Origin of the sequence: Panacagrimonas perspica, from assembly GCF_004364935.1 — a bacterium.
Classification (GTDB): Bacteria; Pseudomonadota; Gammaproteobacteria; order Nevskiales; family Nevskiaceae; genus Panacagrimonas; species Panacagrimonas perspica.
The window spans coordinates 1-57,671 of sequence record NZ_SOBT01000013.1; the positions used below are offsets into that span (position 1 = coordinate 1).

General features: G+C 66.9%; 52 protein-coding genes (1 of these 52 running past the window's edge). 36 read left to right on the forward strand and 16 right to left on the reverse strand.

The annotated features are described in order from the left end of the window. A partial coding sequence (locus tag DFR24_RS23275) for a YadA family autotransporter adhesin (protein ID WP_211346648.1) occupies window positions 1-726 on the forward strand: 726 nt, incomplete at its 5' end. A 151-nt stretch (window positions 727-877) separates the two neighbouring features. On the opposite strand, the gene DFR24_RS23280 is transcribed toward DFR24_RS23275, so the two are convergent. From DFR24_RS23280 to DFR24_RS23310, 7 genes are all read right to left on the reverse strand, one after another. Beyond that, complete coding sequence (locus DFR24_RS23280) at window positions 878-1,537, reverse strand: LuxR C-terminal-related transcriptional regulator (RefSeq protein ID WP_162851395.1); 660 nt, start codon at window positions 1,535-1,537, stop codon at window positions 878-880. A gap of 48 nt (window positions 1,538-1,585) precedes the next feature. Further along, on the reverse strand, window positions 1,586-4,573 hold the full coding sequence (locus tag DFR24_RS23285) for a response regulator (protein WP_162851396.1): 2,988 nt from the start codon (window positions 4,571-4,573) through the stop codon (window positions 1,586-1,588). Window positions 4,574-4,577: 4 nt separating this feature from the next. After that, window positions 4,578-5,276 carry an Hpt domain-containing protein gene (locus DFR24_RS23290; RefSeq protein WP_133883876.1) on the reverse strand — a complete coding sequence of 233 codons (699 nt, stop codon included), beginning with the start codon at window positions 5,274-5,276 and terminating at the stop codon, window positions 4,578-4,580. 146 nt (window positions 5,277-5,422) lie between these two features. Then, window positions 5,423-5,782: a Rap1a/Tai family immunity protein gene (locus DFR24_RS23295; RefSeq protein ID WP_133883877.1), complete on the reverse strand. Its 360-nt coding sequence runs from the start codon at window positions 5,780-5,782 to the stop codon at window positions 5,423-5,425. Window positions 5,783-5,831: 49 nt separating this feature from the next. Beyond that, on the reverse strand, window positions 5,832-7,181 hold the full coding sequence (locus DFR24_RS23300) for a sigma 54-interacting transcriptional regulator (RefSeq protein ID WP_133883878.1): 1,350 nt from the start codon (window positions 7,179-7,181) through the stop codon (window positions 5,832-5,834). After that, a complete protein-coding gene (locus DFR24_RS23305; protein ID WP_133883879.1) occupies window positions 7,171-7,398 on the reverse strand; it encodes a hypothetical protein in 228 nt (75 codons plus the stop codon). The genes DFR24_RS23300 and DFR24_RS23305 overlap by 11 nt, the downstream gene beginning before the upstream one ends. Window positions 7,399-7,582: 184 nt before the next feature. Continuing rightward, window positions 7,583-9,109: a sensor histidine kinase gene (locus tag DFR24_RS23310; protein ID WP_133883880.1), complete on the reverse strand. Its 1,527-nt coding sequence runs from the start codon at window positions 9,107-9,109 to the stop codon at window positions 7,583-7,585. Between the two features lie 543 nt (window positions 9,110-9,652). Between DFR24_RS23310 and DFR24_RS23315 the strand changes: the two genes are divergently transcribed. The 14 genes from DFR24_RS23315 (at window position 9,653) to DFR24_RS23380 (ending at window position 27,919) form a co-directional block, all read left to right on the forward strand. Beyond that, a complete protein-coding gene (locus DFR24_RS23315) occupies window positions 9,653-10,963 on the forward strand; it encodes a nucleotide sugar dehydrogenase (RefSeq protein WP_133883881.1) in 1,311 nt (436 codons plus the stop codon). 24 nt (window positions 10,964-10,987) lie between these two features. Further along, window positions 10,988-12,472, forward strand: a complete 1,485-nt coding sequence (locus tag DFR24_RS23320) for a glycosyltransferase family 2 protein (protein WP_133883882.1) — start codon at window positions 10,988-10,990, stop codon at window positions 12,470-12,472. A 25-nt stretch (window positions 12,473-12,497) separates the two neighbouring features. Then, window positions 12,498-13,688 carry a PilZ domain-containing protein gene (locus DFR24_RS23325; protein ID WP_133883883.1) on the forward strand — a complete coding sequence of 397 codons (1,191 nt, stop codon included), beginning with the start codon at window positions 12,498-12,500 and terminating at the stop codon, window positions 13,686-13,688. Next, the gene (locus tag DFR24_RS23330; RefSeq protein WP_133883884.1) at window positions 13,685-15,079 is read left to right on the forward strand and encodes a tetratricopeptide repeat protein; all 1,395 of its coding nucleotides are present in this window, start codon (window positions 13,685-13,687) and stop codon (window positions 15,077-15,079) included. The genes DFR24_RS23325 and DFR24_RS23330 overlap by 4 nt, the downstream gene beginning before the upstream one ends. Beyond that, window positions 15,076-16,641 carry an alginate export family protein gene (locus DFR24_RS23335; protein ID WP_133883885.1) on the forward strand — a complete coding sequence of 522 codons (1,566 nt, stop codon included), beginning with the start codon at window positions 15,076-15,078 and terminating at the stop codon, window positions 16,639-16,641. The genes DFR24_RS23330 and DFR24_RS23335 overlap by 4 nt, the downstream gene beginning before the upstream one ends. Beyond that, on the forward strand, window positions 16,632-18,230 hold the full coding sequence (gene algG / locus DFR24_RS23340) for a mannuronan 5-epimerase AlgG (RefSeq protein WP_210772598.1): 1,599 nt from the start codon (window positions 16,632-16,634) through the stop codon (window positions 18,228-18,230). Before DFR24_RS23335 ends, algG begins: the two co-directional genes overlap by 10 nt. Before the next feature lie 12 nt (window positions 18,231-18,242). After that, window positions 18,243-19,700 (forward strand): MBOAT family O-acyltransferase, encoded by a 1,458-nt coding sequence (locus tag DFR24_RS23345; protein WP_133883886.1) that lies wholly within the window; start codon window positions 18,243-18,245, stop codon window positions 19,698-19,700. Window positions 19,701-19,710: 10 nt separating this feature from the next. After that, on the forward strand, window positions 19,711-20,847 hold the full coding sequence (locus DFR24_RS23350; protein ID WP_133883887.1) for an alginate O-acetyltransferase: 1,137 nt from the start codon (window positions 19,711-19,713) through the stop codon (window positions 20,845-20,847). Between the two features lie 15 nt (window positions 20,848-20,862). After that, window positions 20,863-21,561 (forward strand): alginate O-acetyltransferase AlgF, encoded by a 699-nt coding sequence (locus DFR24_RS23355; protein ID WP_133883888.1) that lies wholly within the window; start codon window positions 20,863-20,865, stop codon window positions 21,559-21,561. Between the two features lie 17 nt (window positions 21,562-21,578). Next, a complete protein-coding gene (locus DFR24_RS23360; protein ID WP_133883889.1) occupies window positions 21,579-23,117 on the forward strand; it encodes an alginate O-acetyltransferase in 1,539 nt (512 codons plus the stop codon). After that, window positions 23,114-24,244 (forward strand): mannuronate-specific alginate lyase, encoded by a 1,131-nt coding sequence (locus DFR24_RS23365; protein WP_133883890.1) that lies wholly within the window; start codon window positions 23,114-23,116, stop codon window positions 24,242-24,244. Before DFR24_RS23360 ends, DFR24_RS23365 begins: the two co-directional genes overlap by 4 nt. Before the next feature lie 25 nt (window positions 24,245-24,269). Continuing rightward, window positions 24,270-24,815, forward strand: coding sequence for a hypothetical protein (locus DFR24_RS23370; RefSeq protein WP_133883891.1), 546 nt, complete (start codon window positions 24,270-24,272; stop codon window positions 24,813-24,815). A gap of 93 nt (window positions 24,816-24,908) precedes the next feature. Continuing rightward, window positions 24,909-26,411 carry a mannose-1-phosphate guanylyltransferase/mannose-6-phosphate isomerase gene (locus DFR24_RS23375; protein ID WP_246051781.1) on the forward strand — a complete coding sequence of 501 codons (1,503 nt, stop codon included), beginning with the start codon at window positions 24,909-24,911 and terminating at the stop codon, window positions 26,409-26,411. Between the two features lie 122 nt (window positions 26,412-26,533). Next, the gene (locus DFR24_RS23380; protein WP_133883892.1) at window positions 26,534-27,919 is read left to right on the forward strand and encodes a phosphohexomutase domain-containing protein; all 1,386 of its coding nucleotides are present in this window, start codon (window positions 26,534-26,536) and stop codon (window positions 27,917-27,919) included. Window positions 27,920-27,958: 39 nt separating this feature from the next. On the opposite strand, the gene DFR24_RS23385 is transcribed toward DFR24_RS23380, so the two are convergent. Both DFR24_RS23385 and DFR24_RS23390 read right to left on the reverse strand, forming a co-directional pair. Continuing rightward, window positions 27,959-29,155: an MFS transporter gene (locus DFR24_RS23385; protein WP_133883893.1), complete on the reverse strand. Its 1,197-nt coding sequence runs from the start codon at window positions 29,153-29,155 to the stop codon at window positions 27,959-27,961. Window positions 29,156-29,241: 86 nt separating this feature from the next. Next, the gene (locus DFR24_RS23390; RefSeq protein WP_133883894.1) at window positions 29,242-30,480 is read right to left on the reverse strand and encodes an NADH:flavin oxidoreductase; all 1,239 of its coding nucleotides are present in this window, start codon (window positions 30,478-30,480) and stop codon (window positions 29,242-29,244) included. Window positions 30,481-30,588: 108 nt separating this feature from the next. Here DFR24_RS23390 and DFR24_RS23395 point away from each other — a divergent pair, with 108 nt between their 5' ends. The 8 genes from DFR24_RS23395 to DFR24_RS23430 all read left to right on the forward strand — a co-directional run bounded on the left by DFR24_RS23395 (window position 30,589) and on the right by DFR24_RS23430 (window position 39,443). After that, a complete protein-coding gene (locus DFR24_RS23395; RefSeq protein ID WP_162851397.1) occupies window positions 30,589-31,209 on the forward strand; it encodes a TetR/AcrR family transcriptional regulator in 621 nt (206 codons plus the stop codon). Between the two features lie 114 nt (window positions 31,210-31,323). Next, the gene (locus DFR24_RS23400) at window positions 31,324-32,688 is read left to right on the forward strand and encodes a DUF1329 domain-containing protein (RefSeq protein WP_133883896.1); all 1,365 of its coding nucleotides are present in this window, start codon (window positions 31,324-31,326) and stop codon (window positions 32,686-32,688) included. Window positions 32,689-32,720: 32 nt separating this feature from the next. Then, window positions 32,721-34,577 (forward strand): DUF1302 domain-containing protein, encoded by a 1,857-nt coding sequence (locus DFR24_RS23405; protein WP_133883897.1) that lies wholly within the window; start codon window positions 32,721-32,723, stop codon window positions 34,575-34,577. After that, window positions 34,546-35,535: an SDR family NAD(P)-dependent oxidoreductase gene (locus DFR24_RS23410; protein WP_168710467.1), complete on the forward strand. Its 990-nt coding sequence runs from the start codon at window positions 34,546-34,548 to the stop codon at window positions 35,533-35,535. Before DFR24_RS23405 ends, DFR24_RS23410 begins: the two co-directional genes overlap by 32 nt. Window positions 35,536-35,761: 226 nt before the next feature. Next, on the forward strand, window positions 35,762-36,241 hold the full coding sequence (locus tag DFR24_RS23415; RefSeq protein ID WP_246051782.1) for a hypothetical protein: 480 nt from the start codon (window positions 35,762-35,764) through the stop codon (window positions 36,239-36,241). A 266-nt stretch (window positions 36,242-36,507) separates the two neighbouring features. Then, complete coding sequence (locus DFR24_RS23420) at window positions 36,508-36,792, forward strand: hypothetical protein (protein WP_133883898.1); 285 nt, start codon at window positions 36,508-36,510, stop codon at window positions 36,790-36,792. A gap of 108 nt (window positions 36,793-36,900) precedes the next feature. After that, complete coding sequence (locus DFR24_RS23425; RefSeq protein ID WP_133883899.1) at window positions 36,901-38,991, forward strand: TonB-dependent receptor; 2,091 nt, start codon at window positions 36,901-36,903, stop codon at window positions 38,989-38,991. 194 nt (window positions 38,992-39,185) lie between these two features. Further along, window positions 39,186-39,443: a GlsB/YeaQ/YmgE family stress response membrane protein gene (locus DFR24_RS23430; RefSeq protein ID WP_133883900.1), complete on the forward strand. Its 258-nt coding sequence runs from the start codon at window positions 39,186-39,188 to the stop codon at window positions 39,441-39,443. 70 nt (window positions 39,444-39,513) lie between these two features. On the opposite strand, the gene gpmA is transcribed toward DFR24_RS23430, so the two are convergent. The 3 genes from gpmA to DFR24_RS23445 are packed head-to-tail and all read right to left on the reverse strand — an operon-like array spanning window position 39,514 to window position 41,766. Further along, window positions 39,514-40,266, reverse strand: coding sequence for a 2,3-diphosphoglycerate-dependent phosphoglycerate mutase (gene gpmA / locus DFR24_RS23435; RefSeq protein ID WP_133883901.1), 753 nt, complete (start codon window positions 40,264-40,266; stop codon window positions 39,514-39,516). Window positions 40,267-40,303: 37 nt separating this feature from the next. Continuing rightward, the gene (locus DFR24_RS23440; protein ID WP_133883902.1) at window positions 40,304-40,834 is read right to left on the reverse strand and encodes a gamma carbonic anhydrase family protein; all 531 of its coding nucleotides are present in this window, start codon (window positions 40,832-40,834) and stop codon (window positions 40,304-40,306) included. Between the two features lie 20 nt (window positions 40,835-40,854). After that, on the reverse strand, window positions 40,855-41,766 hold the full coding sequence (locus tag DFR24_RS23445) for an alpha/beta hydrolase (protein WP_246051783.1): 912 nt from the start codon (window positions 41,764-41,766) through the stop codon (window positions 40,855-40,857). Window positions 41,767-41,988: 222 nt separating this feature from the next. Between DFR24_RS23445 and DFR24_RS23450 the strand changes: the two genes are divergently transcribed. From DFR24_RS23450 to rlmH, 11 genes are all read left to right on the forward strand, one after another. Continuing rightward, complete coding sequence (locus DFR24_RS23450; RefSeq protein ID WP_133883903.1) at window positions 41,989-42,588, forward strand: LemA family protein; 600 nt, start codon at window positions 41,989-41,991, stop codon at window positions 42,586-42,588. Beyond that, window positions 42,585-42,941: a nuclear transport factor 2 family protein gene (locus tag DFR24_RS23455; RefSeq protein WP_133883904.1), complete on the forward strand. Its 357-nt coding sequence runs from the start codon at window positions 42,585-42,587 to the stop codon at window positions 42,939-42,941. The genes DFR24_RS23450 and DFR24_RS23455 overlap by 4 nt, the downstream gene beginning before the upstream one ends. Before the next feature lie 31 nt (window positions 42,942-42,972). Continuing rightward, window positions 42,973-43,317 carry a hypothetical protein gene (locus DFR24_RS23460; protein ID WP_133883905.1) on the forward strand — a complete coding sequence of 115 codons (345 nt, stop codon included), beginning with the start codon at window positions 42,973-42,975 and terminating at the stop codon, window positions 43,315-43,317. A 10-nt stretch (window positions 43,318-43,327) separates the two neighbouring features. Then, complete coding sequence (locus tag DFR24_RS23465) at window positions 43,328-44,266, forward strand: GIDE domain-containing protein (RefSeq protein ID WP_162851398.1); 939 nt, start codon at window positions 43,328-43,330, stop codon at window positions 44,264-44,266. 57 nt (window positions 44,267-44,323) lie between these two features. Further along, entirely contained in the window at window positions 44,324-46,390 is a 2,067-nt protein-coding gene (locus DFR24_RS23470; RefSeq protein WP_133883907.1) for a M3 family metallopeptidase, read from the forward strand. A 22-nt stretch (window positions 46,391-46,412) separates the two neighbouring features. Next, window positions 46,413-47,936 carry a glycerol-3-phosphate dehydrogenase/oxidase gene (locus tag DFR24_RS23475; RefSeq protein ID WP_133883908.1) on the forward strand — a complete coding sequence of 508 codons (1,524 nt, stop codon included), beginning with the start codon at window positions 46,413-46,415 and terminating at the stop codon, window positions 47,934-47,936. Next, window positions 47,933-49,036: a DNA polymerase III subunit delta gene (gene holA, locus DFR24_RS23480; RefSeq protein ID WP_133883909.1), complete on the forward strand. Its 1,104-nt coding sequence runs from the start codon at window positions 47,933-47,935 to the stop codon at window positions 49,034-49,036. Before DFR24_RS23475 ends, holA begins: the two co-directional genes overlap by 4 nt. A gap of 7 nt (window positions 49,037-49,043) precedes the next feature. Continuing rightward, window positions 49,044-50,336 carry a glutamate-5-semialdehyde dehydrogenase gene (locus DFR24_RS23485; protein ID WP_133883910.1) on the forward strand — a complete coding sequence of 431 codons (1,293 nt, stop codon included), beginning with the start codon at window positions 49,044-49,046 and terminating at the stop codon, window positions 50,334-50,336. 9 nt (window positions 50,337-50,345) lie between these two features. Beyond that, a complete protein-coding gene (gene nadD / locus DFR24_RS23490) occupies window positions 50,346-51,008 on the forward strand; it encodes a nicotinate-nucleotide adenylyltransferase (protein WP_133883911.1) in 663 nt (220 codons plus the stop codon). Window positions 51,009-51,192: 184 nt separating this feature from the next. After that, a complete protein-coding gene (gene rsfS, locus DFR24_RS25065; protein WP_133884020.1) occupies window positions 51,193-51,531 on the forward strand; it encodes a ribosome silencing factor in 339 nt (112 codons plus the stop codon). Next, window positions 51,528-51,995, forward strand: coding sequence for a 23S rRNA (pseudouridine(1915)-N(3))-methyltransferase RlmH (gene rlmH / locus DFR24_RS23500; protein ID WP_133883912.1), 468 nt, complete (start codon window positions 51,528-51,530; stop codon window positions 51,993-51,995). The genes rsfS and rlmH overlap by 4 nt, the downstream gene beginning before the upstream one ends. A 191-nt stretch (window positions 51,996-52,186) precedes the next feature. On the opposite strand, the gene DFR24_RS23505 is transcribed toward rlmH, so the two are convergent. Both DFR24_RS23505 and DFR24_RS23510 read right to left on the reverse strand, forming a co-directional pair. Next, a complete protein-coding gene (locus tag DFR24_RS23505; RefSeq protein WP_133883913.1) occupies window positions 52,187-53,155 on the reverse strand; it encodes a helix-turn-helix transcriptional regulator in 969 nt (322 codons plus the stop codon). 36 nt (window positions 53,156-53,191) lie between these two features. Beyond that, window positions 53,192-53,617 carry a hypothetical protein gene (locus DFR24_RS23510; RefSeq protein WP_133883914.1) on the reverse strand — a complete coding sequence of 142 codons (426 nt, stop codon included), beginning with the start codon at window positions 53,615-53,617 and terminating at the stop codon, window positions 53,192-53,194. Between the two features lie 79 nt (window positions 53,618-53,696). Between DFR24_RS23510 and tgt the strand changes: the two genes are divergently transcribed. Both tgt and ypfJ read left to right on the forward strand, forming a co-directional pair. After that, window positions 53,697-54,857 (forward strand): tRNA guanosine(34) transglycosylase Tgt, encoded by a 1,161-nt coding sequence (gene tgt / locus DFR24_RS23515; RefSeq protein WP_133883915.1) that lies wholly within the window; start codon window positions 53,697-53,699, stop codon window positions 54,855-54,857. Window positions 54,858-54,949: 92 nt separating this feature from the next. Further along, window positions 54,950-55,837, forward strand: a complete 888-nt coding sequence (gene ypfJ / locus DFR24_RS23520) for a KPN_02809 family neutral zinc metallopeptidase (RefSeq protein ID WP_133883916.1) — start codon at window positions 54,950-54,952, stop codon at window positions 55,835-55,837. A gap of 71 nt (window positions 55,838-55,908) precedes the next feature. Here the strand turns inward: ypfJ and pdeM are convergent, their stop codons facing one another. Both pdeM and DFR24_RS23530 read right to left on the reverse strand, forming a co-directional pair. Next, window positions 55,909-56,577, reverse strand: coding sequence for a ligase-associated DNA damage response endonuclease PdeM (gene pdeM / locus DFR24_RS23525; RefSeq protein WP_133883917.1), 669 nt, complete (start codon window positions 56,575-56,577; stop codon window positions 55,909-55,911). A 12-nt stretch (window positions 56,578-56,589) separates the two neighbouring features. Then, window positions 56,590-57,671, reverse strand: the final stretch of a protein-coding gene (locus DFR24_RS23530; protein ID WP_133883918.1) for a ligase-associated DNA damage response DEXH box helicase. Its footprint extends 1,531 nt past the window's final position; only the last 1,082 of its 2,613 coding nucleotides appear in the window; its start codon lies off the right edge, out of view — the gene reads right to left on this strand; the stop codon is at window positions 56,590-56,592.

The window sequence follows — 57,671 nt, forward strand, 5'->3', positions numbered from 1 at the left end:
GCGTTCTGCGGACGCGGCGCCGCCGCCGGCACCATCGAGTGCGGCGACAACGCCACGGCAGGTCCGCAGGCCGTCAACAGCCTGGCGATCGGCACGAATGCCCAGGCGCAGGCCGCGGGCGGCATCGCGGTGGGTCACAACGCAACGGCGGTGCAGTCCAACTCCGTGGCCATCGGCAGCGGTGCGGTCGCGCAGTCTTCGGTGGCGGTGGGCACCGGTGCGCAGGCGCTGGGCACCAACACCACGGCGCTGGGAGACAACGCCAGCGCGACCGGCGAGTTCGGCGTGGCGGTGGGCAACAACGCGCAGGCGACGGCGGCCAACAGCGTGGCCCTGGGCAATGGATCAGTGGCGGACCAGGCCAACACCGTGTCGGTCGGCTCGGCCACCAACCAGCGTCGCATCACCAACGTCGCGGCCGGCGTGGACGCAACCGACGCCGTCAACATGAGCCAGCTGAGAGACCTGGGCCATTCGGTCGACAAGTTCCGCAAGGATCTGAGCGCGGGAATCGCGTCGGTCTCGGCGATGGCCGCCATCCCCGAGCCCGCACCGGGCACGCGCTTCTCGATCGGCGTGGGCACGGGCTCCTACGACGGAGAGAACGGCTTCGCCATCGGCATGAAGGCGCACTTCAACAACAACTTCAGCCTGACCGGCGCCGTCGGTGGAGGCACCGGTCCAGGGGACACCAGCGCTTCGCTCGGCGCGGGATTCAGCTGGTAGGCCATCCGCGATCACGACCCCGCGGAGGATCACGCGGGATCTGGTCGCAGCGCCGCCCCGGTTTTCGATGACGAACCGGGGCGGCGATTCACGAAGCAACTGTTGGGAGTGTCAGGCGATTCGACCCCGAGCTTCTCGGGGTCGCCTTTTTTCAGCTGCCTTGTACAGGCGCGCCGGACAACAGCCTTTGCGCGAGTACCGCGGCCTGCGTGCGGCTCTGCAGATCCAGCTTGCGCAGCAAGGTGCTGATATGGGTCTTCACGGTGGACTCGCTGATGCCCAGATCGCCGGCGATCTGCTTGTTGAGCCGTCCATCCTTGATGTGCAGCAGGATGCGCAGCTCCTGGGGCGAAAGCTTTTCCAGTCGTTCCTCCACGCTGCTGGCCTGGCCACGTTCGCGATCGGGCGAGGGCTGATGCGGCGGCCACCAGGTGCCGCCCGCGAGCAGGCTGCTGATGATGTCGTGGGTCTGCTCGAGCGGCGTCGACTTGGGCAGGAAGCCCACTGCACCGAGCGCCTGCGCCGAGCGTACCCAGCTTCGTTCCTGGTTCGCGGTGACGAGCGCCACCGGAATCCGCGGATGCTCCTGACGGAGGAACTGCAATGCAGACAGGCCCTCAACGTCCGGCATCATCAGGTCCAGCAGGATCAGCGTCGCATCCGGGTGCACCTTGGCGGCTTCGCGCAGGGCCTTGAGTGAAGCCACTTCGATCACCTGCACGTCCGGCGCCACGCGCTGCACGCCCAGGCGCAGCGCCACGCTCAGCAGCGGGTGATCGTCGGCGACGATGACGGTGCGGGAAGAGGGCAAGGGCGAAGATTCCAGGGGCACGGACGAAAAAGGTTGAACGCGGCGATTCTACTGTCGCACGCGGGTGGCGCCTTGGGTCGCTTCGAGTTGCTCGACCTGTTCGCGATAGGCGGCTGTCGCGATTTGCACGGCTCGTGTCAGCTCGTCGGGCTGCCCCGCGATGCATGCGTCCGCCACCGCTTCACAGGCCGATGCAGTCGATGCGGCGCCAATCAATTCGCAGTGGGCCTTGAGCGCAAGCGCTTCGCCGCGCAAGCGGGGCATGTCATGCGCATCGCAGGCCTGTTGCAGCGACGCCAGTGCCGGCTCGGCGCCGGAGACGATTTCGTCGACCACGTCGGCCGCTCCTTCGCTGCCGATCTGATCGATCAGCCATGTCAGCGCAGACGCTTTTGCAGAACCTTGCTCGGCTCCGGCTTCGAGCAGAGGCTGCGACGCGGTCTCGACCTGCGCCAGCACTTCTTCCAGCTCGCGGCGACGGAAGGGCTTGGCGAGGTGGCGATCCATGCCGGCGTCCAGGCAGGCCTGCCGCTCGTTGTCGAGCACGCTGGCGCTCATCGCGTAGATGCGCGGTTGGCGCAGGCCGGGGAGCTGGCGGATGCGGCGCGTGGCTTCGAGTCCATCCATGACCGGCATCTGCACGTCCATCAGCAGCAGGTCGTAGGGCCGCTGTTGCACGGCCTGCAGCGCGGCCGCACCGTTCTCGGCCAGATCGGCGGAATAGCCGAGCGATTCGAGCATGCGCAGGCCCACCTGCTGGTTGAGCACGTTGTCCTCGACCAGCAGGATGCGCAGCGGCAGTACAGGCGAGGACGCCCGGACGGTCGGCGACAGATGGCCGGCGGCGCCTGCGGCGCCGGCCAGCATGTCCAGCAGCGCATCGAGCAGGCCGGCACGTCGCAACGGCTTGAGGCAGACGCGATCGAAGTCCGGCAGGTCCTGCGCGCGCTGACGCACGCTGCTCAACAGCATCAGCCGCGGCTGGCGCGAACTGTCGAGCTGGCGGATGCGCGCCGCCAGCTCGATGCCGTCGATGTCCGGCATCAGGTAATCCAGGATCGCGAGATCGAAGTGTTCGCCGCGCTGGAGCATCGCCAGGGCCTCCCGCGGCGACGCCGTATCCACCACCTGCATGCCCCACTCGGCGGCGCTGGAGCGCAGGATGCGGCGATTGGTGTCGTTGTCGTCCACCACCAGCAGGCGCTTGCCCTGCAGCGCGCCGCTATCGGCCTGCGGCGGCGCCGTCCAGGCGGGATCGGTGCCGGCGACGAACGTGAACGAGAACACCGAGCCGCGCCCCGGATGGCTTTCCACCGCGACGTCGCCGCCCAGCAGTTGAGCCAGGCGCTTGCAGATCGCAAGGCCCAGGCCGGTGCCGCCGTAACGCCGCGTGGTGGACGCGTCGATCTGGCTGAACGTCTTGAACAGGCGGTCCATGCGGTCGGGCGCGATGCCGATGCCGGAGTCGCGCACGGCGATCCGCAGGCGATGCTGATGGGGACCGAGCGCGGTGGAGGAAACCTCGACCGACACATCGCCGCTGTCGGTGAACTTCACGGCGTTGGAGAGGTAGTTGACCAGGATTTGGCGTACCCGGGCGGGGTCGCTGTGCAACATCTCGGGCGTGCCGGGTGCGAAGTCGCAGGCCAGGTCCAGGCGCTTGCGCGCGGCATTGACCGCCACCCATTCGAGCGCTTCCTCGACGGTGCGACGCAGATCGAAAACCTGTTCGTCCAGTTCCAGCAGCCCGGCTTCGACCTTGCTGAAGTCGAGAATGTCGTTGATCACGCTGAGCAGGTGATCGCCGCTCTGCGTGATGGTGTCCAGGCCGCGCCGCTGGTCCGCATCCAGGCTCGTGTCGCCCAGCAATTCCGCGGTGCCGAGAATCGCGTTGAGCGGCGTGCGGATCTCGTGACTCATGTTGGCCAGGAAATCGCTCTTCGCCTGATTGGCGGATTCGATCGCGTTCTGTGCCTTTGCCAGCACGGCCGCCTGCTGACGCCAGCGCGCGCCCGCCTGGGCGATCACCAGCAGCAGCAAGCTGGCAAGCACGCCGCCCAGCGCTACGAGCCAGGGCGCCACCCGGTCGGCGATGCTCGCGAACTGCGGCGGCGCGACGGCGTGCAGCGTCCACTGACGGCCGGGCAGGCTGATCGTCGAGTAGCTTTCGAATGGGCCTCGTGCTGATTCGGGCAAAGGCTTCGGCTCGCCATCGGCGGCCTGGCCCGCGGTGGAATAGAGCAGGCGCTCCGGCGTCAGGTCGTGGCTGTCGTAGAGCGCAAATTTCAGCTCGCTCGGCGCCTGGTTCATCAGTCCGCGCATGAAGTATTCCGCGACGAACGTCGCGGTCAGCCAGCCCAGCAGCTTCTCCTCGCGACGCACCGCCAGAAAGCCGATGAAACCCACCTGGGTGCCAACAGCCTGCAACAAGCGCAGGCGCGGTGTCAGCACCGCGTCGTTGCTGGCGGCGGCCGCCTCCAGCATCGCCTTGCGTCCCGCGTCCTGCATCATGTCGATGCCGATGGCACGCGCATTCGATACCGTCAGCGGCTCGGTATAGAACACCGGCGCATGCAGTTGGGATTTGACCGGAACGATCGGCGGCGGCGGCGCACGCAAATGGAATTCGCGCAGCAGTGCCGGATCGGACAGGCCTGGCGGCAGGGGCTCGCTCCGCGCGCGTGCGATGAAATCCGCAAGCGCTTCGTCGCTCACCGCCGGAGCAAAGGTCAGCCCGCGAAAGCCCGGGTACAAGCGCTCCAGTTGCAGCGACTCGACGTAGCGGCGCCAGTCCCCGCGGGTGACTTCGTCGGAGGCGGCGAACAGGCCCAGCCCGCCGCGCAGCACCTGCACGTAGGCGGCCAGGCGCCGTTCGATGGCCGACTCGATGCGTCGCACTTCGGCGTCGAACCGCGCTTGCTGATGCTGCGCAATCAATGCGTGCGACTGCCACGCGCCGACGAGGCTGGCCGCCAGTACCGCGAACGCCAGCACCCAGGTCGACGCCGACACGCGCGTGGAAATCGATGCCCTCATCGGATCAGATGCGCCGGAGTTCATCGTCCAGTCGTTCGATCAATGCGGAATACCGGGCCAGTGCCTGCGCGCCGAGTTCGGCGGCTTCCGTAGATCCTTCGAGGGCAGCGTGTTCGGCGCTCGCGAGGAGCCGCGCGAGATCTTCGGCGCCCAATTGAAGGCTGGCGCCGCGCAGGCTGTGCGCAATGCGCTTGAGGCCGGGGAAGTCATGCGACTGTATGGCCTGTGCCTGTCGCGCCCGCGTCGTCGGCAGGTCGTTTCGCAGCGCACCCAGCAGTTCCGCGACGCCTGTGGGTCCGAACAGCCTCAGCAGTTCGGACCAGGTCGCGCCCGAGAAATCGTCCGGCGGAGCATCACCGGGAAGGCGCCGGCGCTGAAGGGCAGCGGATAGCGGCTCGAGACTCAGCGGCGTGCCCAGCACGTCGTCGTATCGGTTCTTCGGAATGCCCTGCAGGTCAGAGGGCGCCGCACGGATCGTGATGATCCACGGCAGCGTCGTCGCCGACGCGTCGTCGCGCGGCAGCAGCCTGGAATCGACGAGCCACACATCGGCAGGGAATTCCGGCATCGCGGCGATCGCTGCGTCCCAGCCCTGCACCCGATGCGGTGCTGGATGGCCCAGTCTCTGGATCAGTCTTGCGGCGAGCACCGCCTGAACCGGGTCGGTGGTGGCCAGCAGTATTCGGAGCGGCGCTGCGTTCACGCGTTTGACGGATCCGCGAAAGGACCCTGATTCTGCACGTCTCACCCGCGCAGCGGCACCCCCGGCGGATCCGTCCGCAGGGAAGTCCGGTTATTTTCCACCGCCGCGCGCCGATTGATCGCGACGCACGCGCGACGAAGCGCTCGCTACTTCTTGCAGGGATAAGCGGCCATCAGGGACTGCAGCGCGATGCTCGACGCGGTCTTGGGCATCGTCTCGGGATGCGCCCGAAGGTAGGCGAGGATCACGTCGTTGAGCTTGCCGAGCGACGAATCGGGGGGCGAGCAGTAGGTCACGCCATCGAGCGCCGAGTCGGCCACGCCGGCGACGAAGCCGCGACCGAACTGCGCTTCCCGCTCGTCCTGCGGATTGGCGGCACCGGACTTGAGCCGGTCGGCCGCTTCGAGCGAGTCCTTGAGCATCTGGCCGGTGATGAAATAAGCCTGGACGGGCGCCATCAGAGCCAGACCTGCAACCACCAGCGCCGCCTTGATTCCCTTTTTCATGTGTCGCACTCCTGAGCCGAACGATCCCGCCGCGATGCATCGGTGCGGGTCACGAATTCTGATCGCCTTGCGCCCCGATGCGGTAGCGCCGCATCAGCTTGTAGAAGTCGGTGCGGTTGCGGCCCGCGATGCGAGCCGCGCGACTGACATTCCCCTCAGCGAGCCGCAGCGTCTGCCGCAGGTAGTTCTGTACGAACTCGTCGCGCGCGTTGTCCAGCGAGGGCATAGAGGATTCGTGTTCACCCAGCGCCCGGCGCACCAGCAGGCTGCTGATCACCCGGCCCGGCGACAGCGCCACGGTCTGCTCGACGACGTTGAACAACTGCCGCACGTTGCCGGGCCACGCGAACGTCAGAAGCTGCTCCATCGCCTCGGGCGAAAAAACGCGCCGCGGCACGCCGCATTCGGCCAGCTGCGTCAGGCGATGCGCGACCAGCAGCGGGATGTCCTCGCGTCGCTCCACCAGCGCCGGCAGGCGCAGCTGCACGACGTTGAGCCGGTAGAACAGATCCTCGCGGAAGCTGCCTTCGGCGATCATTGCCGGCAGGTCGCGATGCGTGGCGGACACCACGCGAACGTCGATCGGAACGGAGCGCAATTCGCCGACCGGGCGCACCTCGCGCTCCTGGAGCACGCGCAGCAGCTTGGACTGCAGGCGCTCGGGCATGTCGCCGATCTCGTCGAGGAACACCGTGCCGCCCTCGGCCGACCGGAACAGACCCGGGTGATCGTAATTGGCGCCGGTGAACGCACCACGACGATGGCCGAAGAGTTCCGACTCCAGGAGTTCGGGCGGCACCGCTGCGCAGTTGATCGCCACCAGCGGCCGGCCGCAGCGGCCGCTGGCCTTGTGCACGGCGCCGGCGAGCAGCTCCTTGCCGCTGCCGCTGGGGCCGCAGATCAGCACGGCCGAGTCGTGACGCGCGATGCGGCGCGCGTCGTGCAGCACGGCGCGCACCAGCGGACTGTGCGTGACGATGCCGTCCATGTCCTGGCCGTCGACCTCGTATTCGCGCGACTGGCGGACGTGGGCTTCGACGCAGGTCAGGAGTTCCGCGCCGACGGGCTTGGTCAGGAAGTCGACGGCGCCGGCCTGCGTGGCGCGCACCGCGTCGGGGATCTCGCCGTGGGCCGTCAGGATGGCGACGGGAATGCCGGGCGTTCGTTTCTGGATCGCCTCCAGCAGCTCGATGCCGCCGATACCCGGCATGCGCAGGTCGGTGATGACCATGTGGGGCTCGGCGTCCGGAAGCTTTTCGCAGGCCTCTTCTCCGCAGGATGCTGCCGTGACTTCGTAGCCAGCCGACTCCAGCCGCAGCGTCAGCACGCGGCGAAGGTTGTCGTCGTCGTCGACGACGAGGATGCGGCCCCGGGTGCTGGGCGCGATATCAGCGTCCATTTCCCATCTCTCTTTCGATCTGGATGATGCGGTTGAGTTGCGAACGAAGCTCGGTCGCCTCGGACTGACACGAGCGGTTCCGCTCCAGTTCCACGAGGCGGATCCGCACCAGGATCGCCTCGTCATCGCGCAATCCGCGGCGCTGCAGATTGCGCAATGCATCCTGCGACGCCTCGGGCGTTTCCGTTTCGGTGCTGCCGGGCAGGCTGCGCAGCATCGCGACCTTCCACGCCGACTTGCCCTGGCGCGCGCTGCGGAGCATCGACTCCCGAGCGGCGGGCGAGGCGTCGACCGCACGGCCCCACCAGACCAGCGCCCCACTGGCGTCCGATGCCGAGGCTCCGCCCGATTCGCCGGGCACCCACTGCAGGTGAGAGCACCCGCTCGAAAGAAAGGCCGCGCTAATGAGCATCGGTCTCAGGGCACGGCCAGTCCAGGACGAAGCGCGCTCCAGGCTGGGCTTCCTGCACTTCAAGTTTTCCTCCATGTGCGATTACCGTTTCATTGACGATGGACAACCCGATTCCGGTCCCCCGCATTCCTGCCTCTTCCGGCTCGGAACCACGAACAAACGGCTGAAGAATTCTTTCGCGCTCGCCGATGGGAACGCCCCGGCCCCGATCGCGCACCGACAACACGCAGCGACCGTGCCGACAATCGACCAGCACGTCGATGGTGCTTCCCCGGGGCGCGTGCTTGACTGCATTGCTCAGCAGATTTCCGAGCGATACCCGCAGGCTCCAGCGATGCCCGTACAGATGCGGCGCGTTCAGGTCCAGATGGGTGTCGAGGCTGCGCTTGGCCAGCGTGAGCCGCTGCGAGGCAAGAACTTCCTCCACCAGGATGCGCGAATCGATCCAGCCCATCTCGACGTCGCGCTGCCCGCGTCGCCACTCGGCATACGTCAACAGGTTGCGGATCTGTGCATCGAGATCGATCGCCGACTCGGCCAGGATCTGCGCCACTTCGGATTGACGCGAGTTGAGCGTGCCGAACGAACGTTCCAGCAGCAGGTCCGTCCCTTCGCGCAGGCTGGCCAGCGGTGTCTTCAGCTCATGGGACACATGGCGAAGGAAGCGATCCTTGTCAGCCTCCAGATCACGCAGCCTTCGGCGCAGCCATTCGAGCTTTTCGCCGACGCGCGCCAGCTCGCGCGGATATTCGATGGATATCGGCGACTCGTAGTTCGCCGTGCCCAGCGCGGTGATCGCGGCGCGCATGTTCTGCAGCGGTCTGGCGATGACGCGGGACAAACCCAGCGTCAGCGCGATCGTGAGCAGCGCCACGATGATCACCGAAAGTGCGAGGACATTGCGCACCAGCACCGAGCGATCGTTGAGCTGGCGAACCTGCCCGTAAATGTCGACCCGGCCCTCGTCGATGACCCGCTCGGCCTTCTCGGCGAGCGCGCGGATTTCGCCCACGCGCTGCACGCCGTCCGCGGAGCCGAGTCCGCGTTCGATCTTGTCGAGCCCGGCGGTGACGGCACGCGAGTGGTCCTGCACTCCCTGCGGCAGATCGTCGGCGGAGAATCGCGTCGTGGCCTCGCGCGTGCTTCGCAGACGCTGTCTGATGATATCGAGCAGGGCAGGGTCCTGGAGCGCGTAGTGCTGCAACGCGACGCGCTCGAGATCTTCGAGTTCGGTGCGCAGCGTAGCGCCGTACACCTCGATCTTCTGACCTTCTCCCACCAGTTGTTCGCCGCGCAGCAGCAGGCGATCGAGCGCGAAGCCCATGACGACCAGCATCGCCACCAGCGGTGCCATCGCCAGCACCTTGCTGGTGGCGACGAGGCCGACCATCGTCTTCGGCAACAGATGACGCACCACGAGCTGGCGCAGCGCGACGCGAAAGGCAGCGAATCTTCCTCGCGGTGCTTCGGTCACCTGCACCGCATCGGATGAAGCCGTCTCTGCCGTCATCGTCATCAGGATCCTGCGCTCCGATGTCGGGGTGATGGCGTTTTGCGTGGTCACGCGTGCGCAAAGCCGGAAAGCATTGCAAATGTCCCGCACGATCCGAAGCGGTTCTCGCAGCGATTCTCGACCGCTGTCGCCTGATAGAGACAAACCGGGCCGCGTCGAACGCGATCCACGCGAAAGTGCGGGACATGCCGATCGGCAATCCCGCTGCCCTTCCACGTCGCGTCGGCAGTCTCGACGCGCAATGCGCGATGGGCCCGCGCAAACCTCAGAGGTGTCTGACGCCGATTGGCGACAGGAACAGATTTCCTCGAATCAATCACTTGAACACGTCCCGACAAGGATCTGTCTCTGATCGCAGACAGTTTTGCCGTCTGCACTCACTGCAATGTGGTCGCCGACGCCTGACCAGCAGATTAATTACGCGAAAACCAAGGGGTTTTTCGACATTGGCACCGCCGTTGCCATGTGTGGTGGCGAAGGGAGGACGCAGGCCTGCACGAATACGGGCAGCCGGCGCACCCACGATCCACATCAGCGAGGGAACACATGCGCATCAGCATTTTTGGTCTGGGCTACGTCGGTGCGGTCTGCGCCGGCTGTCTGTCGGATGCAGGTCACGAGGTCATCGGCGTGGACGTATCCGCCATCAAGGTGGATCTGACCAATCGCGGCAAAGCGCCGGTCGTCGAGCCGGGTCTCGAGGCCATTCTCGAAAAGCAGGTCGCGCTGGGTCGTCTGCGCGCCACGTCGGACACCGAAGACGCCGTCCGCAGTTCGGATCTGACGATGATCTGCGTGGGCACACCGAGCCGCAAGAACGGCTCGCTCGATCTTCGCTACATCAAGAAAGTCTGCAAGGGCATCGGCGCGGCGCTGGCGAAGAAGGCGACGTACCACACGGTCGTCGTGCGCAGCACGGTGCTGCCCGGCACCGTTCGCAAGCACGTGATTCCCCTGCTCGAGGAAGCATCGGGCAAGCGCGCGGGCGAAGACTTCGGTGTGGCGATCAATCCCGAGTTCCTGCGCGAGAGCACCGCCATCAAGGATTATCTCGAGCCGCCGATGACGGTCATCGGCGAGTTCGACGAGCGCTCCGGTGAAGCCCTGGCGTCGTTGTATGCACCGCTCGCCGCGCCGCTGATCCGTCGCTCGATCGAGATCGCGGAGATGGTGAAGTACTCGTGCAACGCGTGGCATGCCGTGAAGGTGACGTTCGCCAACGAGATCGGCGCCATCGCCAAGTCTGCGGGCGTCGACGGTCGCGCCGTCATGGAGATCGTCTGCGCCGACACCAAGCTCAACATCTCGCCCTACTACATGAAGCCGGGCTTCGCGTTCGGCGGCTCCTGCCTGCCCAAGGATCTGCGCGCACTGGTGTATCGCGCCAATCAGCTCGACGCCAACGCGCCGATGCTCAGCTCCGTCCTGCGCAGCAACAAGGAGCAGGTCGAGAAGGCCGTGGAACTGATCGCCGCGTTCGGCAAGCGCCGCATCGGCCTGCTGGGACTGAGCTTCAAGGCCGAGACCGATGACCTGCGCGAGAGCCCGCTGGTGGAACTGGCCGAGACGCTGATCGGCAAGGGCTACGAGCTGAGCATCTTCGATCGCAACGTCGACTACGCCCGCGTGCACGGCGCCAACCGCGATTACATCAACCAGAAGATCCCGCACGTCTCCTCGTTGCTGAACTCCGATCTCGACGCCGTCATCGAGCATGCCGAAGTGATGATCGTGGGCAACCGCGACTCGCAGTTCGCCAAGGCGCTCGCCAACGTCAACGGCAGCCGTCCCACGCTCGATCTCGTCGGCTTCATGAGCGGGGTGTCGCACGGCCACACCCAGGGCATCTGCTGGTAAGGCCGGACAAGGACTCCAGATCCCATGGGCAAAGCGTTCAGTGCCGTCGCGACCTGGTCGGGCTGGCTGTTCTTCCTGGCCGCGCTGGCGACGCTGGCGGTGCTGCTGCCGGACAGTGCCTTCGACAAACGCAACGCCCACTACTGGGTCGCGCTGGGATCGATCGGGCTGTGGCGCTACACGCTCGGTGCGATTCATTTCGTGCGGGCGATGATCTTCCTGCATTACCGCTTCCCGAAGATCCGTCGTCAGACCGCGGAGCTGCAGGCCCGCGGTCTGCCGTCGGCGCCGGTGTATCTGATGGTCACGAGCTTTCGCATCGATACGACGACCTCCGCGGCGGTGTATCGCTCCGTGATCCAGGAAGCGATGGCCTGGACGGGCAAGGCGACCATCGTGGCCTCGATCGTCGAGATGGCCGACGAGCAGATGATCAAGATGCTGTGGGATCGCCACGCGCCGCCCGAGAACGTCCGTCTGCTGATCGTGCGCATTCCGGGAACGGGCAAGCGCGACGCCCTGGCCCAGGGCTTCCGCGCGATCTCGCGCGACATGCCCGAGGACGACGCGCTGGTGGCGGTCATCGACGGCGACACCGTGCTGGATCCGGGTGTGCTGTCCAAGACGGCGCCGTACTTCCGCACGCGTCCGAACATGGGTGCGCTGACCACCAACGAGTACTGCAACGTCCAGGGAAGCTACCTGATGCAGGAGTGGCACCGCCTGCGTTTCGCGCAGCGCAATCTCAACATGTGCTCGATGGCGCTGTCGCATCGTGTGCTGACGCTGACCGGTCGCATGTCGATGTTCCGCGCCAGCATCGTCACCAGCCCGGAGTTCATCCGCGATGTCGAGTTCGATCATCTCGACCACTGGCGCCTCGGCCGCTTCCGCTTCCTGACCGGCGACGACAAGTCGAGCTGGTACAGCCTGATGCGCCTGGGCTGGGATACCTGGTACGTGCCGGACGCGTCGATCACGACCGTTGAGCATCCGCCCGACAAGAACTTCGTCCGGGCCAGCCGCAAGCTGATGTTCCGCTGGTATGGAAATTCGCTGCGCCAGAACCAGCGCGCGACGCGACTGGGCTGGAAGCGTCTCGGTGGATTCACGTGGTACGTGCTGCTCGATCAGCGGATCTCGATGTGGACGAGCCTGCTCGGCATCTCGGTGGCGCTCTGGGGTTCGCTGCTCTATGGCCCGGCCATGCTGATGGGCTACCTGCTGTGGATCGGCTGCTCGCGCTTCGTGCTCACGCTGCTGCTTGCGTTCTCCGGCCACCACATCGGTCCATCGTTCCCGACGCTTCTCTACTACAACCAGATCGTCGGCTCGCTGACGAAGATCAAGGTTTCGTTCCACCTCGACCAGCAGTCGTGGACGCGCCAGGACACCCGCCTGCGACGCGATCTCGAGCCCTGGCAGGCGCGCTTCAACCGTTGGTCTTCTCCCGCACTGCTGGCGTCCAGCGCCTGCATCTTCGCGGCCGTTGTCGTGAGCGTGATCTGACCCGATTCGATCCGAGGAATTAGCAATGAACAGTCGTACCGTCACCGCTGCGAACCTGGTCCATGAATCCGAAACGCAGCGGCAGCACGTCCGCGCCAAGGTCCCCGGCCTGCTCGAAGTCGCGCTGCCCGGAGGCGTCAGGAACTTCCGCCTCTGCGATCTATCGGGAGGAGGTCTGGCCTTCGAGCCCAAAGGACACCCGTTCCAGGTGGGCGACCATCACGCGGGCCGCATCCATCTCAAGCTGGAGACCATCAGCGTCACGGTCCCGGTGCGTTTCGACGTGCGCTCGGTGAATGCCGCCGATGGCCGCGTCGGCGTGCGGTTCGAGCAACTCGATCCCACGGCGATGTCCACGCTGCGCCGCGTGATCGCAGGCTTCCTCGGCGGCGAACTGATTGGCGCCGGCGAGTTGATGCACACGCTGTCGCGCAACAATTTCACGCAGCCGCGCAGCCCCAAGGAAGCCGTCCAGCACCGCGGCTTCGCCTCGAAGGCCCGGGCCTTCGCTCAGACCTCGCTGATCCTGGTGATCGGCGCAGGCGCTCTGCTTTACACCGGTCATCGCGTGACCGAGAAGCTGTTCGGCGCCAACTCCTCGGCGGCCCGCGTCAGCGGTCCGCGCTTCCAGGTGGAGATGCCGCGTGACGGCGTCTTCCGCAGCCTGGTCCCGGAAGACGGCATCGTGAAGAAAGGCAGTCCGATCGGCTCGTTCGAGACCTCGATGTTCGGCCTGGTGAACATGCAGGCGCTGGAAGCGCAGCTCACGCCCGAGGAAGTCGCCCAGCTGCTCGGACGCGAGATCAAGGGCACCGTGACCAGCCCCTGCGACTGCCGCGTCACCGCCACGTACGCGGCGGACGGACAGTTCGTCGGCAAGGGTCAGCAGATCGCCGACCTCGCGCCGCTCGAATTCGAACCCTACGTCGTCGCCCGCTTCGGCTTCCGCGAAGCCGAGCAGCTGTTGCCCGGCACGCCGGTCAAGTTGCGCATCAACGGCGATCCGCTGGCGCGCACCGGTCACGTGACGCAGCTGCGCCACGACGGCGATCCCGATGCCCTGAGCCAGGACGTCGTCGTGATGATCAAGCCCGAAGAGCCGTTGTCGATGGACCTGATGAGCCGTCCGGCCGAAGTCAGCGCTGCCGGAAATTCCTGGCTGTCCGCGGAGGGCCTCACCCCTTTTTCTTCGGCCCGCGCTGAGGCCAAGCCTTGAAATCGGCGCTGCCCGCGTTCGCCCTGGCGGGATGCGCTGCGCTGGCCGCGACGTCGGCGTGGGCGCTGCCGGATCTGGCGCGCGGTCGCGCGGCGGCGGACCGGGGTGACGTCACGGCGGCCGAGGCGGATCTGGTTCCGCTGGCCGAACGCGGGTACCTCGAAGCGCAGACGCGGCTTGCGCGACTGTACGGATCGCAGGACACGCCGGAGAGCATCTCCAAGTCCGTCGAGTGGGCGCGCCTTGCGTCCGAGCAGGATCCGGCGATGCGTACCGTGCTCGCGCGCGGCCTGATGCGCATGGGCCCGGCGGGCGATCCCGCCGAGATCGACCAGCTGCTGCAGGAACTGGTCTCCGACAACGACACTGCGGCGCGACCGCTGCAGCTGCGGCTTTATCGGGAACTGCCGCAGCTCGCCGACCGGCAGAAGGTCGCGGTGCTGGCGCAGACCGTCGCGGCGAGTCCGATCGTCGAGGAGCGCGCCGAGGCCATCGCCTGGTATCGCGCCAACCGCGAAGCCGATCCGGGCTACGAGAACGCACTGGTCACGATGTGCGAGAAGGATCGCAAGCAGGTCGAGGAATGCTACGCGGATCTGTCGCGCTACTTCCGCAAGACCAATGACGCCGAAGGCCAGAAGCGCCTGCGCAAGGAACTGGTCGAGCGATTCGAGGGCGGGAAGGTCTCGGACGTCGCGATCGAGCGCGTGGCTCGAAACCTCTCCGCCGACGATCAGGGAGGCAAGGCAGACGTGCCCGCCGCGTACGCCCTGTTCATGAAGATCAAGAATCCGTCTCCGACCGTCACCGCACGCAAGGCCCGACTGCTGATCCAGCAGCCCGCCCTCGATCCGGGTGCGAAGCCCGAGGAGATGCTGAGGGATGCGTACGCCAAGGGCTCGCTCGAGGCGGCGCTGCAGCTCGGTCGCATGTACATGGACGAGGTGAATCCTTCTGCCGACGCCACGGAAGCAGCGCGCCTGCTCAACGAGGCGCTTCCGGCATTCCCGTCGGCCCACGTCTGGATCGGACGCCTGTACGAGCGCGGCTATTACGGACTGCCCGAACCGAAGAAAGCGCTCGAGCATTACCTGGCGGCAGCACGAGTGGGCAATCCGAACGCGGATTACGCACTGGCACGCATGTACACCGTCAATCGCGGCGTCAAGGTCGACCCGGTGCTCGCGTACAGCTTCGCGAGCATCGCCGAAAGCGCCGGGCATGTCGGCGCAGCGGAAATCACGACGCAGCTGAGATCGACGATGACGCCGCAGCAGTTGGCGCGTGCCCAGCAGATCGCCCACGCAGAAACAGCCGCGCGCCAGGCTGCGCTGGCACTGCCGCAAACCGACGCGGCGCGTGTGGCCGCTGTAGGGGAGAAGAATCCATGAAGAACAACAAGAAGAAGCTCGCCGTATTCGCTGCCGCGATGTTCGCGGCGCCCGCTGCGGTTCCGGCCGATCCGGCGCTCGTGGCGCCGGGAGATCCCGTCGCGCCCGCCGAACCGGCGCCCATCGAATCGACCGGGGCCGAGCCTGCGCCCGTCGACGCGGTGGTGTCCGAATCCGTCGCCGATCCCGCGCCCGCCGATCCGCTGCCAGCCGGCACGGTGCCTGCCGGCTGGCAGACCGAGCTGCGCGTGGGAACCGGCCTGTTCGCGGAAGGCGAGCGCGATCTTGGACTGGGCCTCGCCGAAGAGACGACCGAAGGCTTCGCCGACGTGCAAGGCACGGTGTACTGGAATTCCGGTGAAAACTGGGCGGCGCTGACCCGCGCCCAGGTGTTCGCGCCCACCGGCGAACTGGTGGTCACCGACGAAGATCAGCCGCGCGACAGCAAGTCGTTCGCGCGTCTTCGCGAGGCCTGGGTCGAGTATCGCGGCCTGACGAGCTATCCGGGTGAGTCGATGCGCGTGGGCCTGCAGCGGCTGCGCGACCCGGACGGACAGTGGTTCGACCAGAACATCGAAGCGGTCCGCTGGATGTTCGACACCACGCTGTTGCAAGCGGACGTCGGCGCGGCCGAGTCCTTCATCACCTGGCGTTCCGACGGTTCCGATCCGCGATCGAATGTTCGCGATCGCACCTATGTCTTCGGACGGCTGGGCACGCAGTGGACGCAGAGCCAGTTCGTCGGCGCCCGTGCGATCCACGCCTTCGATCACGCGGATCCCGAAGAGGAAGTGCTGTCGGAGGAACGTGATCCGAAGCTGGCCGACCGCAATCTCACGTGGATCGACGTCTACGCGCACAACGGCTACTACGATTCGAACGGCAAGCCCGGCATCTCGTACTGGGCGGATTTCAGCGCGCTCGTCGGTGATCGCAAGGACTACACGCCGTCCACCGATCCACTGACGCCGGCGTCCACCGAGAAGACCGACGTGCGCGCCTGGGCCACGGACCTGGGCCTGCGCTGGCGGCTGCCGACGACGTTCCCGCTGCAGATCGGCGGCAACTACGCGTTCGGCTCGGGCAGCGAGGACGGTGACACCGAGCACCGCTACGAGCAGACCGGCCTGCACAGCAACCAGTCGCGCTTCACCGGCACGCGCAGCCAGGTCTATCGCTACAACGGTGCGCTGCAGGCCGAACTGACCAATCTGCACGTGGGCACCGTGTACCTGTCGATCCCGCACGATCGCTGGGATGCGAGCCTGATCTACAGCAAGTTCGCGCGTCAGCACGCCAATGATCCGATCGTCGCCGATGGCCTGAGCATTCAGCCCGAGCCCGGCCGCAAGGCGCTCGGCGACGGCGTCGATCTGGCGCTGGCGTACTACTTCGCCAATCCGGTGGGTCGCGGGCGCAGCACCGTCACCGCCACGCAGGAAGACGACAACTTGCGCTCGAACATCCGCCTGCGCGCGTCCGCGTTCGATCCGGATGCGGCGTTCCCCGATGGCGCGGATCCGAAGTACCTGGTGCGGCTGGAGCTCACGCTGTGGTTCTGAGCCGAAGCCTGCCGCTCGCGCTGCGCCGCGTGCTGGTGCTCTTCCTGCTGCCGGCGAGCATGGCCCTGGCAACCGCAGCCAAGCCCAAGCCCTCCGACGACGGCATCGACGATGAGGCGGGCCTCAAGGCGCCGCCGCAGGTGGGCAAGTACATCGTGCGCGAGGCGTCGCTCGAAGGGCTCGCCGTTCCGACACCGAAGCTCCCGGACCTGGCGCCGTTCACCGCCGAGGCGGTCAACGCCAAGATCAAGACCAAGCCTGCCGGGCACATCCGTTACGAGCGTCTGGTCGAGGCGGTGGAACTGACGGAGTTCACGGGCAGCGACGGACGCATCGTCGAGTGGGCAGCGCGCCAGCCCTCCAATCCTCGCGCGATCGTCATCGATGGCGGCTACATGACGCCGCACGATCTGGCCAAGGCGCTGCCCAAGGAGCACTTCGAGGAGACCTCGGAAGGCGTCTTCGTGCTGCGTATGCCGCTGATCGTCGCGCACGGTGCAACGCTGCACATCGACAGCAAGACGCGCGAGTTCCGGATGTCCGAGGAGCGCGGCGCGTTCCTCGTCAACGACGGCAAGCTCTTCATCACGCAGAGCGCGTTGCTGGCCTGGCGCGAAAAGGCCAACGGCCCGGCGACGTTCCGCGACGCGGCGCAGTTCCGGCCGTTCCTGCTTTCCTGGGGCGGCACCGAGACCTACATCGTCGGCAGCAAGGTCAATCATCTGGGTTATGCGAAGAGCAAGTCCTACGGCATCTCGATTTCGCAATACAGCCCGTCGATTGCGGATCGCATGAAGCGCTCGCATCCGACTGGATGGCTCATCGACTCGGAGTTCCACGACAACTGGTACGGCTTCTACTGCTACGAGGCCGATGATGTCGTCATCGCACGCAACGTCTACCGCGAGAACATCCTGTACGGCATCGATCCGCATGATCGGTCGCGACGCCTGATCATCGCGGAGAACGACGCGTACGGAACCAGGAAGAAGCACGGCATCATCGTGTCGCGCGAGGTCAACGACAGCTGGATCTTCCGCAACCGCAGCCACGCCAACGCGCTGTCCGGCATCGTGCTCGACCGCTCGAGCGTCAACAACATCGTGGCCGACAACACCACGTTCGGAAACGAGTCGGACGGCATCACGATCTACGAGAGCAGCGACAACCTGCTGCTGAACAACCACAGCGTCGGCAACAAACGCCACGGCATCCGTGTGCGCAACAGCATGCGCCTGCGCCTGTACAACAACCGCTGCATCGGCAACGGATCCAACGGCGTCTACGGTCACATCAAGGATCTGACGGGAACCGATCGCGATCTTGCGCTCGACCCGTTCCAGCAGAACGTCTCGCTGGTCGTCGTCGGCGGACAGCTGACGCACAACCGCAGCGGTCCGGTGGCCATCGACAGCCCGCTGAGCCTGGAGCTCTACGACGTCAACCTGCTGGCGCCGACCAAATCGGTCGGCTTGAAGATGGTCGGCATCCTGGGCGAGCTGCAGGCCGAAGTACTGGATCTGCTCGTGCGCAAGCGTGTGCCCGTCGTCATCGAACCGGCCACCGGCGCCGGTCGTGAAGGAACCTGAGGGAATTCGAGCATGGTCTTCTCGTCCAACATCTTCCTGTTCGCCTTCCTGCCGCTGTTCCTGGCGATCTATTTCGCCTGCCCGAACCGCTACCGGAACTGGGTCGTGCTGCTGGGTTCCTACGCGTTCTACGCGTGGTGGCGCGTCGACTTCCTGTTCCTGTTCATCGCCGTCACGGCCTGGAACTACTGGATCGGCCTCGGCATCGCGCGCTGCGGTGCGAAGACCGAGGGCGCGAAGCGCTGGCTGATCCTGGGCGTGGTCGTGGATCTGGCGGTGCTGGCCTACTTCAAGTACGCCAACTTCGGCGTCGACAGCTTCAACGCGATGATCGCGGGCACCGGCATGGAGCCGTTCGCGTGGACCGCGATCATCCTGCCCATCGGCATCTCGTTCTACACGTTCGAGTCGATCAGCTACATCGTCGACGTGTATCGCGGCGACACCGAGCCCACGCGTCACCCGGTCGACTTCGCCTGCTTCATCGCGCTGTTCCCGCACCTGATCGCCGGCCCCGTGTTCCGCTACAAGGATCTCGCGGACCAGTTCACGAATCGCACGCACAGCGTCGACAAGTTCTCCGAAGGCGCGATGCGCTTCATGCAGGGCTTCATCAAGAAGGTCTTCATCGCCGACTCGATCGCGCCGATGGTGTCGGCGGGCTTCGCGCTGCAGGACCCGAGCACCGCGGACGCCTGGCTGACGGCGCTGGCCTACACGGCGCAGCTCTACTTCGACTTCTCCGGCTACAGCGACATGGCGATCGGCCTGGGCCTGATGATGGGCTTCCGCTTCATGGAGAACTTCAACCAGCCCTACATCAGCCAGAGCATCACCGAGTTCTGGCGCCGCTGGCACATCAGCCTGTCGAGCTGGCTGCGCGACTATCTGTACGTGCCGCTGGGCGGCAATCGCGGCGGCACGTTCAAGACCTACCGCAACCTGTGGCTGACGATGGTGCTCGGTGGCCTCTGGCACGGCGCCAACTGGACCTTCGTGCTCTGGGGTGTCTGGCACGGCACGATCCTGGCCATCGAACGCGCGCTGGGCATCGGTACCGACCTGAAGACGCCGTGGCGCGTCTGGCGCTGGGCGCCGACGTTCCTGTTCGTGATCCTCGGCTGGGTGATGTTCCGCGCCGAAAGCGTGCATGAGGCGGGACGCTTCTACGCTGCGATGTTCTCGTTCGACGGACGCGGCGTCAGCGACGTCTACGCCGCGGGCATCGACTCGCTGCAGATGTACACGCTGCTGCTCGCCTACGTCGTGCTCGCCATCGCGGGCTGGATGAGCCGCCGGCCGTCGGCACCCGAGCATCGGCAGGGCGAACTGGTCGGCGGTGGATCCGCGCTCGGCGTGCTGACGACGCGCGACGTGGTGCTGACCGCGCTGGTGCTGCCGCTGTTCGCACTCGCGGTGCTCAAGCTCTCGGCTCAGAGCTACTCGCCCTTCCTCTACTTCCAGTTCTAGGAATCCGGCCGTGCGTACTTATCACCTGATCACATCCCTGCTGTTCGGCGCCATCATCCTGGCGATGGCCGGCGCCGCGGTGGTCCGCGCCCTTCCGTACGACGTGCCGCCCGGCACCGATGTCGTCGAGGGCGGACTGACGCGCGGCTTCGAGTCGCACTACGACAAGGTCTTTCCGGTGAAGACCTTCGGAACCAACGTCTGGGGTGCGATCCAGTTCGTGCTCTTCGGCGAGGGCCGCTCCGGCGTCGTCGTCGGCCGCAACGGCTGGCTCTACACCAGTGAAGAATTCAGTGCGTATCCGGATGGCGAAGCGCAGGTCGAGGCCAATCTCGAGCTGATCGCGCAGGTCCAGCAGAAGCTGCGCGCGCGTGGCACCGAGCTGACGGTGGCCGTGCTGCCGGCGAAGGCGCGCCTGTATCCCGAGTACGTGGCGCAGCACCATCCGGCCGAGGTGCATCGCGACCTGTACCAGCGCATCCATGCCGGCCTGCAGGCACGCGGCGTGGCCGCACCCGACCTGCTGATCCCGCTCGAGCAGTGCAAGACGCAGTCGGCCGTGTTCCTGCGCACCGACACGCACTGGACGCCGGAGGGCGCCAGGTGCAGCGCGCAGGCGCTGGCCGCGGTGATGGCGCCACGCACCGGCGATGCAGCGGTCCGCTTCACGTCGGAAGTCGGTGCGCCGGTCGAGCATCAGGGCGACCTGATGCAGTTCCTGCCGCTGGCGCCGTACTTCTCCGCGCTGATGCCGCGACCCGACCTGCTGACGGCGCGCTCGACGGTGGCCGCGTCCACGGCGTCGACCGAAGCCGATCTGTTCGGCGACGCGCCGGCGCCCGCCATCGTGCTCGTCGGCACCAGCTACAGCGCGGACGGGCGCTGGAATTTCGACGGCGCGCTGCGCGAGAGCCTGGACCAGGACGTCTTGAACATGGCGCAGGCCGGGCACGGCCCGTTCGAGCCGATGCTCGCGTATCTCGACAAGCCGCAGGACGGCCCGGCGCCGGCGCATCTGATCTGGGAAATCCCGGAGCGTTATCTGCCGGCCGGAAAGAAGCCCGCCGGACGTAAACCCAAGAGCGACGAGGGTCATGCGCAGCTTGCGCTGGCCCCGACGTCGACGACGACTGTTGCACAACCCTGAAGCAGGAGAGCGCAGATGAACCCCATGGAACGCAGTGAGCAGGACATCGGCATCGTGCCGACGCGGAACGCCGGACCGGATCGACGCAGCGTGTTGTCGATGATCGCCGCGCTGGTCGCGATGATGTTCATGACCAGCATGGTCGCCCAGGCCGGAGACGGCGGACTGTACGGACCGGTGGCGCCTCCGGGCTCCGCGTTCATCCGCGTGTTCAACGCCAGCGACACCGACGAACTCACGGCCAAGGTCGGCAACGAATCCATCGCCGACATCCGCGCATGGAACGCGAGCGACTTCATCTTCCTGCCAGCGGGAACGCATCAGCTCAGCGCCGGCAGCACCAACGATTCGGTCACGCTTGCCGCTGGGCGCTACTACACCGCCGTCGCGGGCTCGGGTCCGGTGAAGCTTCTCGACAACGACAACAGCGGCAACCGCCTCAAGGCGCTGCTGATCCTCTACAACCTCACCGGCAAGAGCGCGCTGAGCCTGCGTACGCAGGATGGCGGCACGGTCGTCATCCCTGATGTCGCATCGAAGACGTCGGGCAAGCGGGAGGTCAATCCGTCCAAGGTCCAGCTCGCGGTGTACGACGGCGACAAGAAGATTGCCGATGCGCCACCGGTGAGTCTCGCGCGCGGCCAGGCCTTCAGCCTGTTCGTGGTCGGCGACGCCAGCGCCGCCACGCCGCGCATGGCCTGGGCCATCAACTGACGCTCCGGAGCCGAACCGTGCCGAAGAAGATTCCGAGCGCCTTCCGCAGCCTGATACTGGGCGCGGCTATGTGGTCTGCCGCGCAGTCTTCTCCGGCTGCGGACGTGGCGTTCCCCGTCTTTGAAGCAGCTCCCTGCTGCCAGCTGTGCCCGCACGCGGCAGATCCTGCCGCGTACAACACCAAGTTCCTCGACGCGTTCCGCACGTTGGTGCAGGGCAGCGACGGATGGCTGTTCCGCGCCGAGTCCGATCTTTCGGCACAGTTCGGCACGACGCCAGAAGGCCTCGATCGGCTGGTGGAGTTTCAGCGCGCGCTGCGTGAGCGCGGCACCGAACTGGTCGTCATGGTGCAGCCGCCCCGCGGCGTGATGCACGCGGACAAGCTCAAGGGAAGCGGGTACTCGTATGACGTGGAAGGCGCGCGCGCCAGTTACCGGCGCGTGATATCCGATCTGCGTTCGCGAGGGGTGGCCGTGCCTGACATGGAAACCCTGCTGACGACGCAGGACTCGAGCGAATATTTTTCGAGAAACGACCATCACTGGACGCCCGAAGGCACACGTCGCACCGCGAAGCTCGTCGCAGATCGTGTGTTGCAGATGCCCCAGTTCAAGTCGGTCAAACGCCAGACGTTCGTGACCCACAAAGAGGGCTTGGTCACCAAGAACGGCACACTGGCGAAAGCTGCATCGGAACTCTGTGGCTTCGGATCGCCCAAACAGTACTTTGCGCGCTACGTCACCGAGCCCGCCGATGCAGGCGGAGATCTGCTCGGCGACGAGGCAGTTCCGCAGATCGCGCTCGTCGGCACCAGCAACAGCGGCCCGTCGTACAACTTCAGCGGGTTCATTTCGGAATATCTCCAGGCGGACGTCCTGAATATTTCCGTCATCGGCGGTGGTATGGACGGCGCGATGCTGTCTTACCTGCCGAGCGAAGAATTTCGCAGCAATCCGCCCAAGATCCTGATCTGGGAAGTGCAGCACTTCCACAATCTCGGCGACCTGTCGTTCTTTCGCCAGGCAATGCCCTTGCTCAATGGCGGATGCAACGGCAAGGACGCGATCCTGGAACGCGAGGTGGTGGTCCGGCCCACTGGCTCGACCGAGGTCCTGTTCAATGGTGGCGGCGCAGTACGGCCGTTGAAAGGGCGCGACTACGTGCTGGACGTGCAGTTCAGCGATCCGACGATGCTCGAGATGCGCGGCGTCGTCTGGTACACGAGCGGCAACAAGGAAAATCTCCGCGTCGAGCAGTCCCAGCACGCTCCCTCCCAGAAGGGCCGGTTCGTCACGTCGCTGCGGCCGGACGGCAACTGGGGAGATCAGATCTTCCTGGGATTCGACGTGGAGGCGATCGTCCCCGAGGCGCCTGTCACCGCGACGGCTGTCTCTGCAACGGGTGCGAATACGCCGGCCGCCAAGCCGGCCGCCGGAGCGCCGCTCAAGGTTCGCGCCCGGCTCTGCTCGGCCCATGACACCGGAATGCGAGCGCGTGGCGCTGATGAGAGTCGTGTCGTCGCCGGCGTCGCCGGCGTCGCCGGAGCCGCACGATGATGCGATCCCTCATGCCGCTGATGGCGCTGGTGACGAGCGTCGTCACCCTGGGCTGCAATGCCGCCGGACCGACACCGACCGCTGCGGGCGCGCATCTCGTCCCGCCGCCGGGGTTCACGCTCGCGGTGGTCCAGTCCGACAAGGAAGTCAAAGCCTGCCCCTCGAACGCCAGCCCGTTCACGGCAGCGCTCGACTTTCCGAGCCGCTACGAAGGTTCGGACAAGGCCCGTGACGATGTGAATCCGCAGGCCGAGCGCAAGTATCGCGAACTGATTGCGCCGATCAGTTCGCTCGAACGCGGGTTGAGTCAGCAGGTCGACGACTACATGCGTGCGGGCAACGACGAATCGCTGGAGTGTGCGAAGAAGCTGCTTCGGGCGTGGTCGTCGGCGAACGCGTTGATGGGCCAAGCGGTGACGCACACCGGCAAATCGATGCGGAAGTGGGCACTCGCCAGCATTTCGGCGGCTTATGTGAGGCTGAAGTTCTCGGCGTCCAATCCACTGGCGAGCGATCCGCAGCTCGTTGCGGCGGTCGACAAGTGGCTGGAGACCGTGGCCCGGCGCGTCGTCGAAGAGTGGCGCGATCAGCCGCTGGAGAAGATGAACAACCACGAGTACTGGGCCGCGTGGGGCGTCATGGCAGCCTCGGTCGCCACCGATAAGCGCGACCTTTTCGAATGGTCGATCCAGCAGTTCCAGATTGCCGGCACCCAAGTGGATGCCGAAGGATTTCTGCCCAACGAACTGGCTCGTGACACGCGTGCGTTGCAGTACCACAACTACGCGCTGACGCCACTGACGATGATTGCGGCCTTCGCCAAAGCCAATGGACGCGAGCCCGAGAAGGCCCAGCGCGAAGCCATGGACCGATTGAGCGGACGCGTGCTGGCCGGAATGGATCAGCCGGACATGTTCAAGCGCAAGACGGGCGACAAGCAGATCACCGCGGATCTTTCGGAAAAATCAAAACTCGCCTGGCTCGAGCCGTACTGCTGGACCTTCGGTTGCGACGCTGCGATGAATCAGCGCCTCGAATCGAGTCGCCCGCTGAAGAGCTATCGCCTCGGCGGCAACCTCACCGACATCTTCCATCCCAAGGTTGATCGGCTGAAGCGCACGTCATGAACGACTCGGCAAAAGGCGAAATCCGGTGAGCTATTCCAAGTTGATCGTCGCGGTCCTTTGTCTCGCGTCGGCGCACTCTGCTGCGGCCGCAATCTCCCGCGACAACATTGAGAACAACACTGTTGCGCCACTTGGGGAGGACAGCGCCAGCGCTCCCAGAGTGGTCGTATACAGCGTCGGTCCGCTCAATATCGCGGCAGGTGCAGTCGTCGACATTCGATTCCAAAGTGAAGTGACGACGCAGTGTTCGGGAAATATTGGAGTCGGGCGTTACGTCGTTCGCGCAAGCAGTGCGACCGCGACAACCGGGACAAACGTGGTGCCGCCCGCCGTGGAGAACGTCACCGAGGATGTTCATCACCAGATCCTCGTCCATACAGGATTGGAGCAACCGTCCTCCGCACTGACGGGCGTCTATTACAACGCCGTCGTTTACGCACTCTCGGCATCGTCTCAGGGCTGCTACACCGAGAGTATCAGCGTCCCGCCGGAGGACACGGACTCCGACAAATTGCTGATCGAAGGAGCCGGCACCAACAGTTTCGGCGAGCTCATCGTGGAAGTCCGATAGGACGGCGCTGAAGGCGCCGCGGATACGAAGGTCCCCGCTTCAGTCACTTGGACGGACGTCCTGCTGAACACACTTATTCTCTTGGAGCACACCATGGATTACCCAACCCGTCTCGAAACGACCACGAGCCATGCCGTGGTTCCGGTACTGATGGCCGGGGGCAGCGGCAGCCGCCTGTGGCCGTTGTCACGCGAAAGCTATCCCAAACAGTTCCTCGCCCTGCAGGGCGCGCACAGCCTGCTGCAGAACACGGCCTTGCGTGCGCGCAAGATCGCCAATGCGATGCCGCCGGTCGTGATCGGCGCCGAGCAGCATCGTTTCCTGATCGCCGAACAGTTGCGCGAGGCCGGCATTGTCGGCTCGACGTTGCTGCTCGAGCCGGAAGGCCGTGATACGGCGCCGGCTGCTGCGGTCGCCGCGCATTACGTGGCGGCCGAGATCGATCCGAAAGCGATCGTGTTCCTGATGGCGGCGGACCACGTGATCTCGGATCTGTCCGCGTTCGTGCAGGCCGCGGATGTCGGCGCTGCGCTGGCGGCGCAGGGCCATATCGTCACCTTCGGTATCACGCCGACCGGGCCCGAGACCGGCTTCGGCTACCTGCGTGGCGGCTCGGCGCTGCCCGAGGATGCGCGCGCCGTGCGCGTCGAGGCCTTCGTCGAGAAGCCGGACGTCGAACGTGCGCAGGGTTTCCTCGACGCGGGCAACCACTGGTGGAACAGCGGCATGTTCATGTTCCGCGCCGATCGCTTCCTCGAGATCCTGCAGCAGCTCGAGCCTTCGCTGAGTCACAGCGCGCATGCGGCAGTGACGCTGGCCGCGATCACGCCGGACGGACTGAACCTGAACGTCGAGGCCTTCGCCTCCTGCCGCAAGGTGTCGCTCGACTACGCGGTGATGGAGAAGCTCGACGACATCGCACTGGTGCCGCTGGACGCGGGCTGGGACGACGTCGGCTCGTGGAATTTCCTCGCCGGACAGCCGGCCACCGACGAGCACGCCAACCGAACGCACGGCGACGTCCTGATGCACGACTCGCGCGGAAATCTCGTGCATGCGCAGAGCCGGCTCGTCACGTTGATCGGTGTCGAGGACCACGTCGTCGTCGAGACCGAGGACGCGATCCTGGTGGCGCCGCGATCGCGCGTGCAGGAGGTCAAGGGCGTCGTGCAGAAACTGCGCGATGCGGATCGCTCGGAAGTCTCGGCGAACCGTCGCGTGTACCGTCCCTGGGGTTACTACGAATCCATCGCTGGCGGCGAGCGATTCCAGGTCAAGCGCATCATGGTCAAGCCCGGACAGAAGCTGAGCCTGCAGATGCATCACCATCGCGCCGAGCACTGGGTGGTGGTCAAGGGCACCGCGCGCGTGACCTGCGCCGACAAGGAATTCCTGCTCTGCGAAGACCAGTCCACGTACATCCCGCTGGGCACCGTGCACCGGCTCGAGAATCCGGGGCTGGTGCCGCTGGAGCTGATCGAAGTGCAGTCCGGCGCTTATCTCGGTGAGGACGACATCGTGCGCTTCGAGGACATCTACGGACGCAGCGAGCCGCAGACCACGTCGGTCACCGTGACGGCAACGGCGGTGACCTGACCCGTGAAACAGGACACCGAGAAAGGCCAGGGCAGTGTCCGGCGACGCGTGATCCGGGTGGGCGTGATGCGCTCACGTCGATCACTTGCGCCACGTGATGAGCAACCGATGAGGATCGCAATGTGACGTCGCCAGCACCGAAGTTGAACTGCTTCAAGGCCTACGACATCCGCGGCCGTGTGCCCGACGAGCTGAATCCGGAAATCGCGTACCGGCTGGGCCTCGCGTTCGCCGAGCATTTTTCTCCGCGCTGCGTGGCCCTGGGCCACGACGTGCGCCACAGCTCGCGGCCGTTGCTCGAAGCCATCGCGGTGGGCTTGAACGAGCGCGGTGTCGAGGTGCTGGATCTGGGACTGTGCGGTACCGAGGAGGTCTACTGGGCTGCGCAACAGCCGGGTGTGTACGGCGCGATCGAAGTCACCGCCAGCCATAACCCCATCGACTACAACGGCATGAAGCTGGTGCTCGCGGACGCCGTTCCGGTGTCCGGCGATTCCGGCCTGCGCGAGATCGAGGCGATCGTCTCGGCCAGTACCGCGCCGCTGCCGGCCACCCCTGCGCGCATGGTGCCGACGAGCTATCGCGCCTCCTACGTCGAGCATCTGCTGACCTACCTGGATACCGCCGCACTGCGTCCGATGAGCGTCGTGATCAACGCGGGCAATGGCGCCGCCGGTCCGTTGCTGGACGCGCTGGAGCCGCGCCTGCCGTTCCGCCTGATCAAGCTGCATCACGCGCCTGATGGAAGTTTTCCCAACGGCATTCCGAATCCGCTGATTCCGCAGATGCGGCTGTCGACGAGCGCTGCCGTGCGCGCGTCCGGCGCAGATTTCGGGGTGGCCTGGGACGGGGACTTCGACCGCTGCTTCCTGTTCGACGAGCGCGGCGAATTCATCGAGGGCTATTACGTGGTGGGTCTGCTGGCCGAGGCCTTGCTGGCGGCGCACGTGCGCCGGCCGGGTGAAGGGCGGCCGCGCGTGATCCACGATCCGCGACTGATCTGGAACACGATCGACGTCGTGCTCAAGGCCGGTGGACAGCCGGTGCAGTCCAAGACCGGACACGCGTTCATCAAGGAACGCATGCGCAGCGAGAACGCCGTCTACGGCGGCGAGATGAGCGCGCATCACTACTTCCGCGGCTTCGCGTACTGCGACAACGGCATGCTGCCGTGGCTGCTGGTCGCCGCGATGATCTCGCGCGGCGGCAAGCCGCTGTCGCAACTCGTGCGCGATCGCGTCGCGCAGTATCCGGTCAGCGGCGAGATCAACCGCGGGGTGCCGAACGTGTCGAGCACGCTCAAGCGCATCGAGGAGCGCTATGCGGCGAAGGCGATCTCGAGCGACGACACCGACGGCCTGAGCCTGGATTTCGGCGAATGGCGCTTCAATCTGCGCGGATCGAACACCGAACCCTTGCTGCGACTCAACGTGGAAGCGCGCGGCGATCACCGCCTGATGAATCTGAAGACCGCGGAACTGCTCGCCGCCGTCGACGCCGAGTCGTAAGCCTGGCCCGGGCGGAGACTTCGCGATTCGGCGCCGGGGTCACAGCGTCGGCGGAATCGACAGGCCTTCCTTGCGCAGCCGCTTCGCCGCGTGACGCCCCTTTCGCGAAATCAGCGCCGCCGGGATCAGCATCGACAGGCCCAGCCACGGCAGGTAGCGCGGATCCATCAGCGACCACGCGGCGCCGCCGAGCAGGGTGCCGCTCGACTGGCCCAGATAGAAAGCCGATGAATTGAGCGCGATCGATGCGCTCGCCAGTGCCGGCGCGAGCGCGGCGAGCCGCGCCTGCTGGAGACCGCTGAAGCCGGCGGCGCCGATCGCCCAGAACATCTGCATGACGAACAGCGCCAGCACCGAGTGCGACAGCAGCGGCCACACCGTGAAGACGGCGATCGGCAGCAGCACCCAGATGCGCACCATCTTCTCGAGGCCGAGCCGGTCGATCAGCACGATCACCAGGACGTTGCTGAGCACGGCGGCAAGGCCGTGCGCGAGCAGCAGTCGTGACAGCAACGTGGGATCGCCGGGCTGAAGCGTCGTGATCAGCGGGGCGATGTAACTGAAGACGGCGTGGCTGCCCGCCGCGAAGATCGCGCTGGTGGCGATCAGCAGGGACAGTGCCGGCGTGCGCAGCACCGTCAGCCAGCTGTGCAGGTTGATCGGCGGCAAGGTCATCGGCGGCAGCAGCCGCCACAGGCAGAACGCGACGATCAGGCTCGCGCCGCCCAGCGAACCCATCGCCACACGCCAGCCGGCGGCGTGGCCGATCCAGACACCCAGCGGGACGCCGAGGACCGAGGCCAGCGCCCAGCCGACCATCACCGCCGACGTGGCCTGCGTGCGCTGCGCCGGCGTCACCAGCAGGCCGAGCACCGCCGCCGCCTGCGGCGTGAACACCGCGGAGGCGATGGCCGCCAGAACGCGCGTCGCCAGCAGCTGCTCGTAGGTCTGCGCGAAGTAGGCCAGGCCATTGGCCAGCGCGCAGATCAGCAGCATCGCCGTCAGCAGGCGTCGGCGATCGATCTTCGCGCTGAGCGTGGCGAACAGCGGCGAGGCGATCACGCTGGTGATCGCGAAGGCCGCGATCAGCAGGCCGGCTTTGGCGATCGAGACCTTGAACGCGAGCGCCAGGTCGCTGAGCAGGCCGCCGACGATGTACATGCTGGTGCCGACCATGAAGTTGCCCGCGCACAACGCCCCGATGCGGGGGTCCTTGAAGATCGAGGGCAGGGACATGCGCGATTGTCGCCGCTCGCGAGGCGGCGCGGCCACTTCGCCGGCCCTGTCGTGGAGCGGTCGTATTCCGGACCGGGAAAGGCTTGCTACGGCTCCTGCGCAGGCTGGCGGTTGAGCTCTGGCCGATCGATGCCGGTCAGCACGCAGCGGGTGCCACCCGGGGTGTACATCATGCCGACGCAGCGGTTGCACGCGGTGCAGCCGGAGTGTTCGACGCCGGCCCGCAGCGCCTGCACGAACTGTGGCTGGTGGATCAACGCGCGCGCCATCGCCACCGCGTCGAAGCCTTCCGCCATCACGGTGGCGACGCCGGCCGCCGATGTGACGCCGCCCAGGTAGGCCAGCGGCGAGGCGACCGCGGCACGGATCCGGCGCGAGGTTTCCAGCAGGTACAGCTCGCGGAACTGCAGGTTCGGCTCCTGCAGGCGCAGCAGCGGATTGGCGGCGCGCATCGCCAGGCTCGGCGCGTGCTCGCCGGCCGCGGCGGCGACTTTTGAGCCGAAGATGGTCCAGGGCGATTCGACGTTCATGCCGGCGCTGAGCACCAGCAGGTGAGCCCCCGCCGCCGACAGCTCGCGTGCCACGATCGTGCTGTCCTCGATGCCGGCGCCGCCGCGGAAGCCCTCGACGGTGCTGAGCTTGCACAGCACCGCCAGGCGCGCGCCCACCGCATCGAGAACGCGTGACAGCACTTCGGCGGGATAGCGGGCACGTGCCGCGGCATCGCCGCCCCAGCCGTCGCGGCGGCGGTTGTACTTCGGCGACAGGAACTGGCTGAGCAGATAGCCATGGCCCATGTGCAGTTCCACCGCGTCGAAGCCCGCGCGCTCCGCGAGGCGGGCCGCGGCGACGAATTCCGCGGCCACGGACTGCAGGTCGGCGGGCTGCATCTGCGCCTTGAACAGGCGACCGCTGATCACGCCGGCCGCATTGAAGCCGCCGGAAGCGCTGAGCGGACGCGGCACCGACAGCCGCCGGAGAAAGTTGAAGGCACCGCCGTGCGTGATCTGCGCGCAGGCGGCGCCGCCTTCGCCGTGGACGGCATCGGTGATCGCGCGCAGCGCCGGCAGCGCGTCCTCGTCGAGTCGCACCTGGTCTTCGAAGGTGCGGCCGTCCGCGCTCACGGCGCAGTAGGCCAGCGTGGTCATGCCCACGCCGCCGGCCGACAGCGCGCGGTGATGCTCCAGCAGTGCCCGGCTCGGGACGCCGCCGCGCGCCATGCCCTCGTTGGTCGCCGCCTTGATGAAGCGGTTGCGCAGGCGCAGCGGGCCGAGCGTCCAGGATTCGAAGGCCCGGTCCAGCGCGGAGGTGGGGGATCTCGTCATGGTTAAAACGGTACGACGGGAACCGTAAAAAGGCCAGCCGTTCAGCGATGCGTAGGCGCGGTGGCGGCGACGCGGCACAATCGAGGTCTGCCTCGATCGAATCTCATCGTGCCTACCAGGAAGAAGAGTTCCGCTCCGACCCGCCATCCGCTGGTGCCGTTGCGCGGACGTCCGCGCAGCCTGGTGTCGGAGCAGGCCATCCTCGACGCGACGTTGCGAATCCTGTCGACCGAGGGATACGCGGCGCTGACGGTCGATCGTGTGGCGAGCCTGGCCCGTGCGAGCAAGGCGACGCTGTACCGGCGCTGGAAGACCAAGGAGCATCTCGTGCTCGCGGTGTTCAGTCGCATGCCGGTGGTGGTGCCTGAGGAAGGCCGCAACGTCGAGGATGAACTGCTCGGCATGTTCTCGCAGTTTTCCCGGCAGATGCGGGATTCTCCGCTCAAGGGTGTGCTGCCGATGCTGGCGGCCGAATGCGTCGGAAATCCGACGCTGTCGACCACGCTGATGCTCATCAACGACCAGCGTCGCGGCCCCGTGCGCCTCGTCCTGCGGCGCGGTATCCAGCGCGGCGAGCTGCCGCCGGACACCGACATCGAACTGGCCATCGACCTGATCCAGGGCGCGGTGGCCATCCGCATCTACTTTCTGCTCGAAAACCCCGACGAGCTGTGGATGCGCCGCTTGCTACGCGTGGTCCTGGCGGGTCTGCGCGCAAAACCGCGCTGAGGGCCGGACGCCGATCTCGTCCGAACGAACGGGGACGCCGCGGGAAATGCTCGGTTCAATACGAAACCGATAGTTTCCATAGAGGGCCGATCAGGCCCCGTTGCGGAGGAACCCATGAACCGCTTGCTGCTGAACTCCAGCTTCGTGCTGAGCCTGCTGCTGCCGCTTGCGGCGGCGGCCAAGGTCGGCGCCGACAAGGCCGCCATGCTCGATTCGGCCACGCACACCTGCGTGGGCGCCGAACGGGCCGGCACGGCTTCCGGCGTGGCCGCGTACACCGGCAAATACCTCGATAGCTGGCCCGGCATGAAGGACAAGTCCGGCTACGACCCCGGTCCCTACGCCGACGAAAAGCCGCTGTTCACGATCACCGCCGACAACATGGCGACGTACGCGGACAGGCTCACCGAGGGGCAGAAGGCGCTGCTCAAGAAGCATCCCAAGACCTTTCGCATGGCGGTGTATCCGAGCCATCGGGACTTCCGCATGCCGGACTGGGTGTGCAAGGTGGTCAAACAGAACGCCACCACGGCCGAGCTGGTCGACAACGGCCTGGGCACCACCGGTACCGACGGCGGCATTCCGTTTCCGTTCCCGCAGTCGGGACTGGAGGCGATCTGGAACATGATCTCGCCGTACCGCGCCTACAGCGAGGCCGCGGTCAACGACATCATCGACGTCTACGGCAACGGCAAGCTGGCATACGGCAAGCAGCGCTACCGCAGCCTCAACGTCACGACCAATCCGAACCGGCGCGGCTCCTACACCGACAAGATCGCCGCGCATTTCTTCGTCGAATCGCTGCTGCCCGCGCGCGACCGTGGTTCGATTGCCGTCGGCATCCAGCCGAACAATTTTTCGAAGGACAGCACGATGGCCTGGCAATACAACCCGGGCATCCGCCGCGTGCGCCAGGCGCCGGAGATCTGCTGCGACTTCCCGGTGCCGCCGGCCGGCCTGCGCACCATCGACGATGACTACGTCTTCAACGGTTCGCCCGAGCGCTACACCTGGAAGCTGGTCGGCAAGAAGGAAATGGTCGTGCCCTGGCACAACTTCCGTGTCAACGACCCGGCGATCAAGTACGCGCAGCTCGCCACGCCGGGGTCGATCAATGCGGACTACGTGCGCTACGAGTTGCAGCGCGTGTGGGTCATCGAAGCCGAGCTGAAGTCCGGCATGCGCCACATCTACAAGCGCCGCACGATCTACGCGCAGGAGGACACCTGGTTCGGCGTCTGGGGTGACAACTACGACAACCGCGACCAGCTCTGGCGTGCGGCGCTGATCAACTACCGCTACGCGCCCGATGCGCAGACCTATCAGCGTGGCGTCTCGGTCTACCACGACCTGACCGCCGACGCCTACGAGGCGACCTACCTGGTCAACGAGGCGGGCGAGGGTTGGTGGCGCATGAACGATCCGAAGATCGACGAAAGCATGTTCGGGCCCAAGGCTGCGACCTTGGGCGGCAAGTAGATCTGCGGCGCGTGCGCAAGGGAGAAGCGTAGATGCGGACCATTCGGCGGGACATGGGGCTGGCTTGCGCGCTGCTGGGCGGCGCCACGGCGGCCAACGCGGCGGGCGAGCTCGGGAAGCTGGGCGACATCCCGGTCGAATGGCAGTTCACAGGTCTGTACTCGGCTGCCGTGCGCACCGAAAAACCCAGCGATGCGATCCTCGACGCGCCGCCGGACCCGCGCATTCCGATCGCCGATTTCCTGCAGTACCCGGGCGGCATCAACTCCGACGACAGTGACCGCAATTTCAAGCGCGGTGCTCTGATCAACAACCGGCTCTCGGTGCTCGGCGAACTGCTGTTCCGCGGTGAGGACTACGGTGCGCTGTTCCGCGGCGATGCGTTCTACGACGACGTGTACCGCAGCCGCAACGACAACCGCCGGCTCGACACCGTCAACAAGCGCAGCAACGACGCCGACGAATTCTCCTCGGACGCCGCGCGCCTGAGCGGCCGTCGCGCGCGCCTGCTCGATGCCTTCGTCTACACCGACTTCGATATCGGTGAGGACATCCAGGCCAGCCTGCGCGTCGGTCAGCAGGTGGTGGCCTGGGGTGAGAGCCTGTTCTTCGGCGGCCTGGCGCTGGCGCAGGGTCCGGCGGACGGTACGCGCGCGAACATTCCGGGCGCCGACGTCAAGAGCATCCTGCTGCCGGTCAACCAGATCTCGCTCAAGGCGGCCATCGGCGACGACTGGCTGCTGCTGGGTCTGTACAAGCTCGACTTCAAGCCCACCGAGGCCAATCCGGTGGGCGAGTACTTCGCGGTGACCGACGCGGTCGGCGCGGGAGCGGAGTTCGCATACGGCATCCGCAATCCGCTGTATCTGGACAGCCTGGCCGAAGCCGACCTGCTGTCGAACGACCTGGGCCAGGCGCTGCAGACCATCGGCATCCTGCTCGGCACGCCGGGGCTGCCGCTGATCACGACACCCGAGCTGCTGCCAGCGCTGAGCCTGCCGGTGACCGGCATCGCGCCGCTCAACGCGCAGCCCTCGATCAACGTGAAGTACCTGGGCGAGGACCATCCCGATTCCGACGGCCAGTACGGCATCGGCCTCAAGTACCAGCTCACCGAGAACACCGACGTCGGCATCTATCACCTGCGCTACCACGACCCGTTGCCCGGGCCGGTGTTCACGTATGGATACGCGGAACTGGCGCCGCCCAACGGCGCGATCCCGGCGATCACCACCGAGGTCATCGACCTGGTCGTGCCCGTGACCTACCAGGTCAAGCACTTCGACGGCATCCACCTGACCGCGGCAGGGTTCTCGACCACGCTGTTCGGCGCCAACATCGGCGGCGAGTTCATCTGGCGCGAGAACGCCATCGTGCTGGCCGACGTGCAGACCGCGTTCGGGCCGATCCCGACGCCGACGCGCGCGCGCACCGCGCAGGCCGATCTCAACGCGCTGTACATCGTCGGCCCGGCGATGTTCTGGGATTCGATCACGCTGATCGGCAACGTCGGCTATCAGCACGTGCACGACAACGACCCGGTGTTCGCGCCCGACGGCACGCGCAGCGACGCCCTGACCTACACGCGCGATTCGGCGGCGTACTCGTTCCTGAGCTTCATCGACCGGCGCAACGTGATCGACGGCTGGGACCTGCAGGTGCCGGTGTCGTTCGCCGGCATGGCCTACGGCCACTCCTCGCTGCTGGCCGGTTTCGGCTCGCTGCTGGGCAAGCGCGATCGCAGGGCGAGCGTCGGCCTGAACATGACGCGACTGCAGCAGCTCACCATCGGGCTCAGCTACAACCTGTTCCTCGGCTCCGCCGATTACAACGAGCGTCCACTCGCCGACCGCGACTATGCAGCCCTCACTGTCCGCTATTCCTTCTGAGCCACAACTGCAGCACGCGAACTCCCCGTCGGCGATCGCCCCGCGCGATCTGGCCGGCCGGTACGCGCTGATCACCGGCGGGGCGAGCGGGCTTGGACTGGGTTGCGCGCTGGAGCTGGCCGCGCGCGGCGCCCAGGTGTGCATCGCCGACCTGGATTCGAATGCCGCGCTGGCGGCGGAGCGGGTGATCCGCTCTGCGCACCCGGCGGTGAGCGTGCACTGCGAGCCGCTGGATCTGGCCGATGCGGACTCGGTACGCGGGCTGGCCGATCGCCTGCTCGCGCAGGGTCGTCCGATCGATCTGCTGATCAATAACGCCGGCATCTATCCCCCCTCGCAGCGCGCGCTCGCCGCGCAGGGCGTCGAGCTGGGATTCGCCATCGCCGTGCTCGGGCACTACGCGCTGACGGCGCGGCTGTGGCCGTTGCTGGAAGCGGCGCCGGCAGCGCGCGTGGTCTGCGTCAGCAGTCTGGTGCAGCGACGCGCGCGCATCGATGTCGATGACCTGGGACTGGATCGCGGATATCACCCGTATCGGGCCTACCAGCAGGCCAAGCTCGGCTCGCTGCTGTTCGCGCGCGAACTGGCGCGACGGCTGGCGCTGGCCGGCTCGCCGGTTCGCGCGCAGGCCGCACACCCCGGCGTGTGCCGCACCAACATCGGCGCCAACCGTCGCCGCCATGCGCAGGACACGCCGCTGCAGCGATTCTCTAGCTGGCTGCTCGCCTTCGGCATGCGTTTCCATGGACAGACGCCCGCGCAGGGCGCACTCGCCGTGATCGAAGCGGCCACGTCGCCCCATATCCAGCCCGGCGATTTCATCGGGCCGAAGGGATTCCTGGAAGCGGCCGGTCCGATCGGCGTGGTGGAACCGGGTCCCGCGGCCCGCGATTCCCGGCTCGCCGCGGCGCTGTGGCAAAGGCTCGAGGTCCTGAGCGGGCTGCGCTTCCCGTTCTAGGGCTGCAACCCGGAGACGCCGGCGCGGCTCGGTGGACGTTGCGAACGCCGTCGGGCGAAAACATCTTCGGCGCCATGGTGGAGGGCCCGCGAGGACGAGCGAGGGCCCGTCGATGGCTTCGTGTCCTTTGCGCTGACGGCATCTCGAGCCGGGCCAGTCCCGACACTTGCAGGGTGGGGTGGCGTACGAGGGACAATCGCATTTCCGCTTCCCCTGATCGGCGTGCATGACGGACCCGCTGTCGCCCGAATCCGTTGTTCCTGTCCGCATGCTGGACGCGCAAGCCCTGCCCGGGTTGTTCGCTGCGCGGGGCCTTGAGATCGTGCGCGTGGCCGACGATGCCGACATCCCCGGTTCCTACTGGGGCGCGCCGGAAGCGGGCCTGATCGAAAACCGGTTGTACCTGCGCGCCGACACGCCGGTGCACTCGGCGCTGCACGAAGGCTCGCACTTCCTGTGCATGGACGCCGACCGTCGCGCGCGGCTGCACACCGACGCCGGCGGCACCGACGTCGAGGAGCACGCGGTCTGCTACCTGCAGTGCTGCCTTGCCGATCAGCTCGCTGGTTATTCGCGCGCGCGGTGCTTCGCCGACATGGACGCCTGGGGCTACACGTTCATCCTGGGCTCTGCGCACGCGTGGTTCGAGCGTGACAGCGAGGATGCGCAAGCCTGGCTGCGCGAGCGGGGAATGCGCCTGGCTTGAAGCGGCGAAGCTGGGGGTGAGAGGCATGCCGCCAGCAGGACAGCGTCGAGCCCGACCCGTGCGGCCCTCAGCCCGGCCCTCTCCGTGAACGGCACACGGGGAGAGGCAGACCCGACAGCGCGTGCCTCCGTTCGGGAAGAGAGAGGTCATTCAGAAGGTGTCGCCGACTCGGCGATCGGGAGATCCATCGTGGCGTCATGTTCCCTTTGCGCCTTTGCGTTGAAGGGATTTTCCAAAGACGGGACGCTCGCCGCTACACTTCCGTGATGTCGCGCCGCGTCCTGACTCCGTGGGTTCTGATCGCCAGCCTGTTGTTCGGGCTGTGGATGGCCGCGTCGCACGATCCGAACCACGCCGGCACGGTCAAGCATCCCGATGCCTGCGCGATCTGCGCCTTCGCCGGCAGCGCTGGCGGTGGCCTGGTCAGCGTCGTCGCTGCGCTGGTGCTGGCGGCGATCGTCTGCTTCTTCGCACCGCTCGCGGTGCCGCCTGCGCGCGTCGCGCGCCGCTCCCCGATCCGCGTTCGCGGACCTCCCGCCGTCCTCGCCTGAGCGCGCTGTCCCGGCTTCGTTCCGGGACGCCGAGCGCTCGTAGCTGCTGTGAACCCGTTGCGTGCCTGTCGAAAGGCACGCCGTTCCTGCTTGCGAGGATTCTCGAAAATGCCTGCTTTCCATCGGCGCACCGCCTTCGCGGTCGCGCTCCTGTCGCCGTTGTTTCTTGCGTTCCCCTTTCCCGTCGAGGCCGCCGACGCGGCCTCCGTTCCCGTTGCACCGCCGCCGGTCGATCCGGCCGAAGTCGAGACGATCGTCATCACCGCGGATCCGTTCGCGCGCACGGTCGATCAGCTCGTCCAGCCCACCGAGATCCTGTCTGGAGAGGAACTCGACCGGCGCCGCGGCGCCACGCTGGGCGAGACGCTGGAGCATGAACTGGGTGTGTCCACGACCGACTTCGGGCGCGGTGCCGGGCGTCCGGTGATCCGCGGCCAAGCCGGGCCGCGCGTGCTGATGCTGGAGAACGGCATCTCGTCGATGGATGCCTCGGACGTCAGCGCCGATCACGACGTGAGCATCGATCCCGCGCATGCCGAGCAGATCGAGATCCTCAAGGGACCGGCGACCTTGCTGTACGGCAGCAGCGCGTCGGCCGGCGTGGTCAACGTCGTCGACGGGCGACTGCCGTCGGAAGTGGACGACGGATTCCATTCGAGCCTGCGCGGAAGCTTGGGCAGCAACGGCGACGAGCGCGCCGTCGCCGGGCGCGCGGCCTATGGCTTCGACGGCATCCAGCTCGGCGTCGACGGATCCTGGCTCGACGCCGACGACTACGACATCCACGGCAACAGCGCGACTGACGGCAGCGGTCATCGCAACACCTTGCTCAACAGCGCCGTCGAGAAGAAGTCCGGCTCGCTGTCGGCGGCCAAGGTCTGGGACCGTGGATCGCTGGCGGCGAACGTGTCGCGCTTCGAGACGCAGTACGGCCTGCCGGTGGAGGAGACCGCGTTCATCGACATGGAGCAGGACCGCATCGACATCGAGGGCCGCTGGCTCAAGCCGTTCCCGGGCCTGGATTCGATTCGCGTGCGCGCCGCGCGCGGCGATTACGAGCACACCGAGTTCGAAGCGCCGGGCGAACCGGGCACGGTCTTCCACAACGACCAGACCGAGGGCCGAATCGAGGCCGTGCATGCGCCGTTCGCGGGCCTGAGCGGCGTGCTCGGCGTGCAGCGGCGCGATCGCGAATTCGAAGCCATCGGCGAGGAGGCCTTCGTGCCGTCCACCGAGACGCGCTCGCTCGGCATCTTCCTGATCGAGCGCGCGAAGACGCCGTTCGGCAGCGTGGAATTCGGCGCGCGCACGGATCACGACACCAATCGGCCTGACGATTCGGCGATCGGCGGACGCGAGTTCAATCCGTTCTCGTTCTCCGGCGGCGCCTTGTTCGATATGAACGCGCACTACCACCTGAAGTTCTACGCGACGCGTTCGGAACGCTCGCCGGTGACCGAGGAGCTGTACTCGTTCGGCCCGCACCTGGCGACGGGCAGCTTCGAGCGCGGCAACGACCGCTTCGATCTCGAGCGCGCGCACAACTACGAGGTGAGCCTGGACCGGCATGGCGACGCGCTGAGCTGGCGGATCAACGTCTACCTGCAGCGCATCGGACGCTACAAGTACCAGCAGGAAGTCGATGCCGGATTGAACGCTGACGGCAGCGGCACCGCAGACTCCGACGGGCAGGCCGATCGCGTCGATGAAGAGGGCAATTTCGATCCCGATGGTGATCTGCTGCTGCTCGACTACGTGGGGGCCGACGCGCGTTTCTGGGGAACCGAGGGCGAGATCGGCTACGCGTGGAAAGCCGTCGGCACCGAATGGCGCGCACGCGTATTCGGGGATCTGGCGCGCGGCCGGGTCGATGGCGGCGGCGATCTGCCGCGCATGACGCCGGCGCGCTTCGGCGCGGGCCTGCACGGACATCGCGGACCGTGGAGCGCGAGCGTCGACTTCACCCGCGTGCAGAAGCAGGATCGCATCGCGTCGCTGGAGACCGAGACCGACGGCTACTCGCTGCTGGCCATGGACGCGGACTACACGATCCCGACGCCGGGCGGCGCGCTGATGCTGTTCCTGCGCGGGCGCAACCTGCTGGACGAGGAAGCGCGCCGGCACACGTCGTTCATCAAGGATTTCGCCCCGCTGCCGGGTGCGAGCGTCGTCGCCGGCATCGAGTGGAGGATCGAGTAGACCGTAGCCCGGACGGAGTCCGGGGTCTTGCTTCGTTCACGCAACTGCAATGCGGAAGCGGAACAGGACCCTGGATTCCGTCCGGGCGGTGGCGATTCAGCCGGTCTTCATTCGCGCCACGTGTGATGCTCGGGCGGGGAGGTTTGTTCGCGCCCCACCACGCTTGATCACGAAAGAACGAAAGGAGACACGACATGACGATCACCGGAATCATCGGCACGCTGATCATTGGATTCTTCGCGGGCCTGATCGCCCGGTTCCTGAAGCCGGGCGACGACGGCATGGGAATCATCATGACGTCGATCCTGGGCATCGCTGGCGCCTTCGCGGCGACCTTCATCGGGCAGGCGCTGGGTTTGTACGACAAGGGCCAGGCAGCGGGCTTCATCGGCGCGGTCATCGGCGCGATCCTGGTGCTGGTCGTCGTCGGCCTGGTCACGAAGAAGAAATAACGCGGCTGCCAGAAACGAAAAAAGCGGGCCGATCGGCCCGCTTTTTTTGTGCGACGAGGTCTCGCGGACCTCAGTGCTTTCCGGCCTTGGCCTGGTTGGCCACGGCTTCGGCAGCGCGCTTGGCGGCGTCCGGATCCCCGAGGTAGCGGAAGCTCTTCACCTTCAGCGCGTCGTCGAGATCGAACAGCAGCGGGATGCCGGTCGGGATGTTGATCTCCAGGATCTGGGCTTCCGTGACGTCGGTGAGGTACTTGTACAGCGCGCGCAGCGAGTTGCCGTGCGCCGTGACGAGCACCGTCTGCTGCGCCTTGAGCTGCGGCGCGATGGCGTCGTGCCAGTAGGGCAGCACGCGATCGAGCGTCGTGGCCAGCGACTCGGTGCCGGGCAGCGCCTTCACGTCGAGCTTGGCGTAGCGCAGGTCGTTTGCCGGATGGCCCGGATCCTTCAGATCCATCGCCGGAGGCGGGACGTCGTAGCTGCGGCGCCAGATCTTCACCTGCGCCTCGCCGTGCTTGGCCGTGGTCTCCGCCTTGTCCAGGCCCTGCAGCGCACCGTAGTGACGCTCGTTGAGCCGCCAGGTCTTCTCGACCGGTACCCACAGCTGGTCCATCACTTCGAGCGCGGTGTTGAGCGTGCGGATGGCGCGCTTCAGCACCGAGGTGTGCGCGAAGTCGAAGCGCAGACCTTCGGCCTTCATCAGCTCACCGGCCTTCAGCGCTTCCTGGCGACCGGCCTCGGTGATGTCCACGTCCACCCAGCCGGTGAAACGGTTGTCGAGATTCCACTGGCTCTGGCCGTGGCGCAGCAGGACGAGGGTCGGCATCGGGATTCCGGAAAAGAAGAGGGAGGAAGCCGCCGCCTCAGGCGCCGGCGAGATAGCGGTTCTTGATCCGCACGTAATGCTCGGCGGAGTACTTCAGGTTCTCGATTTCGCGGGGCCGCAGTTCGCGCATCGGCCGCGCGGGCTGGCCGCCGTACAGCCAGCCGCTCTTGAACAGCTTGCCCGGCGTGACCAGGCTGCCGGCGGCGATGAAGACATCGTCCTCGATCACCGCCTGATCCAGCACCTTGGTGCCCATGCCGACCAGCACGCGGTTGCCGATCGTGCAGGCATGCAGGATCACGCCATGCCCGACGGTCACGTCGTCGCCGATGATCAGCGGCACGCCGCCCGGCGAGTACGGACCGTCGTGCGTCACGTGCAGCACCGAGTTGTCCTGCACGTTGGTGCGCGCGCCGATGTGGATGTGGTTAACGTCGCCGCGCACGACGGCGAACGGCCACACCGAGGCATCCTCGCCCAGCACGACGTCGCCGATGACGCAGGCCTGCTCGTCGACGTAGGCGCCGCGGCCCAGCGTCGGCAGGATCTTTTCGAACGGACGGATCACGTCGGGTCGATCGCGGTTGGCTACTCGAGCGGCATCGGGATGCCCTGCACCCCGTCCTGCGATGGCGGGCGGTCGGCGGTGCGCGGCGCGGCGGCCCAGCGATTCACGAACTCCGACACATGGTTGAGCACGTCGGTCTGTCCGCGCAGCGGCTTGGACAGCGAGGCGATGATCAGGCGGTGGCTCATCTTGGGGTAGATCACCGTCTCGATCGCGCCACCGGCCTTCTTGATCGCGGCGGCGAAGTTGCGCGTGTTCTTCACCCAGACGATCTCGTCGTCCTCGCCGTGCATCAGCAGGATCGGCGGGTTGTCGCCCTCGGCGTACAGGATCGGCTGCGACTGCTCGAACTTCTCCGGCGGCGCGAAGACGTCGCGCAGCGTCGGATCGGTGATGGGCATGAAGTCGTACGGACCGGCCAGGCCGATCATGCCGCGCAGCCAGGCGCGCGAGCCACCGGCGCGAACCATGAATTCGTCCTTGATCGCCAGCATCGCGGCGATGTGGGCGCCCGACGAGTGACCCATGACGAAGACCTTGTCCGGGCTGCCGCCGTAGGTCGAGATGTTGTTGTGCGTCCAGGCCACGGCGCGGGCGCCGTCGTCGACGAATTCGGGGAAGCGGACCTGGGGATAAAGGCGGTAATCCGCCACCACACCGATGAATCCGCGCGAGGCCAGCGCCTCGCCGACGAACTTGTAGTCTTCCTTGCGCCCTTCGCTCCAGCGACCGCCGAAGAAGAACACGACGACCGGGGCGTTCTGGACCTGCCGGGGGGAATAGATGTCCAGACGCAGGTTCTTGCCCTGGTCGTAGAGCACGTTGGCGGCAACGTCGTAGCCGCTGGTCGGGGTCAGGGCATTGAGCGTTCCCGAGCCGGTACAACCGGCAAGAAGCATCAGGGCCGTCAGGCCGGTGAGAAGAAGCCGCACGGGTGGAAATCCTCTGGTGGACACGGGGCAGCGCTTGGACCGCACTGCAACACGAATGTTACCGCAGGGTGGGGGCGTTCCCGCAGCCGGCTGGCCCGGCCCCAGGCGAAGTCCGGCCGCGCGGTCCGCGCCTTCTGCGGCCGTACGGTGACGCAGCCGGGACAACGGCAGCTGAACCGCCTGCGGGAGGCGGGCTAGACTCGCGGCGCCACCGGAGCCCGCATGACTTCCTACGTTTTCCTCGCCCTCGCCACCGTGCTGCTGACCTACGCGGTCATCATCTACAACGGCCTGGTCGTCCTGAAGCACGGCGTCTCGAAGGCCTGGAGCAACATCGACGTGCTGCTCAAGCAGCGCCACGACGAGCTGCCCAAGCTGGTGGAGGTCTGCAAGCAGCACATGCAGTTCGAGTCCGGAACGCTGGAGCGCGTCATCGCCGCCCGTGCCGGCGCCAAGGCTGCGCTGGACAAGGGCGACGTCAAGGGCGTGGGCGCGGCCGAAGGCATGCTGCGCGCCGGCCTGGGCGGGATCATGGCGACCGTGGAGGCCTATCCCGAGCTGCGCGCCAACCAGTCGCTGCAGGGGCTGCTGGGCCGTATCACCGCCCTCGAGAACGCCATTGCCGACCGGCGCGAGTTCTACAACGAGTGCGTGAACGTCAACAACGTGCGCATCGAACAGCTGCCGGACGTCATCGTCGCGCGCATGGCCGGGTTCAAGGCGGCGGAGCTGCTGGAATTCGACGAGGGCGAGATCCGCGATGTCGACGTGCGCAGCCTGTTCAACGACTTTTCGGCACAACGACTGGAGCGGCTCCCATGATCACGCGGGAATTCGCGGACGACTTCGCAAGGGAATGGATCGCGGCCTGGAACAGCCACGATCTCGACCGGATCCTGTCGCACTACGGCGAGGACTTCGAGATGTCCTCGCCGTACATCGCGCAGATCGCGGGGGAGCCCAGTGGCACGCTCAAGGGCAAGGCCGCCGTCGGGGCGTACTGGAAGCTGGCGCTCGCGCGCATGCCGGATCTGCGCTTCCAGCTCGTGTCGACGCTGGTCGGCGCGCAGAGCCTGACGCTGTATTACCGCGGCGCGCGCGGCATGGCCGCCGAGGTGTTCTTCTTCGGGGCCGACGGCCACCACGTGGTGAAGGCGGCGGCGCATTACGCCTGAGGGGTCGGGCCAGGACACAGGGAGAGCAGGCATGGTCACGATGGGATTGCACGTGGCGCTCACGGCGCTGCTGTCGGCGCTGCTGACCTGGGGAATCGCCTACGCCTTCTACCGGCGCCGGCTGGGAAGCGAGATGCAGAAGATGCTCGGCGAGATCCAGGCCGAGTTCGAGGCGCGCGTGAAGTCGGGCGTGCTCGCGGCCGGCACCGAATTGCTGCCGGCGCTGCGCGAGCAGGTGAAGCTCGGCTTCCAGGACGCGCTGCGCGAGACGCAGACCGGCACGATGGTGGAGCAGTACGCGGGCGCGGTGAACCGCAGCACCGATGCGCTGGCCAACCGCCTGGGCGGCCTGTTCGGCCTCAAGCCGCGCAAGTAGGGAGGCGCGCTTGGGGTTACCGACCGGGTTCCTGACGGCGCTCGCGCAGGCCGAGACCGGCGAATTCTGGACGACGGTCACGTTGTCGAGCCTGCTGGGCATCGTCGCCCTCGGGTTCGGCTTCGTGCAGTTGCGTCGCGCGCGCCTGCTCGAGGACCTGCCGACCTCGCGCATCCGTTCGGCGGCGCAGGGCTACGTCGAATTCCACGGACATGCGCGGCTGTTGCCGGGCCCCGAGATCCGCTCCCCGCTGTCCAACGAGCTGTGCTGCTGGTGGGAGTACGTCGTCCAGCAGCGTCGGGACGAGCAGCGCGGCGGCCATTCGAGCAAAGAGTGGGTGACGATCGAGCGGGCGACCTCGGACGAGCTGTTCGTCATCGACGACGGCACCGGGCAGTGCGTCGTCGATCCGGTCGGGGCCACCGTGATCCCCAGCGTCAAGCGCAGCTGGCGCGGCGTCTCCGCGCGACCGATGGCGTACCGCAAGGACAGCTCGTGGTTCGGCTTCGGGGATTTCCGCTACACCGAGCGCCTGGTCCGCTTCGGCGACTGGCTGTACACGCTGGGCCTGTTCCAGACCCAGACGGCGTCGCGCGACGACGACGAGGTGCGCGATGTCGGTCAGCGCCTGGCCGAATGGAAGCGCGATCCGGTGCGCCTGCTGCATCGATTCGACTCCAATCGCGACGGCAAGATCGACCTCGCGGAATGGGAGATCGCGCGCCGTGCGGCGATCGACGAGGTCCGCTCCGAACACATCGAGCGCAGCATCCAGCCCGACCTGCACGTGCTGCGCGAGCCGCGCGACGGCCGCCCCTACATCCTGTCCACCAAGACCGAGCATCAGCTGACGCGGGGCATGCGCTGGAGCGGTACTGCCGGCGTGGTGGTTGCTACGCTGATCGGCGCCGCGGTGGCGTTCCTGCTGGTGGCGCGCGGTCTTCCTTGAACCGCCGCCGCGACCCACCATATTCAAGCCGTCCTTTCGAGAATCTGTCCCCTTCCCATGACCAATCCGCTGCTGGCCGCCCGGCCGCTGAACGCGCTCCCGACCTTCGCCGACATCAAGCCGGAACAGGCGGGGCCCGCGGTCGACCAGGTGATCGTGGACAACCGCGCCCAGCTCGATGCGCTGCTCAAGGACCTGCGTGACCCGACGTGGTCGTCGCTGATCGAGCCGCTGGAGGACATCGGCGAGCGCATCTCGCGTGCCTGGGGCCCGGTGTCGCACCTGTTCAGCGTCACCTCCACGCCGGAGTGGCGCGCCGCGTTCAACGAAGGCCTGCCGAAGGTCACCGAATACAGCCTGGAGCTGTCGCAGTCCGAGGCGCTGTACCAGGCCTACAAGGCGCTGTCCGAGTCCGCGGGCTTCGCGAAGCTCAACCCGATCCAGCAGAAGGTGGTTCGCGACGCGCTGCGCGATTTCCGGCTGTCGGGCATCGGCCTGCCGCCGGAACAGAAGGAGCGCTTCAAGCAGATCTCGATGCGCCTGTCCGAACTGCAGACCAAGTTCGAAGAAAACGTGATGGATGCGATCCAGGCCTGGTCGCAGCACGTCACCGATGCGTCGCGCCTCGAAGGCATGTCGCCGGCCGCGCTCGAGCAGGCCGCCGCCAAGGCGAAGGCCAAGAATCTCGAAGGTTGGCTGCTGACCTTGGATTACCCGAGCTACGACGCCGTCATCTCGTACGCCAACGATCGCGACCTGCGGCGCGAGCTGTACACCGCCTACGCCACGCGCGCATCCGACCAGGGACCGCAGGCTGGCCAGTTCGACAACTCGCCGTTGATGGACGAGATCCTCGAGCTGCGTCACGAGGAAGCGCAGTTGCTGGGCTACAAGAACTTCGCGGAGCTGTCGCTGGCCACCAAGATGGCGGATTCGCCGGACGCGGTGGAAACCTTCCTGCTCGATCTGGCGAAGCGCTCCAAGGCGCGCGCGGCGACCGAGGTCGAGGAGCTGCGCGCCTTCGCGCGCACGCTCGGCGGGCCGGACCAGCTCGAGCCCTGGGACCTGGCGTACTACGCCGAAAAGCTCAAGGAGCAGGCGCTCGATCTGAACGACGAGGTGCTGCGGCCGTACTTCCCGTTGCCGGCGGTGCTCGACGGCCTGTTCGGGCTGATCCACCGGCTTTACGGCGCCAAGGTCGTCGCCGAGCCGGGCGTGTCGGTGTGGCATCCGCAGGTCACGGCCTACGCGCTGCAGGACGCCCAGGGCAAGACCTTCGGCCGCTTCTATCTCGACCCGTATGCGCGCGAGCAGAAGCGTGGCGGGGCCTGGATGGACGAGTGCGTGAGTCGCCGCCGTTCTTCGGAAGGCCTGCAGTTGCCGGTGGCCTACCTGATCTGCAATTTCAGGCCGCCGCTGGGCGACCAGCCCGGCCTGTTGACGCACGACGAACTGGTCACGCTGTACCACGAGTTCGGCCACGGCCTGCACCTGCTGATGACGCAGGTCGAGGAGAGTGCGCTCGCCGGCATCCACGGCGTCGAATGGGACGCGGTGGAGCTGCCGAGCCAGTTCATGGAGAACTGGTGCTACGAGCCGGCGCTGCTCAAGGCGTACGCGCGCCACTGGCAGACCGGCGAGCCGCTGCCGGATGCGCAGATCGACAAGCTGCGCGAGTCGCGCGTGTTCCAGACCGGGCTGGCCACCGTGCGGCAGGTCGAGTTCGCGCTGTTCGACCTGCGCCTGCACCGCGACTTCGTGCCGGGCCAGGGCGCCCGTGTGCTGGAGACCATCAGCAAGGTGCGCGACGAGGTCTCGGTGCTGCGCCCCCCGGCATTCAACCGCATGCCCTGGAGCTTCAGCCACATCTTCGCCGGCGGTTACGCAGCGGGTTACTACAGCTACAAGTGGGCCGAAGTCCTGTCGGCCGACGCCTTCGCCGCGTTCGAGGAAGCGGGCCTGACGCCGGAGAAGCTGGGCGAGACCGGGCGCAGATTCCTCGACGGCATCCTGTCGCGCGGCGGCTCGCGCGAGGCGGCCGACCTGTTCCGCGAGTTCCGCGGCCGCGAGCCGAGCATCGAGCCGCTGCTGCGGCACAATGGGCTGGTCGCCGAACCGGCATGACCTACCTGTCGCACCTCGCCGCATGACCAAGGCGTTTCCTCTCAAGCGGAACATCGCGGGGCTGTCGGCGGAGTTCGACCTGCTCGTCATCGGTGGCGGTATCTACGGCGCCTGGAGCGCGTATGACGCGGCGCAGCGCGGCCTGAAGGTGGCGCTGATCGAGAAGAACGACTGGGCCAGCGGGACGTCGTCGGCGTCGAGCAAGCTGATCCACGGTGGCCTGCGCTACCTGGAGCACTACGAGTTCGCGCTGGTCCGCCATGCGCTGCGCGAGCGCAAGGTGCTGTCGAAGATCGCGGCGCATCTCGTGCGGCCGCTCGATTTCATCCTGCCGGTCTGGAAAGGGCCGCGTGCGAGTCCGCTGAAGCTGTCGGCCGGCTTGACCCTGTACGACACGCTCGCCTTCGGCAGCGGGCCGGTGAAGCCGCACAAGCATTTCCGGCCGCGCAGCCTGCTCAAGCACTATCCGTACGTCGACCCGGACAACCTGCTGGGCGGCTTCCGCTACGGCGACTGCCAGGAAGACGACGCGCGGATGACGATGACCGTCGTCGCTGCGGCCCAGTCCGCCGGCGCGGTCTGCGCCAACCGCGTACAGGCCGAGAAGATCCTGCGCGACAAGAACGGTGTCACCGGTGCGAAGCTCAAGGATGTCGAGAGCGGTACGACGTTCGACGTGCGCGCGCGCTGCATCGTGAATTCCGCGGGACCCTGGGCGCGCACGCTGCTCGGTCCGCAGGCGCCGAAGGTCAAGCTGATCAAGGGCACGCACCTGCTGCTGCCGGCGATCCCGGGGTGCACCGAGGCCTTCCTGCTCACCGCGAAGGACGGCCGCGTGTTCTTCGTGATTCCCTGGTACGGCAAGACCATCGTCGGCACGACGGAGGCGACGGTCGACAGTCCCGACCAGCAGCCCACCGACGAGGAAACCAGCTACCTGATTGACGGCGTGCGCCGCGGACTGCCGGGCCTGGGCTGGACCGAGGCCGACGTCATCGCGCGTTACTCCGGCGTGCGCACCTTGCAGGCCGACAACGCGGCGAGCCTGTCCGCCGTGACGCGCGAATTCGAGATCGCCGAGCCCGAGCCGCGCCTGGTGCTGCCGATCGGCGGCAAGTACACGACCTCGCGCTGCGACGCGGTGGAGATCGTGGACCGCGTGCAGAAGGCGCTGGGCCAGAAAAAGGTCCGCTCGCAGACGCATCTCAAATTCCTGCCGGGTGCACCGAAGGACGATTTCGACACCTGGCTCGCGGCATCGGTGAAGAAGCTGACCGCTGCCGGCTTCGACGGCCTTGCCGCCAGTTACGCCGCGCATCGCCACGGCACGACGATCGACGAACTGCTGAAGATGGTGAAGAAGGATCCGACCTTGGCGCAGCGCGTGCATCCGGACGCGCCGTTCGTGCGCGCCGAAGTGGCGCTCGCGTTCCGTGACGAGATGGCGCTGTCGGCCGACGATGCCCTGCGACGCCGCATGCCGCTCGCGCTGCTGGTGCCGGACCTGGCCGCCGCCCGCAAGGACGCGGAGACCCTGCGCGCATGAAGCTGCGTCCGGAGCAATTGTCCGCACACCTCGCCAAGCCGCTGCTGCCGGTCTATGTCGTCGCCGGTGAAGAGCCGCTGCTGATCGAGGAGTCGCTCGACGCCATCCGCGCGGCCGCGCGCCGCGAGGGTTACAGCGAGCGCGAGATCTTCGACGTGGAGCGCGGCTTCGACTGGGGCCGGGTCATCGAGTCCTGCAACAGCCTGTCGCTGTTCGCCACGCGCAAGATCGTCGAGTTGCGCATGCCCAAGGGGCCCAAGCCCGGCGCGTCGAAGTCGGCCGATGACGACGACGACGCGGGCGAAGAGAGCGAAGGCAAGAGTTCGGCCTCGATCGACGGCGCCAAGCTGCTGGTCGAACTCGCCGGCCGCCCGCCGCAGGACACGCTGCTGCTCGTCACTGGCGGAAAGCTCGATTACAAGCAGCAGCAGGCGGCGTGGTACGTGGCGCTCGAAAACGCCGGCGCCTCGGTCTACTCACCCGAGATCGCCGCCGAGCAGTGGCCGGGCTGGATCGACCAGCGCATGCGCGCCAAGGGCCTGAAGCCGGACAAGGACGCGGTCATGGAACTGGCCGGGCGCACCGAAGGCAACGCGCTGGCCGCCAAGCAGGACATCGACAAGCTCGCGCTGCTGCACCCGGACGGCGTGCTGACGGCTGACGCGGTTCGCGCCTCGGTTGCGGACAGCTCGCGCTTCGACGCCTTCGACCTGGGCGACCGGATTCTCGGCGGCGATGCGGCCGGCGCCTCGCACACGCTGTCGCGCCTGCGCGAAGAGGGCGTCGACGTCCTCGCCATCCTCGGGCCGCTGGCCTGGATGCTGCGCCAGTGGTCGCAGGCCCAGGCCGCCTACGCGCGCTCGGGCGACGCGGCGTCGGCCTGCGCCGAGGCGCGCGTCTTCCCGCGCACGCGCATTCCGCTGTTCGGCAAGGCGCTGTCGCGTACGCGATCGACGCAGCTCTTCGGATGGCTGCGCCAGGCCGCGGTGATCGACCAGCTCGCCAAATCGACGGGCGGGAAGGATCAGGCCTGGGAGGAGTTGTTAACATTGGTGCTAGCGGCCGCCGGGCGCCGCGTGGTGAGGCCCCTCGGGCTATGAAGTGGTCATGAACGCGCAAGCAGCGACAGCCCGCACGGGCACCAAGGACGACATCGCGGTCTACATGCGCGAGAAGGGCGAACGCGCCCGCGCCGCCAGCCGCGAGATGGCGCGCGCCGACTCCGGGCTCAAGAACGCCTGCCTGTTCGCGCTCGCACAGCTCCTGCTCGACGAAACGTCCAGCATCCTGTCGGCCAACGAAAAGGACATGCGGGCCGGCAAGGCGGCCAAGCTGGATCCCGCGCTGCTGGATCGCCTCGAACTCAACGAAGACCGCGTCGCCGCGATGGCCGAAGGCGTGCGCGAAGTCGCCAACCTGCCGGATCCGATCGGCGAGCTGACCGACATGCGCCTGCGTCCCTCGGGCATCCAGGTCGGCCGCATGCGCGTGCCGCTGGGCGTCGTTGGCATCATCTACGAATCGCGCCCGAACGTGACCGCGGACGCCGCGAGCCTGTGCCTGAAGTCGGGCAACGCCTGCATCCTGCGCGGCGGTTCGGAAGCGATGAATTCCAACCAGGCGATCGCGCGCTGCATCCAGCGTGCGCTGCGCCAGGCCGGCCTGCCGGAAGATTCGGTGCAGGTGCTCGACATCACGGACCGGCGCACCGTCGGCGAGATGGTGTCGATGCCCGAGTACATCGACGTCGTGATTCCGCGCGGCGGCAAGGGGCTGGTCGCTGCGGTGTCCAGCAACGCGCGCGTGCCGGTCATCAAGCATCTGGACGGCAACTGCCACGTCTTCATCGATCGCGACGCGGACTTCGACAAGGCCGTGGCGGTGTCGGTCAATGCCAAGACCCAGCGCTACGGCACCTGCAACACGATGGAGACCCTGCTGGTCGACGCGCCGATCGCGCAGAAGGTGCTGCCGGAGCTCGGCCGCATCTACAACGAGGCCGGCGTCGAGCTGCGCGCCTGCGAGCGCACCCGCGCGATCCTGCCGCTCGCGCGGCCGGCGTCCGAGTCGGACTGGGCCGAGGAGTATCTGGCGCCGATCCTCGCGATCAAGATCGTCGAGGGCATCGACGAGGCCATCGACCACATCACGCGCTACGGCTCGGCCCACACCGATGCCATCGTCACCGAGAACTACACGCGCGCGCGCCGTTTCCTGCGCGAGGTCGATTCGTCGTCGGTGATGGTCAACGCCTCCACGCGCTTCGCCGACGGCTACGAGTACGGACTGGGCGCCGAGATCGGCATCAGCACCGACAAGTTCCACGCGCGCGGCCCGGTGGGTCTCGAGGGCCTGACGTCGCAGAAGTGGATCGTGCTCGGAGACGGGAATGTCCGGTAGCGTTCCTGCATGACGGCGATCGGCCTCTTTGGCGGCACGTTCGCACCGATACACCACGGACACCTGCGGCTGGCACTGGAAGTGCGCGAACGTCTCGCGCTCGACCGCGTGCACCTGATCCCGGCCGGCACACCGCCGCATCGGCAGGCCCCGGGCATCTCGGCGCAGCGCCGGCTCGATTGGGTGCGGCTGGCCTGCGGCAACGAGCGCGGCCTGGTCGTCGACGATCGCGAAGTGCGGCGTGAAGGCCGCAGCTACACCTTCGACACGCTGAGCGGCCTGCGCGCCGAGATGCCGGATGCCTCGCTGGTGCTGATGCTGGGCGACGACGCGGCCAACCAGTTCCATACCTGGCATCGCTGGCAGGAGATTCCGGAGCTCGCGCACCTGCTGTTCGTCGAGCGGCCGTTCGAACACGCGGCACCCGCGCAGCAGCTCGTCGCGCTGATGCGCGGCAAGCGCGTCACCGACCCCGCCGCGCTGCGTGCACGCCCGGCCGGTCTGTTCATGACGGCGACCTTGCCGCCGCTCGCCATTTCATCCACTCGTGTTCGCGGCCTGTTGAAGGCGCGACGCTCGGTCCGCGGTCTCGTTCCGCAGGCCGTCATCGATTCATTCACCGACGAGGACATCGACTTCCTGACCCATGACGAAGAACCCGCCCAAGACTGACAAGCCGTCCAAGACCGCCACCCGGACCAAGGCTTCTGCCGCCGCATCCGGAGCCGCGAAACCCAAGGCTGCTGCCAAGCCCAAGGCCGCCGCGAAACCGAAAGCTGCTGCAAAGCCGAAGGCTGCCGCCAAGCCCAAGGCGCCTGCGAAGGCTGCTGCCAAGCCAGCCGAGTTGCCGCACCCGATCATCGCGCTGTCGCTGGCTGCACTCGACGACCTGAAGGCCAAGGACATCACGGTTCTCAACGTCCAGGGCCTGACGACGATCACCGACACGATGATCATCTGCACCGGCACGTCGAACCGGCACGTGAAATCCATCGCGCAGGCCGTGGCCGAGAAGTGCAAGGAAGCCGGTTTCCGGCCGCTCGGCATGGAAGGCATGGACGAGTCCGAATGGGTGCTCGTCGACCTGGGCTACGCGGTCGTGCACGTCATGCAGGTGCAGGCGCGCGCGTTCTACCAGCTCGAGAAGCTCTGGGACATGCGCGAGGTCGACACGCAGACGGCTGCGGTCGGGTGAAATTGCGGCTGATCGCGGTCGGCACTCGCATGCCGGCCTGGGTCACGGCGGGCTTCGAGGATTACGCCGAGCGCCTGCCGCGCGAGCTGAAGCTGGAACTGGTCGAGTTGCCGCTGGCCGTACGCGGCAAGAACGCGGATCTCGAACGCGCGAAGAACGCGGAAGGCGAGAAGTTGCTGGAGCGCTCGCGCGACACTCATCGCGTGATGCTCGACGAACGCGGCGCGGCGTGGACAAGCCCCGATCTCGCCACCCGCCTGAAGGCCTGGATGCAGAACGGCCGCGACGTGTCGCTGCTGGTGGGTGGCCCGGACGGCCATTCCGCCGAGGTGCAGAAATCCGCGGACGAGCGCTGGTCGCTGTCGAAGCTGACGTTGCCGCACGCGCTGGTGCGGGTGCTGATCGCCGAGCAGCTTTACCGTGCGTGGAGCCTCACGGCGAATCATCCGTATCACCGGGCGTGAGTGGACCGCGCCGCGTGCGCCTAGCGAGTCATCAACCGCAAAGGCGCAAAGGAAAAAGAAAGGTCGCAGAGGAAAAACAGGAATAAGAAGACCTTTGCGTTCTCTCTTTTTCCTTTGCGCCTTTGCGGTGAAAACCCCGACTCACGCGGCGCAATCGGCAGCGCGGCATTCGTCCGCGCGCGGCGAGCGAATCAAGCCCCCGGATGCACCATCGTCGCCAGCTCCGTGCGACTGCTCACGCCGAGCTTGCGATACACGCGATACAGGTGATTCGCCACCGTGGACGGTGCCACCCCGATCTTGCGCGCCGCCTGCTTGAACGACAGCCCCTGCGACACCGCCATGACGATCTCGCGCTCGCGGGCGGTGAGGCGGTCCAGCGGACCGGCTTTCCAGATCTGCACCATGAACAGGTCGCCGAGCGCCTCGCAGCGCACGACGAGCTTTCCGCGTGCGGCAGTCTCTCCGGCGGCCGGCAACGGAAACGGCAGGGCCGATTCGCGCGGGCGCTCGGGGAACGATTCCTCGAGCAGATCGAAGAATCGAGGCTGCGCCTCGTGGAAGAGTCCGTGCGCGTCGATGACCGCCGCGCCCCGACCCACGACACGGTCGGTGTGGCGCAGCAGGTGCAGGAAGAAACTGTGCGAGGCCGCGTTGAAGAGATGAAACGTGATGTGCTGCTGCCGCTTCTTCTCGATGGCGGTGAAGCGTGCCTTGGCGTCGCGGCGGTACAGCGTCACCAGCGAATAAAGCCCGCTGCGTTCGTCACGATGACCGGTCGCCAGGATGCGCTCGATGCCGTAGGGCTCGAACGCCCTGCGATAGATCTCGGAGGCGTGGAATTCGCGATCGGGCATCACGTCCTCCATGTCCACCGGACGGCCGAGCTGCGCCAGGATGCGCGCGGGCAGCGGATTCACCGGAACCGTCGCCTGCAGGCGCTGCGGGAAATCGGACGGCAGTCCACTGACGGTGACCGTGTGGAAGCGCATCTCGGCGGCCACGCCGCTGCCCCACAGGGCGCCATCGCAGGGAATGAGCTGGGCGACCTGTTCGAGTGCCCAGGCGCGGAAGCTTTCCGGCGGAATCGCGAGCGCATTGCGATACAGACGCGCGATCAGCGCATCCGTGGGGTCCGGACTGGCTTCGTTCTGCTCCATCTCCAGTCGAATGTAACAGCCGCGATCAGGCCTGTCTCAATGCAGCGTCGCGCCCGTGGGCGCCGGCTCGCGCAGACAGGCGCGCAGCTGCGCCACCGCACCGGCACCTTCGGTGAACACGAACAACCAGAGCGCCTGCGGCGCGTTCTCGACGAGCGCGTACCAGGCGATCAGCATCGCCACGGCGCTGCGCCCGATGGCGTCGATGAAGGCGAGCAGGCCGATGGGATGCACCAGCCGCGCGATCGCCCAGACCGCCACCAGCATCCCGGCCAGGTTCACGAAGAACATCTGGATCGCGCCGAATGCGGGGACTTCGGCGTCGAAGCCGAGCAGGCCGTTAAGGCCGTAGATCAGCGCCAGGAAGGCCTTGGCCGTGATCGGCAGGGCCAGCACGATGACGCTGGTGTCGATCCACGCCCAGAACCTCACGGTTCGTGGTGACACGTGAGCGAAGCGCATCGAGACGTCTCCCAGGCTGGATTGATGCCGCGGCGAGCCTGACAATCCGCGCCCGCCCTGTCCATTGCTCCCGACCCGCGTGCAGTTTCAGCTCCTTTCGACGGATGGTCCCGCCCGCCGCGGCCGCCTCGTGTTCGCGCGCGGCGCGGTCGAGACGCCGGCGTTCATGCCGGTGGGTACCTACGGCACCGTCAAGGGCCTGAGCCCCGCGGAGGTCCGCGCCACCGGTGCGCAGATCCTGCTCGGCAACACGTTCCACCTGATGTTGCGGCCGGGCGCCGATGCCATGCGCGCGCTGGGCGGGCTGCACAAGTTCATGGACTGGGACGGCCCGATCCTCACGGATTCCGGCGGCTTCCAGGTCTGGAGCCTGTCGGGCCTGCGCAAGATCACCGAGGAGGGCGTGAAGTTCGCATCGCCCATCAATGGCGATCGCGTGATGCTCACGCCGGAGCGCGCCATCGAGATCCAGCACGCGCTGGGTTCCGACATCGTCATGCAGTTCGACGAGTGCACGCCGCATCCGGCCACCGAGAAGCAGGTGCGCAAGTCGATGGAGATGAGCGCGCGCTGGGGCGCGCGCTGCAGGACCGCGCACGACGCGCTGTCGGACGCCGCTCCGCGTTCGGGCGCGCCTGCGGGCGATCGCGCCGCGCTGTTCGGCATCGTCCAGGGCGGCATGCTCGAAGACCTGCGGACCGAGTCGCTGCAGCGGCTCACCGAGATCGGCTTCGACGGCTACGCGCTGGGCGGACTGTCGGTCGGCGAAACCGAGGCCGAGCGGCTGCACGTGCTCGATGCCATCGGCACGAAGCTGCCGGCCGACAAGCCGCACTACCTGATGGGCGTGGGCACGCCGCGTGACCTGGTGCAGGCGGTCGGCCGCGGCATCGACATGTTCGACTGCGTGATGCCGACGCGAAATGCACGCAACGGCCACCTGTTCACGTCGCAGGGCGTGGTCAAGCTTCGCAACGCGCAGCATCGCGAGGACCCCGGTCCGCTCGATCCGAACTGCGACTGCCACACCTGCACGCGCTACTCGCGCGCTTATCTGCATCACCTCGACCGCTGCAACGAGATGCTCGGGCCGCGCCTGAACACGATCCACAACCTGCATTACTACCAGGGCGTCATGCGCCGCATCCGCGAGGCGGTCGAGCAGAACCGCTACGCCGCGTTCGCTGCGGATTTCCTTGCGGGTCCCGAGGGCTCGGTAAGGAAAGCGTCGACCGCGTAGCCCGGACGCAGTCCGGGGTTCACCTCGACCAATGAGAAAAGCCCCGGACTTCGTCCGGGCTACACTCGCAGGGCCATCACCAGGAGAGGGATATGCGCTGGAAAGTCGGACGTCGCAGCGACAACGTCGTGGATGTTCGAGGCAGCGGTGGCGGCGGGCGCCGGGGTGGTGGACTCGGCGGTGGCGGACTCGGACTGGGCGGTATCGCGATCGTCGTCGTGATCAGCCTGATCCTGGGCAAGAACCCGCTCGAGATGCTGGGTCTCGTCGATCAGATGCAGGGCGGAGGCGGCGGAGCGGTCCAGCAACAGGAAGGCCACGCACCGCCGGCCGGTGACGAGACGGCGGAGTTCGTCGGCGTGATCCTCGGCGAGACCGAAGATGCCTGGGGACCGATCTTCCAGGCCTCCGGGCGCAACTATCAGCAACCCAAGCTCGTGCTGTTCTCCGGCGGTGTCGACACCGCCTGCGGCGGCGCGAGTTCGGCTTCCGGCCCGTTCTATTGCCCGGGCGATCAGCAGGTCTACATCGATCTGAGCTTCTTCGAGGAGATGAAGGCGCGCCTCGGCGGCGGCGGCGATTTCGCCTACGCCTATGTGATCGCGCACGAGGTCGGACATCACGTGCAGACGCTGCTCGGCGTCTCCGCCAAGGTCAACGAAGCGCGGCAGCGCGGCCAGGATGTGCAGGGCGACGGCGGTCTGCTGGTCCGCCAGGAACTGCAGGCGGATTGCTATGCGGGTGTCTGGGCCAACGTGGCCCAGGCCAAGCACCAGTGGCTCGAAGATGGCGATGTCGAGGAGGCGATGAACACCGCCAGCGCGATCGGCGACGACCGCCTGCAGAAGCAGTCGCAGGGACGTGTCGTGCCGGACGCGTTCTCGCATGGCACGTCGGTGCAGCGCGTGCGCTGGTTCCGCGCGGGCTTCGAGAGCGGCGATCCGAATCGCTGCGATACGTTCGCCGCCAAGTCGCTTTAAAAATCCGCGTAGCCCGGACGAAGTCCGGGGTTGCGCTCCGTATTCGAGGGGAATCCCGGACTTCGTCCGGGCTACGGACTGCCTTTCCGCGTCCGGGTTTCCGGAATCTCCATCACGCCGTCCGGCGTGACGGCGTACACGCGCTCATCAGGCCCGGGCGTGATCCCGTATCCACCCGTGAAGCCCCCAAAGCTGGGCAGCACCGCATGACGTTCGCGCAACCAGAACACCGGCATGCGCAGCCGATCCGTCGACGAGCGCAGCGTCAGCACCGGGTGCAGGTGTCCGGCCATGCCGTAGCCACGATCGTCGTCGCGCGGCTCGTGGGCGAACACGAACGGGGGCTCATGCCGCGCGCCTTCATGCCAGTCGATACGCCAACCTGGCGGCACGCGATGCAGCACGCGGTCGTGGTTGCCGCGCAGCACTTCCAAGGCAAGCGAGACGTGGCGTGCGCGAAAGCGGTCGACGTCCGCGAACCAGCTCTCGGATTCCAGCAGCGGTGCGTGGAACAGGTCGCCCAGTACCAGCAGGCGCTCGGGCGAAAACGCGGCGATCAGCGCATCGAGCCGCGCAAGATCGCGGCGCGTGTCGCCGCTCGGAATGGCCAGGCCCGCGCGGCGGAACGCAGCGCCCTTGCCCAGGTGCACGTCGGCGACGATCAACGTGCGCCGTCGTGGCCAGTGCAGCGCGCGATCGGCGTGCAGTTCCAGCGTCTCGCCGCAGAGTTCGATGCGCATCGTGCCGGGAGTCTACGAAAGCGGACGCAGGAAGCTGGACATGCGTGGACGCCGCGGCCGACGCGCGCGCTTCTTCTTCGTGTCCGTCGTGGCCGGCTTCGGGCCCGCCGCGTCGCTGGCGAGCGGGAACACGTCGAGCGGCGGACCGCGCGTGCCGCCGGCCGCGCGTTCCAGCACGTCGAGCATGCGTTCGACGCGCGTGCGCCAGTCTTCCGATGACAACTGGTTCGACGACACGCGCGTGGCCCACAGCGGAAAGGCCATCGGCGTGAAGCGCTCGGTGATATTCAGCGTGACCTGCGCGGCGTGCAGCCGCTGTGCGGTCTCGCGCAATCGCGACGCATCGAGCAGGTGATCGAGCGCCTCGCGCAGCGCCTGTTTGGTGAGCAGATTCCCGGGGTCGTAGCGCTCCAGCGTGTCGAAGATCAGGCCGGCCGAGGCCTGGACCTGGCGCATCGTCTTGCGCGCGCCCGGATGGCCTTCGAAGACCAGGCCCGAGATGCGCGCGATCTCACGAAAGCGGCGGCGCGCCATCTCGGAGGCGTTGATGCTGGCGACCAGATCGGCATCGAGGTCCACCGGCGAGAACAGCGCGCGGATCTCGTCCTCGTCCAGCTCGGGCAGTTCGCGCGCCATCAGTTCGAAGCCGTAGTCGTTCACCGAGAACACGAAGCTCGCCTGCTGTTTGCGCGACAGGCGATAGGCGATCAACGCAGAGAGCCCTTCGTGCACGGAGCGGCCGGCGAACGGGAACATGAACAGGTGATCGCCTTCGCGCGAGCGGGTGCGCTCGACCAGCAGCGCGCCCGGTAGCGGCAGCGAGGACCAGCGCGACTGGATCGACAGCAGCGGCGCCAGCGCGTTGCGCTCGCCGGCCGAGTCCTGCTCGGTTAGCGGCGACAACGCGCGCAGCGCGCCGGAACCGGCCTCGAAGCCGGAGAACAGCCGCAGCAGGTCCTCGGCGAGTTCGGACGACATCGGCATCTTGCCGCCGTCCCAGCGGGTGATCAGCGTGCCCTTGCCGCCGGCCTTGACCTGCGCGGTCATGTCCTTGATGCGCACCAGCGTCAGCCGGCGGCCAGCGAACACGAAGC

Bases quoted from the DNA above. Each gene is read 5' to 3' on its own strand.
- nadD (WP_133883911.1), top strand. From the start codon at position 50,346: ATGACGGCGATCGGCCTCTTTGGCGGCACGTTCGCACCGATACACCAC.
- ypfJ (WP_133883916.1), top strand. From the start codon at position 54,950: ATGCGCTGGAAAGTCGGACGTCGCAGCGACAACGTCGTGGATGTTCGA.
- DFR24_RS23410 (WP_168710467.1), top strand. From the start codon at position 34,546: ATGCAGCCCTCACTGTCCGCTATTCCTTCTGAGCCACAACTGCAGCAC.
- pdeM (WP_133883917.1), bottom strand. From the start codon at position 56,577: ATGCGCATCGAACTCTGCGGCGAGACGCTGGAACTGCACGCCGATCGC.
- DFR24_RS23420 (WP_133883898.1), top strand. From the start codon at position 36,508: ATGTCGCGCCGCGTCCTGACTCCGTGGGTTCTGATCGCCAGCCTGTTG.
- DFR24_RS23415 (WP_246051782.1), top strand. From the start codon at position 35,762: ATGACGGACCCGCTGTCGCCCGAATCCGTTGTTCCTGTCCGCATGCTG.
- DFR24_RS23365 (WP_133883890.1), top strand. From the start codon at position 23,114: ATGATGCGATCCCTCATGCCGCTGATGGCGCTGGTGACGAGCGTCGTC.
- DFR24_RS23375 (WP_246051781.1), top strand. From the start codon at position 24,909: ATGGATTACCCAACCCGTCTCGAAACGACCACGAGCCATGCCGTGGTT.
- DFR24_RS23475 (WP_133883908.1), top strand. From the start codon at position 46,413: ATGACCAAGGCGTTTCCTCTCAAGCGGAACATCGCGGGGCTGTCGGCG.
- DFR24_RS23310 (WP_133883880.1), bottom strand. From the start codon at position 9,109: ATGACGATGACGGCAGAGACGGCTTCATCCGATGCGGTGCAGGTGACC.
- DFR24_RS23455 (WP_133883904.1), top strand. From the start codon at position 42,585: ATGATCACGCGGGAATTCGCGGACGACTTCGCAAGGGAATGGATCGCG.
- DFR24_RS23485 (WP_133883910.1), top strand. From the start codon at position 49,044: ATGAACGCGCAAGCAGCGACAGCCCGCACGGGCACCAAGGACGACATC.
- holA (WP_133883909.1), top strand. From the start codon at position 47,933: ATGAAGCTGCGTCCGGAGCAATTGTCCGCACACCTCGCCAAGCCGCTG.
- DFR24_RS23345 (WP_133883886.1), top strand. From the start codon at position 18,243: ATGGTCTTCTCGTCCAACATCTTCCTGTTCGCCTTCCTGCCGCTGTTC.
- DFR24_RS23460 (WP_133883905.1), top strand. From the start codon at position 42,973: ATGGTCACGATGGGATTGCACGTGGCGCTCACGGCGCTGCTGTCGGCG.
- DFR24_RS23510 (WP_133883914.1), bottom strand. From the start codon at position 53,617: ATGCGCTTCGCTCACGTGTCACCACGAACCGTGAGGTTCTGGGCGTGG.
- DFR24_RS23505 (WP_133883913.1), bottom strand. From the start codon at position 53,155: ATGGAGCAGAACGAAGCCAGTCCGGACCCCACGGATGCGCTGATCGCG.
- DFR24_RS23430 (WP_133883900.1), top strand. From the start codon at position 39,186: ATGACGATCACCGGAATCATCGGCACGCTGATCATTGGATTCTTCGCG.
- DFR24_RS23305 (WP_133883879.1), bottom strand. From the start codon at position 7,398: ATGCTGCGCAGCCTGCCCGGCAGCACCGAAACGGAAACGCCCGAGGCG.
- DFR24_RS23300 (WP_133883878.1), bottom strand. From the start codon at position 7,181: ATGGACGCTGATATCGCGCCCAGCACCCGGGGCCGCATCCTCGTCGTC.
- DFR24_RS23470 (WP_133883907.1), top strand. From the start codon at position 44,324: ATGACCAATCCGCTGCTGGCCGCCCGGCCGCTGAACGCGCTCCCGACC.
- DFR24_RS23385 (WP_133883893.1), bottom strand. From the start codon at position 29,155: ATGTCCCTGCCCTCGATCTTCAAGGACCCCCGCATCGGGGCGTTGTGC.
- DFR24_RS23325 (WP_133883883.1), top strand. From the start codon at position 12,498: ATGAACAGTCGTACCGTCACCGCTGCGAACCTGGTCCATGAATCCGAA.
- DFR24_RS23320 (WP_133883882.1), top strand. From the start codon at position 10,988: ATGGGCAAAGCGTTCAGTGCCGTCGCGACCTGGTCGGGCTGGCTGTTC.
- DFR24_RS23405 (WP_133883897.1), top strand. From the start codon at position 32,721: ATGCGGACCATTCGGCGGGACATGGGGCTGGCTTGCGCGCTGCTGGGC.
- DFR24_RS23285 (WP_162851396.1), bottom strand. From the start codon at position 4,573: ATGAGGGCATCGATTTCCACGCGCGTGTCGGCGTCGACCTGGGTGCTG.
- DFR24_RS23390 (WP_133883894.1), bottom strand. From the start codon at position 30,480: ATGACGAGATCCCCCACCTCCGCGCTGGACCGGGCCTTCGAATCCTGG.
- gpmA (WP_133883901.1), bottom strand. From the start codon at position 40,266: ATGCCGACCCTCGTCCTGCTGCGCCACGGCCAGAGCCAGTGGAATCTC.
- DFR24_RS23355 (WP_133883888.1), top strand. From the start codon at position 20,863: ATGAACCCCATGGAACGCAGTGAGCAGGACATCGGCATCGTGCCGACG.
- DFR24_RS23425 (WP_133883899.1), top strand. From the start codon at position 36,901: ATGCCTGCTTTCCATCGGCGCACCGCCTTCGCGGTCGCGCTCCTGTCG.
- DFR24_RS23315 (WP_133883881.1), top strand. From the start codon at position 9,653: ATGCGCATCAGCATTTTTGGTCTGGGCTACGTCGGTGCGGTCTGCGCC.
- DFR24_RS23450 (WP_133883903.1), top strand. From the start codon at position 41,989: ATGACTTCCTACGTTTTCCTCGCCCTCGCCACCGTGCTGCTGACCTAC.
- DFR24_RS23400 (WP_133883896.1), top strand. From the start codon at position 31,324: ATGAACCGCTTGCTGCTGAACTCCAGCTTCGTGCTGAGCCTGCTGCTG.
- DFR24_RS23335 (WP_133883885.1), top strand. From the start codon at position 15,076: ATGAAGAACAACAAGAAGAAGCTCGCCGTATTCGCTGCCGCGATGTTC.
- DFR24_RS23295 (WP_133883877.1), bottom strand. From the start codon at position 5,782: ATGAAAAAGGGAATCAAGGCGGCGCTGGTGGTTGCAGGTCTGGCTCTG.